57 protein-coding genes and 1 pseudogene (2 of these 58 only partly in view) are annotated in these 56,355 nt (G+C 59.3%); 38 read left to right on the plus strand and 20 right to left on the minus strand.

Annotated elements, in window-relative coordinates:
• On the plus strand, positions 1–69 hold the 3' portion of the coding sequence (locus ACVVH8_RS18440; protein ID WP_475225475.1) for a carboxymuconolactone decarboxylase family protein. It extends 444 nt beyond the left edge of the window; the window shows 69 of its 513 coding nt (coding positions 445–513); the start codon falls outside the window, past its left edge; it ends in the stop codon at positions 67–69.
• Positions 70–187: 118 nt separating this feature from the next.
• On the opposite strand, the gene ACVVH8_RS18445 is transcribed toward ACVVH8_RS18440, so the two are convergent.
• Positions 188–1,633, minus strand: a complete 1,446-nt coding sequence (locus ACVVH8_RS18445; RefSeq protein WP_475225477.1) for a SulP family inorganic anion transporter — start codon at positions 1,631–1,633, stop codon at positions 188–190.
• 158 nt (positions 1,634–1,791) lie between these two features.
• Here ACVVH8_RS18445 and ACVVH8_RS18450 point away from each other — a divergent pair, with 158 nt between their 5' ends.
• Together ACVVH8_RS18450 and ACVVH8_RS18455 are read left to right on the plus strand one after the other, a co-directional pair.
• A complete protein-coding gene (locus tag ACVVH8_RS18450) occupies positions 1,792–2,094 on the plus strand; it encodes a DUF7693 family protein (protein ID WP_212809414.1) in 303 nt (100 codons plus the stop codon).
• 107 nt (positions 2,095–2,201) lie between these two features.
• On the plus strand, positions 2,202–2,747 hold the full coding sequence (locus ACVVH8_RS18455) for a hypothetical protein (protein ID WP_212809416.1): 546 nt from the start codon (positions 2,202–2,204) through the stop codon (positions 2,745–2,747).
• A 40-nt stretch (positions 2,748–2,787) separates the two neighbouring features.
• Here the strand turns inward: ACVVH8_RS18455 and ACVVH8_RS18460 are convergent, their stop codons facing one another.
• Together ACVVH8_RS18460 and ACVVH8_RS18465 are read right to left on the minus strand one after the other, a co-directional pair.
• Positions 2,788–3,423 (minus strand): hypothetical protein, encoded by a 636-nt coding sequence (locus tag ACVVH8_RS18460; RefSeq protein ID WP_103306755.1) that lies wholly within the window; start codon positions 3,421–3,423, stop codon positions 2,788–2,790.
• A 118-nt stretch (positions 3,424–3,541) separates the two neighbouring features.
• Positions 3,542–4,000, minus strand: coding sequence for an N-acetyltransferase family protein (locus tag ACVVH8_RS18465; protein ID WP_475225479.1), 459 nt, complete (start codon positions 3,998–4,000; stop codon positions 3,542–3,544).
• A gap of 142 nt (positions 4,001–4,142) precedes the next feature.
• Here ACVVH8_RS18465 and ACVVH8_RS18470 point away from each other — a divergent pair, with 142 nt between their 5' ends.
• Entirely contained in the window at positions 4,143–4,787 is a 645-nt protein-coding gene (locus tag ACVVH8_RS18470) for a TetR family transcriptional regulator C-terminal domain-containing protein (protein ID WP_475225482.1), read from the plus strand.
• A gap of 67 nt (positions 4,788–4,854) precedes the next feature.
• Here the strand turns inward: ACVVH8_RS18470 and ACVVH8_RS18475 are convergent, their stop codons facing one another.
• From ACVVH8_RS18475 to ggt, 3 genes are all read right to left on the minus strand, one after another.
• Entirely contained in the window at positions 4,855–5,868 is a 1,014-nt protein-coding gene (locus ACVVH8_RS18475; protein ID WP_475225484.1) for a lysozyme inhibitor LprI family protein, read from the minus strand.
• Positions 5,869–6,062: 194 nt separating this feature from the next.
• The gene (locus ACVVH8_RS18480) at positions 6,063–6,596 is read right to left on the minus strand and encodes a cysteine hydrolase family protein (protein ID WP_212809426.1); all 534 of its coding nucleotides are present in this window, start codon (positions 6,594–6,596) and stop codon (positions 6,063–6,065) included.
• Positions 6,597–6,663: 67 nt separating this feature from the next.
• Positions 6,664–8,391, minus strand: coding sequence for a gamma-glutamyltransferase (gene ggt, locus ACVVH8_RS18485; RefSeq protein ID WP_475225487.1), 1,728 nt, complete (start codon positions 8,389–8,391; stop codon positions 6,664–6,666).
• A gap of 153 nt (positions 8,392–8,544) precedes the next feature.
• Here ggt and ACVVH8_RS18490 point away from each other — a divergent pair, with 153 nt between their 5' ends.
• Positions 8,545–9,060 (plus strand): methylated-DNA--[protein]-cysteine S-methyltransferase, encoded by a 516-nt coding sequence (locus ACVVH8_RS18490; RefSeq protein ID WP_315448912.1) that lies wholly within the window; start codon positions 8,545–8,547, stop codon positions 9,058–9,060.
• Positions 9,061–9,171: 111 nt separating this feature from the next.
• Here ACVVH8_RS18490 and ACVVH8_RS18495 read toward each other — a convergent pair whose 3' ends face one another.
• From ACVVH8_RS18495 to ACVVH8_RS18510, 4 genes and pseudogenes are all read right to left on the minus strand, one after another.
• Positions 9,172–9,762 (minus strand): NUDIX domain-containing protein, encoded by a 591-nt coding sequence (locus tag ACVVH8_RS18495; protein WP_103306761.1) that lies wholly within the window; start codon positions 9,760–9,762, stop codon positions 9,172–9,174.
• A 155-nt stretch (positions 9,763–9,917) separates the two neighbouring features.
• A pseudogene (locus ACVVH8_RS18500) lies at positions 9,918–10,916 on the minus strand (chitinase); the annotation flags it as partial.
• 43 nt (positions 10,917–10,959) lie between these two features.
• Positions 10,960–11,595: a lytic polysaccharide monooxygenase auxiliary activity family 9 protein gene (locus ACVVH8_RS18505; protein WP_212809432.1), complete on the minus strand. Its 636-nt coding sequence runs from the start codon at positions 11,593–11,595 to the stop codon at positions 10,960–10,962.
• 222 nt (positions 11,596–11,817) lie between these two features.
• Positions 11,818–12,255: a hemerythrin domain-containing protein gene (locus tag ACVVH8_RS18510; protein ID WP_315448916.1), complete on the minus strand. Its 438-nt coding sequence runs from the start codon at positions 12,253–12,255 to the stop codon at positions 11,818–11,820.
• A gap of 148 nt (positions 12,256–12,403) precedes the next feature.
• On the opposite strand from ACVVH8_RS18510, the gene ACVVH8_RS18515 reads away from it, so the two are divergent.
• Positions 12,404–12,829, plus strand: a complete 426-nt coding sequence (locus tag ACVVH8_RS18515) for a GNAT family N-acetyltransferase (RefSeq protein WP_401298828.1) — start codon at positions 12,404–12,406, stop codon at positions 12,827–12,829.
• Positions 12,830–12,928: 99 nt separating this feature from the next.
• Here the strand turns inward: ACVVH8_RS18515 and ACVVH8_RS18520 are convergent, their stop codons facing one another.
• Positions 12,929–13,279, minus strand: coding sequence for a hypothetical protein (locus ACVVH8_RS18520; RefSeq protein ID WP_100845748.1), 351 nt, complete (start codon positions 13,277–13,279; stop codon positions 12,929–12,931).
• Positions 13,280–13,413: 134 nt separating this feature from the next.
• Here ACVVH8_RS18520 and ACVVH8_RS18525 point away from each other — a divergent pair, with 134 nt between their 5' ends.
• From ACVVH8_RS18525 to ACVVH8_RS18560, 8 genes are all read left to right on the plus strand, one after another.
• Positions 13,414–13,743 (plus strand): DUF6388 family protein, encoded by a 330-nt coding sequence (locus ACVVH8_RS18525; protein WP_103306783.1) that lies wholly within the window; start codon positions 13,414–13,416, stop codon positions 13,741–13,743.
• Between the two features lie 25 nt (positions 13,744–13,768).
• Complete coding sequence (locus tag ACVVH8_RS18530) at positions 13,769–14,473, plus strand: YoaK family protein (RefSeq protein ID WP_475225490.1); 705 nt, start codon at positions 13,769–13,771, stop codon at positions 14,471–14,473.
• A gap of 105 nt (positions 14,474–14,578) precedes the next feature.
• Positions 14,579–14,971: a sulfurtransferase complex subunit TusD gene (tusD, locus tag ACVVH8_RS18535; protein WP_315448924.1), complete on the plus strand. Its 393-nt coding sequence runs from the start codon at positions 14,579–14,581 to the stop codon at positions 14,969–14,971.
• A 1-nt stretch (position 14,972) separates the two neighbouring features.
• Positions 14,973–15,329: a sulfurtransferase complex subunit TusC gene (tusC, locus tag ACVVH8_RS18540; RefSeq protein ID WP_475225492.1), complete on the plus strand. Its 357-nt coding sequence runs from the start codon at positions 14,973–14,975 to the stop codon at positions 15,327–15,329.
• Complete coding sequence (gene tusB / locus ACVVH8_RS18545) at positions 15,329–15,622, plus strand: sulfurtransferase complex subunit TusB (protein ID WP_475225494.1); 294 nt, start codon at positions 15,329–15,331, stop codon at positions 15,620–15,622. Before tusC ends, tusB begins: the two co-directional genes overlap by 1 nt.
• The gene (locus ACVVH8_RS18550; protein WP_212809439.1) at positions 15,619–15,954 is read left to right on the plus strand and encodes a TusE/DsrC/DsvC family sulfur relay protein; all 336 of its coding nucleotides are present in this window, start codon (positions 15,619–15,621) and stop codon (positions 15,952–15,954) included. Before tusB ends, ACVVH8_RS18550 begins: the two co-directional genes overlap by 4 nt.
• Complete coding sequence (locus ACVVH8_RS18555; RefSeq protein ID WP_315448929.1) at positions 15,951–16,952, plus strand: glycosyl transferase family protein; 1,002 nt, start codon at positions 15,951–15,953, stop codon at positions 16,950–16,952. The genes ACVVH8_RS18550 and ACVVH8_RS18555 overlap by 4 nt, the downstream gene beginning before the upstream one ends.
• Positions 16,953–17,044: 92 nt before the next feature.
• Positions 17,045–18,046: a glutathione S-transferase family protein gene (locus ACVVH8_RS18560; RefSeq protein WP_475225496.1), complete on the plus strand. Its 1,002-nt coding sequence runs from the start codon at positions 17,045–17,047 to the stop codon at positions 18,044–18,046.
• A 148-nt stretch (positions 18,047–18,194) separates the two neighbouring features.
• Here ACVVH8_RS18560 and cysG read toward each other — a convergent pair whose 3' ends face one another.
• The 6 genes from cysG to ACVVH8_RS18590 form a co-directional block, all read right to left on the minus strand.
• A complete protein-coding gene (gene cysG, locus ACVVH8_RS18565) occupies positions 18,195–19,589 on the minus strand; it encodes a siroheme synthase CysG (protein ID WP_475225498.1) in 1,395 nt (464 codons plus the stop codon).
• On the minus strand, positions 19,590–20,870 hold the full coding sequence (serS, locus tag ACVVH8_RS18570; protein WP_212809447.1) for a serine--tRNA ligase: 1,281 nt from the start codon (positions 20,868–20,870) through the stop codon (positions 19,590–19,592).
• A gap of 15 nt (positions 20,871–20,885) precedes the next feature.
• Positions 20,886–21,260 carry a fluoride efflux transporter CrcB gene (gene crcB, locus ACVVH8_RS18575; RefSeq protein WP_103306776.1) on the minus strand — a complete coding sequence of 125 codons (375 nt, stop codon included), beginning with the start codon at positions 21,258–21,260 and terminating at the stop codon, positions 20,886–20,888.
• Positions 21,260–22,582: a replication-associated recombination protein A gene (locus ACVVH8_RS18580; protein WP_475225501.1), complete on the minus strand. Its 1,323-nt coding sequence runs from the start codon at positions 22,580–22,582 to the stop codon at positions 21,260–21,262. The genes crcB and ACVVH8_RS18580 overlap by 1 nt, the downstream gene beginning before the upstream one ends.
• A 163-nt stretch (positions 22,583–22,745) precedes the next feature.
• Positions 22,746–23,366: an outer membrane lipoprotein periplasmic chaperone LolA gene (lolA, locus tag ACVVH8_RS18585; protein WP_008087013.1), complete on the minus strand. Its 621-nt coding sequence runs from the start codon at positions 23,364–23,366 to the stop codon at positions 22,746–22,748.
• Positions 23,367–23,433: 67 nt separating this feature from the next.
• On the minus strand, positions 23,434–25,875 hold the full coding sequence (locus tag ACVVH8_RS18590) for a DNA translocase FtsK (RefSeq protein WP_166223936.1): 2,442 nt from the start codon (positions 25,873–25,875) through the stop codon (positions 23,434–23,436).
• Positions 25,876–26,138: 263 nt separating this feature from the next.
• Between ACVVH8_RS18590 and trxB the strand changes: the two genes are divergently transcribed.
• From trxB to infA, 4 genes are all read left to right on the plus strand, one after another.
• Positions 26,139–27,098, plus strand: coding sequence for a thioredoxin-disulfide reductase (gene trxB, locus ACVVH8_RS18595; RefSeq protein WP_475225503.1), 960 nt, complete (start codon positions 26,139–26,141; stop codon positions 27,096–27,098).
• 62 nt (positions 27,099–27,160) lie between these two features.
• Positions 27,161–27,841 (plus strand): leucyl/phenylalanyl-tRNA--protein transferase, encoded by a 681-nt coding sequence (aat, locus tag ACVVH8_RS18600; RefSeq protein ID WP_315448940.1) that lies wholly within the window; start codon positions 27,161–27,163, stop codon positions 27,839–27,841.
• A 57-nt stretch (positions 27,842–27,898) separates the two neighbouring features.
• The gene (locus tag ACVVH8_RS18605) at positions 27,899–28,606 is read left to right on the plus strand and encodes an arginyltransferase (RefSeq protein WP_103306781.1); all 708 of its coding nucleotides are present in this window, start codon (positions 27,899–27,901) and stop codon (positions 28,604–28,606) included.
• Positions 28,607–28,718: 112 nt separating this feature from the next.
• On the plus strand, positions 28,719–28,937 hold the full coding sequence (gene infA, locus ACVVH8_RS18610) for a translation initiation factor IF-1 (protein ID WP_002553999.1): 219 nt from the start codon (positions 28,719–28,721) through the stop codon (positions 28,935–28,937).
• A 1,329-nt stretch (positions 28,938–30,266) separates the two neighbouring features.
• Here infA and clpA read toward each other — a convergent pair.
• Positions 30,267–32,537, minus strand: coding sequence for an ATP-dependent Clp protease ATP-binding subunit ClpA (gene clpA, locus ACVVH8_RS18615; protein WP_103306784.1), 2,271 nt, complete (start codon positions 32,535–32,537; stop codon positions 30,267–30,269).
• 30 nt (positions 32,538–32,567) lie between these two features.
• A complete protein-coding gene (gene clpS / locus ACVVH8_RS18620) occupies positions 32,568–32,951 on the minus strand; it encodes an ATP-dependent Clp protease adapter ClpS (protein ID WP_011334948.1) in 384 nt (127 codons plus the stop codon).
• 224 nt (positions 32,952–33,175) lie between these two features.
• Here clpS and ACVVH8_RS18625 point away from each other — a divergent pair, with 224 nt between their 5' ends.
• A complete protein-coding gene (locus ACVVH8_RS18625; protein WP_212809455.1) occupies positions 33,176–33,457 on the plus strand; it encodes a cold shock domain-containing protein in 282 nt (93 codons plus the stop codon).
• A gap of 78 nt (positions 33,458–33,535) precedes the next feature.
• Here the strand turns inward: ACVVH8_RS18625 and icd are convergent, their stop codons facing one another.
• The gene (gene icd / locus ACVVH8_RS18630; RefSeq protein WP_095192705.1) at positions 33,536–34,792 is read right to left on the minus strand and encodes an NADP-dependent isocitrate dehydrogenase; all 1,257 of its coding nucleotides are present in this window, start codon (positions 34,790–34,792) and stop codon (positions 33,536–33,538) included.
• 481 nt (positions 34,793–35,273) lie between these two features.
• On the opposite strand from icd, the gene ACVVH8_RS18635 reads away from it, so the two are divergent.
• The 19 genes from ACVVH8_RS18635 to nuoK all read left to right on the plus strand — a co-directional run.
• Complete coding sequence (locus ACVVH8_RS18635) at positions 35,274–37,499, plus strand: NADP-dependent isocitrate dehydrogenase (protein WP_103306786.1); 2,226 nt, start codon at positions 35,274–35,276, stop codon at positions 37,497–37,499.
• A 205-nt stretch (positions 37,500–37,704) separates the two neighbouring features.
• The gene (locus tag ACVVH8_RS18640) at positions 37,705–38,151 is read left to right on the plus strand and encodes an NUDIX hydrolase (RefSeq protein WP_475225506.1); all 447 of its coding nucleotides are present in this window, start codon (positions 37,705–37,707) and stop codon (positions 38,149–38,151) included.
• Positions 38,152–38,210: 59 nt separating this feature from the next.
• Entirely contained in the window at positions 38,211–39,335 is a 1,125-nt protein-coding gene (gene mnmA, locus ACVVH8_RS18645; protein WP_475225509.1) for a tRNA 2-thiouridine(34) synthase MnmA, read from the plus strand.
• On the plus strand, positions 39,332–39,955 hold the full coding sequence (gene hflD, locus ACVVH8_RS18650) for a high frequency lysogenization protein HflD (RefSeq protein WP_103306789.1): 624 nt from the start codon (positions 39,332–39,334) through the stop codon (positions 39,953–39,955). Before mnmA ends, hflD begins: the two co-directional genes overlap by 4 nt.
• Positions 39,956–40,081: 126 nt before the next feature.
• Positions 40,082–41,452 (plus strand): adenylosuccinate lyase, encoded by a 1,371-nt coding sequence (purB, locus tag ACVVH8_RS18655; protein ID WP_003223822.1) that lies wholly within the window; start codon positions 40,082–40,084, stop codon positions 41,450–41,452.
• A gap of 86 nt (positions 41,453–41,538) precedes the next feature.
• The gene (locus ACVVH8_RS18660) at positions 41,539–42,708 is read left to right on the plus strand and encodes a ribosomal protein uL16 3-hydroxylase (RefSeq protein ID WP_201237675.1); all 1,170 of its coding nucleotides are present in this window, start codon (positions 41,539–41,541) and stop codon (positions 42,706–42,708) included.
• A complete protein-coding gene (locus ACVVH8_RS18665; RefSeq protein WP_475225512.1) occupies positions 42,701–43,126 on the plus strand; it encodes a GNAT family N-acetyltransferase in 426 nt (141 codons plus the stop codon). Before ACVVH8_RS18660 ends, ACVVH8_RS18665 begins: the two co-directional genes overlap by 8 nt.
• A gap of 254 nt (positions 43,127–43,380) precedes the next feature.
• Positions 43,381–44,133, plus strand: coding sequence for a secretin N-terminal domain-containing protein (locus tag ACVVH8_RS18670; protein WP_475225514.1), 753 nt, complete (start codon positions 43,381–43,383; stop codon positions 44,131–44,133).
• A gap of 476 nt (positions 44,134–44,609) precedes the next feature.
• Positions 44,610–45,935, plus strand: a complete 1,326-nt coding sequence (gene aceA / locus ACVVH8_RS18675) for an isocitrate lyase (RefSeq protein ID WP_186622975.1) — start codon at positions 44,610–44,612, stop codon at positions 45,933–45,935.
• A 642-nt stretch (positions 45,936–46,577) separates the two neighbouring features.
• Positions 46,578–46,991 carry an NADH-quinone oxidoreductase subunit A gene (locus tag ACVVH8_RS18680; RefSeq protein WP_003223812.1) on the plus strand — a complete coding sequence of 138 codons (414 nt, stop codon included), beginning with the start codon at positions 46,578–46,580 and terminating at the stop codon, positions 46,989–46,991.
• 10 nt (positions 46,992–47,001) lie between these two features.
• A complete protein-coding gene (locus ACVVH8_RS18685) occupies positions 47,002–47,676 on the plus strand; it encodes a NuoB/complex I 20 kDa subunit family protein (protein ID WP_103306792.1) in 675 nt (224 codons plus the stop codon).
• Between the two features lie 73 nt (positions 47,677–47,749).
• A complete protein-coding gene (gene nuoC, locus ACVVH8_RS18690) occupies positions 47,750–49,534 on the plus strand; it encodes an NADH-quinone oxidoreductase subunit C/D (RefSeq protein WP_475225516.1) in 1,785 nt (594 codons plus the stop codon).
• 2 nt (positions 49,535–49,536) lie between these two features.
• The gene (gene nuoE, locus ACVVH8_RS18695) at positions 49,537–50,034 is read left to right on the plus strand and encodes an NADH-quinone oxidoreductase subunit NuoE (RefSeq protein WP_007920186.1); all 498 of its coding nucleotides are present in this window, start codon (positions 49,537–49,539) and stop codon (positions 50,032–50,034) included.
• Positions 50,031–51,386 carry an NADH-quinone oxidoreductase subunit NuoF gene (gene nuoF / locus ACVVH8_RS18700; RefSeq protein ID WP_475225519.1) on the plus strand — a complete coding sequence of 452 codons (1,356 nt, stop codon included), beginning with the start codon at positions 50,031–50,033 and terminating at the stop codon, positions 51,384–51,386. The genes nuoE and nuoF overlap by 4 nt, the downstream gene beginning before the upstream one ends.
• A 135-nt stretch (positions 51,387–51,521) precedes the next feature.
• Positions 51,522–54,236: an NADH-quinone oxidoreductase subunit NuoG gene (nuoG, locus tag ACVVH8_RS18705; RefSeq protein WP_103306795.1), complete on the plus strand. Its 2,715-nt coding sequence runs from the start codon at positions 51,522–51,524 to the stop codon at positions 54,234–54,236.
• Positions 54,233–55,240, plus strand: coding sequence for an NADH-quinone oxidoreductase subunit NuoH (gene nuoH / locus ACVVH8_RS18710; protein WP_007964859.1), 1,008 nt, complete (start codon positions 54,233–54,235; stop codon positions 55,238–55,240). Before nuoG ends, nuoH begins: the two co-directional genes overlap by 4 nt.
• Before the next feature lie 11 nt (positions 55,241–55,251).
• Positions 55,252–55,800 carry an NADH-quinone oxidoreductase subunit NuoI gene (gene nuoI / locus ACVVH8_RS18715; protein ID WP_016987418.1) on the plus strand — a complete coding sequence of 183 codons (549 nt, stop codon included), beginning with the start codon at positions 55,252–55,254 and terminating at the stop codon, positions 55,798–55,800.
• A gap of 9 nt (positions 55,801–55,809) precedes the next feature.
• The gene (nuoJ, locus tag ACVVH8_RS18720; RefSeq protein ID WP_025108991.1) at positions 55,810–56,310 is read left to right on the plus strand and encodes an NADH-quinone oxidoreductase subunit J; all 501 of its coding nucleotides are present in this window, start codon (positions 55,810–55,812) and stop codon (positions 56,308–56,310) included.
• Between the two features lie 3 nt (positions 56,311–56,313).
• Positions 56,314–56,355, plus strand: the 5' portion of a protein-coding gene (nuoK, locus tag ACVVH8_RS18725) for an NADH-quinone oxidoreductase subunit NuoK (protein WP_003180046.1). Its footprint extends 267 nt past the window's final position; the window shows 42 of its 309 coding nt (coding positions 1–42); it begins with the start codon at positions 56,314–56,316; the stop codon falls past the right edge of the window.

Here is a 56,355-nt window from a genome sequence, read left to right on the forward strand (position 1 = left end):
GCGGTGCAGACCCTGACCAATTACCTGAACAACACAGCGCTGACCGATATCGATTTCCCGGCGATCTGAAACTGGCTCCTTCTCGTGTAGGAGCTGTCGAGTGGAACGAGGCTGCGATCTTTTGATCTTGAGACTTTTCAGATCAACTGATCGCAGCCTTCGGCAGTTCCTACAGGAGACGAGGTGTTCAGTCGTGATCGACACCGGCGCGTTTGAGCAGTTTCTTGCAGCGCTCCGACAAATGAAAAACCTGCAGATGCTTGCCGGCCTTCTCATAGCGTTCGCGCAGGGTTTTCAGCGCGGCGATCGCCGAGTAATCGACGAAGCTCAAATGCCGGCAATCCAGCGTGACCCTGGCGGGATCATTGGCCGGGTCGAACTGGTTGAGGAACGGTGTAGTCGAGGCAAAGAACAACGTGCCGTGCAGGCGATAGAGTTTGCTGCCGTCGGCCTCCAGATGTTCATCGGCGTACAACTCGCGCGCCTGCTGCCAGGCGAAATTCAGTGCAGCGATGATGATGCCGCACAGCACCGCCGTGGCCAGATCGGTGAATACGGTGATGGTGGTCACGGCGATGATCACCAGCACATCGTTGAGCGGCACCTTGTTCACCACCCGCAACGAGGCCCAGGCGAAAGTCTGCTGCGACACCACGAACATCACGCCCACCAACGCCGCCAGCGGAATGCGCTCGATCAACGGTGACAGAAACAGGATGAACAACAGAATCAGCACGCCCGCCACCACGCCAGACAAACGCCCGCGCCCGCCGGAGCTGAGGTTGATCACGGTCTGGCCGATCATCGCGCAGCCGCCCATGCCGCCGAATGCGCCCGAGACCATGTTCGCCGCGCCCAGCGCCACACACTCGCGATCCGGGTAGCCACGGGTTTCGGTGATTTCGTCGGTGAGGTTCAGCGTCAGCAGGGTTTCCAGCAAGCCGACCAGCGCCATCAGGATCGCGTACGGGGCGATGATGCTCAGGGTTTGCAGGTTCCACGGTATGTCCGGCAGTGCGAAAGTCGGCAGGCCACCGGCGATGTGCGCCATGTCGCCGAGGGTGCGGGTCGGCAGACCGAACAGATAAACCAGCAGGCCCACACCGAGAATGGCCACCAGCGCCGGCGGCACAGCGCGGGTCAGACGCGGCAGGATGTAGACGATGGCCATGGTCAGCAGCACCAGGCCGGTCATCAGGTACAGCGGCGTGCCGCTGAGCCAGTGCTCATCACTTTTGAAATGTTCCAGTTGTGCCAGGGCAATGATGATCGCCAGGCCGTTAACGAAGCCGAGCATCACCGGGTGCGGCACCATGCGCACCAGTTTGCCCAGCCGCAACAGCCCGAAGGCCATCATGATCAGCCCGCCCGACAGCACGGTTGCCAGCAGATATTGCACGCCGTGCTGCACCACCAGTGCGACGATCACCACCGCCATTGATCCCGCCGCGCCGGACACCATGCCCGGCCGACCGCCAAACAACGCGGTCAGCGTACAAATGATGAAGGCGCCATACAGGCCCATCAGCGGATTGAGGTGCGCCACCAGCGCAAACGCAATGCATTCGGGCAACAGGGCAAACGAGGTGGTGAGTCCGGCCAGGACATCAGCGCGCAGACGGATCGGTTTCATGGCTTACCTGATTGAGCGGCCGCTGAGCACGGCCTGCGATGTTCACAAAAAAGAGGGTGGCGGATGTTACGGAATTGTCCGGGTTGGGGCCAGTGATCGCTGACACTCGTCGACATGCGCTTTATGCTGGCGCGCTTGTGCATCCATCGAGTTCAAACATGTCTGAGTTTCTAAGCGCCCGTGAGGTTTGCCAACGACTGCGCGATGCCGCACTTGGCGTGCTTGCGTTGCAGGTGTCCGCGGCGCCTGCCGAGGCCGGACTTGTCGCGGTCGAGATCGAAGGCTGGCATTTGCTGCTGGATTTTGAAGGTAAACGGTTGCATCACTGTGAATTCGCTCGTGACGACAATGGCCACGAAGGCGCGCTCGACACCTGGCAGCGTTACGGTACCGATCCGGTGAGTTTGCTCAGCACCTGGGAACTGGCGCAGATCGAAAACTTGCTGGCTGAGCGAGGCTGATATTGCCCAGCGAGAAAATGTTTCTTGCGAGTGAGTAAACACGGTTGCTCGATGATGGCACTCTGCCCATAATTCGCGCCCCCTACATTCCCACGCAAGGAACTGCCGTGAAGAAGTCGCTGTTGTTGATCCCGATGCTGGCGTTGTTGCTGCAAGGCTGTGGCATGACCATGACCCGCTACGAGCCGAGTTACGAAAACGTGCAGAAGCTCAAGCAAACCCCACCGCTGCACGCGATCAGCAATCCTCAAGTCACCGCCGAAACCGGTGAAGGTTCGCTGATGGTCCGCGCCAACCCGATCCGCTCGCCGTCCGGGAGCATCCCGGCGCACATTCAGGACGCAATCACCGAAGAGCTGCGCAAGGCTGGTTTGCTGGATCCTAACGCCCAGCGACAATTGAAAGTGCTGGTGGTGAAGAATGAAATGACCGCTGGCATGGGCACAGGTAGCGGCAAGCTTGCTGCACGTTTCACCCTGCTCAATGGCAATGATGTGGTGTACGACGCGACCAAGGATGTCAGCAGCCAGTGGAGCAGCAGCTTCTTCGGTTTCATTGCGATCCCGAACGCGGTCAACGCTTACAACCCGATGTTGCGTGATTTGCTGAAAGATCTGTACAGCGATCCGCAGTTCATCCAGGCCCTGAAATAAGGGTAAAAAAAGAGCCGCGATTGCGGCTCTTTTTTTTGCGTCACGCCCGTGGAATACGGGAGTCGAGCGCTGAGTATTTCAGGTTCTTGTTGTCGATCATTTGCTTGAGCAGCGCGTTGACCTGACGGGCGAACGTGTCGTTGACCGCCGCCTTCGGGGTATTGCCCATCAGCGGAATGAACCAGATACCGACCCAGGTGCCGATCGCATCGTGGTTGCTGGCGGTGGTCAGGGCCTGACCTGTTCCGTCCACGGCTTCCAGGCTCATGGTGTACTGATCGGTGCCGTACGCCGGGATCACCCCCAGGCTGAAACCACTGATGAAGCCCAGCACCATCGAACCGGCATTCGGCGGATGGTTGTACATTTTCAGACGCAGGCTGTAGTCGCCTGGTTGCTTCTGGAACTCATCCAGCGTGACACGACCGAACAGACCGGAATCCGTCAGAATCTTTTGCAGCTCCGGCTTGAGCTGGTCACGTGCCTGCGGCACTTCTACGGCTGAGGCGCTTTTCGGCTCGCCCTGATAGAAGTCGAAATCGACATAGACGTTAGGCTTGTTGGCGTAACTGGCCATCGACGGCATTGTCACCGGCGCCACTTCGTCTTTAGTGAAACTGGCACAACCGCCGAGCGCCATTACCAGGCCCAGCGCCAGGATTTTCCCGAATTGCATGATGTCCGTCCCTATTTGAACAACGCCAAATGATGGCAATGAGCCTCCATTGCGGAGGCCGGGCGGATTCTAGAGAGAGCCGGCGTCGGGGGAAAGAGAAAAAGACAAAAATTTCGACTCAGCCTCGGCGCAAATCGAGCAGGTAGGTGTAGTAGCCGGTGTCTCGCACATAGCCCAGCGACTCGTACAAACCCTGGGCGGTGAAGTTGTCGATCGCCGTTTCCAGCACCAGTCCCTTGGCGCCCGTCTCCAGGGCAAAGTCGCGGGCTGTGTTCATCAATAACCTGCCGACGCCACGCCCACGGGCGGAAGGCGCGGTGAACAGATCGCTGAGCAACCAAGTGCGGTGGGCGTCGATGGACGAAAACGTCGGGTACAACTGCACGAATCCCAGCCCTTCACCGTGTTCATCCTCAGCGAGAAAAATCACTGATTCGTTGCCCGCCATACGCTCGGCGATAAAGGCGCGCGATTGCTCAAGGTTCGACGGTTGTTCATAGAACCCCCGGTAGGCGTCGAACAACGGCGCCACCGCATCCAGATGAGTCGCGTTCGCCCGCAGTGCCCGAATAGTCATATCCCCTCCTCGCCTGCATAAATGATCGAACCAGCATAGCGCTGTCTGTCGAGTGTGCTGGCTTCACCGCTATATAGTTTTGTATATTGCGAAACCGAAATCGCCAGAATCTGTTTATGTCGTCTTTTACTTTCGTGTGTCCATGAGCGCTATTCGAGTCCGCAACGAACAGTTGATCCTTGCCGCTGCCAGTGAAGAGTTCGCCGCCAAGGGCTTCGACGCCACCCAGACCCGCGACATCGCGGCCCGTGCCGGGGTGCCCAAGGCCAATCTGTATTACTACTTCCAGTCCAAGGAAAACCTTTACAGCAAGGTGCTGTTGGGTTTTGTCGAGCCGCTGCTGGAGGCGTCGGCGGTGCTGCGTGAAAGCGACGATCCGCTGATTGGCTTGCGTGCCTATGTCGCTGCGCGGATTCGTATCGCCCGCGAGCACCCGTCGATTGCCAAGGTGTTCAGCGGTGAATTGTTGCTCGGGGGGCGGCAGTTGCCGGATGAGTGCCGCGATCTGTTGCACGCTGAAGCGCGGCGCAATGTCGAGTGCCTGCGCAGCTGGATCGACCGTGGCTTGCTGGCGCCGGTGGATCCTGAACATTTGATGCTGTTCATTTGGTCGGCGACCCGCACGTATACCAATATCGGCTGGCAGATGGGCCGGATCATGCAGCGCGAGGTGCCGCTGGATGAGGACTATCAAACAGCGGCAGAGACGATTACGCGAATGGTGCTGGAGGGTGTGGTGGTGACACCGCGGGTTGGGGAAATTCGTGGGGTTTTGTTTGCTACTTGAGGGGATTGGGGACTGCTGCGTAGCCATCGGGCGGTGCGACGTTCCGCTAAATCCCCTCGCCACAGCGTCAGGGCATGTGGTCCAAAGGAATCCCACGATTGCCGTTGGTGCGTTGGTACCAGGCTTGCAAAACGTCGGGCAGACGTCCTTTCCATTTCGCAGCGTTGGTGTAATAGCGCATTCGCTCCTGACCGTTTGCTCCGTAGGTCAGCATGATGATCCAGAAACGCTGATCGGTTGTGCTCATCATGATGCCGGTGCCGCCCAGGCCTCGCATCCACATTTCCACGACCTGACTGCCCGGTATATCGGTTGAGGGATCACCGATATGCAAATTGCCGGAGAACTCCACCAGCTTTTGATAATCATCCTTGAGCAAAGCGTGCAGGATCTGATTTTCTTCAGGGTTGCGCGCCAGACCAAGGCTGAGCATGTCGTAATCGAGCGTCAGTGGTTGCTCCGAGGCGACGTAAGTGCCGGCGTAAAACACGCCCATTCCGGCGCCGCAGTCGGCATCGGAGCCGGCTTGCGAGATGTTCAGTACGCCGTTCAGGGGGGTGAAACTCAACGCGCACTCGCCTTCTACGTAATGTGCTTCGCCGTCCTTGAGTTCAGCGGTGCCGTCGAGGTCGCCGGAGTTGGCCCCCTCTCCCGCCGCGATATCAAACGTAATGTGCGCAGCGTCGCGGCGATGCGTGGTCAGCGTGGCTGCCGTTGATGTTCGAGAAGGAATGAGTTGCCAGGTCGCATCCCAACTGAACGGCTGAACAGCATGCTCCAGTTCGGCCAGACGCATCACATACTGACGGCGCAAACAGGCAGTCAGCGCGCCACAGGCGTTGCGGCTCTTCAGCCACTGCCGTTGATCAGTCTTGAGCGCCTTGGCATCGGGAACCTTGGCCAGAGTAGAACCCCAGCGTTCGGCGAGTTGCTCATCCAGTTGCGACAGATATGGATCGGCGCAAATGGCTTTTTCGGTTTTACTCGAAGCACTGGCGCAATCGAAACTGCTGGCGTGGGTGGCGCAGGCAAACGCGAGGGTGGTCAGCGCCAAGGCATGACGGAGGGTGAAAACGGGCATCGACAGAATCCATTCTTCAAACGGCGGGCAGTATGCCAGTGCTGCTGACGAAAATCCTCGCTGGACACAAAGGTTTCAGCCGCCGCAGATCCCTGTGGGAGCGGGCTTGCCCGCGAAGACGTCCGGTCAGGCAAATCCTCGGTAACTGGCACTCCGCCTCCGTGAGCAAGCCCACTCCCACAGGCAATCGGGGGTTAGAACGCAATGTCTGCGCCAGGTTTGACATCGATCCGCGCCACAGAGCCGGTGAGGTGTGCCAGATCCTTGTTGTGTTCGGCGATGATGTCTTCGGCACTCATGTTGCCGTTGTCGAGGGTGGAATGCGCATCCGCGACGAGCACCACGTCGTACCCCAACTGATGGGCCTGACGCACGGTGGCGTTGACGCAATAATCGGTTTGCAGACCGCAGATCACCAATCGCTCGAAATCTTCGGTCGGCAGCAATTTGCGCAGGTCGGTCTGGTAGAACGAATCCGGGGTGGTTTTGCTTACGCGCAGATCTTGCGGGGATGTCTCCAAACCTACGGCCAGTTGCCAGCCATCGGCACCATGAGCCAGCGGGCTATCTTTTTCCTCATGCTGAATCAGCACCACCGGAACCCCGGCCTTGCGTGCGCGGGTGCTGAGGTCGTTGATGGTGTCGATCACACGGTGGATGTCGTGACACTGGTATTCGCCCGAGCACAGGGCGCGCTGGACGTCGATGATCAGTAATGCGGTGGTCATGATGAGCCTTCCTTGATCATTCCTTGAGACAGGGACGGACTGGCGTCCGCCCCCTTTTTTACGCCTCTCAGTAACCCAATGACAACCCGGTATTGCGCCGTGGATCGTTGGCGCCGTAGAAACGGTTTTTGCCGACCGGTTTACCCCCCAGCGACGGCGCGCCCACCAGGATCGCGGCAATGTGGTTGGCGTCCTGCGGACCGGCGAACTTGTGGCCCCAGCTTTCGAGGATCTTCCGGGTATCCGGGCTGGCGGCGAAGTCTTCTAGGTTGGTTTCTTCCGGCATCCACTGTTGGTGGAAGCGTGGCGCATCGACCGCTTCCTGCAAGCCCATGCCGTAGTCGATGACATTGAGCATGGTCAGCAAGGTGGCGGTGATGATGCGGCTACCGCCCGGGGTGCCGACTACCATGACCACTTTGCCGTCCTTGGTGACGATGGTCGGGCTCATCGACGACAGCGGCGCCTTGCCCGGAGCAATGGCATTGGCTTCGCCTTGCACCAGCCCGTACATGTTCGGCACGCCGACCTTGGAGGTGAAGTCGTCCATTTCGTCATTGAGGATCACCCCGGTCTTGCTCGCCATCACGCCTGCGCCGAACCAGTCGTTGAGGGTGTAGGTGACGGAGACTGCATTGCCCCACTTGTCAACGATCGAATAGTGCGTGGTGTTGCTGCCTTCGTGGGGCGCGACGCCGGGTTTCAGCTCGGCCGAGACGCCAGCCTTTTGTGGCTGGATCGCGTCACGCAGCTTGGTCGCGTAGTTCTTGTCGAGCAGGTGCTCGATCGGGTTTTTCACAAAATCCGGATCGCCGAGATAGCTGTTGCGATCGACATAAGCGTGACGCATCGCTTCGATCTGGTAGTGCATGCCCTGGGCCGAATGGAAGCCCAGATCCTTCATCGGATAGCCTTCAAGGATGTTCATGATCTGACAGATCACCACCCCGCCGGAGCTTGGCGGTGGTGCGGAAACTACGTGGTAGCCACGGTAATCGCATTCCACCGGGGCCAGTTCACGGGTTTTGTATTTGTCGAGGTCGGCCTGGGTGATGATGCCTTTGTTGGCCTGACTGGAGGTGACGATGGCGTCGGCGACCCAGCCTTTGTAGAAACCGTCGGCACCTTTTTCAGAGATGGTGCGCAGGGTTTTTGCCAGGTCTTTCTGCACCAGTTTCTGCCCGACCTGCATTGGCTCACCATTACTCAGGAAGATCGAACCGGAATCGCGGATGTCCTTTTTGAACACATCCGTAGCGTATTCGAGCAGTTCGACATCCCCCTGCTGCAACTCGAAACCGTCTTCAGCCAATTTGATCGCCGGGGCGATCATCTCCTTGCGCTGTTTGGTGCCGTACTTGCTCAGCGCCAGTTCCATGCCGGACACGGTGCCCGGCACGCCAACCGCCAGATGGCCACGGGTGCTGAGGTCCGGTATGACGTTGCCGTCCTTGTCGAGGTACATGTTGGCCGTCGCGGCCAGCGGGGCTTTTTCACGGAAGTCGAGGAAGGTCTTGCGCCCGTCTGCCAGTTGAATGGTCATGAATCCGCCGCCACCCAGGTTGCCCGCTGCGGGATAAACCACCGCCAGCGCATAACCCACCGCGACCGCCGCATCGACGGCGTTACCGCCGTGTTTCAACACATCGACGCCCACATGCGTGGCCAGATGTTGCGCGGTGACCACCATGCCGTTTTCCGCCGCAACCGGTGCCACCGAGGCAGCGTGAGCCATGAGACAGCTGAGTGCCAGTGAGGTCGCTATCAGCGATTTGGCCAAAGGTTCGTACTTCATGAGTCGATCTCTTTTTTTTGTTTTCAGGGTCTGTGCAAAACAGAGGGGAACGCTTCAAGAGCAACAAGCAGTATGGTCGGCTTTACGGTTTGCGCCTCCCCGATCAGCCAGTATGCTGGGCGTCGTTACCGTGCCGATCCGGAGTTCTTCCCGATGCCCTACACGTTCATCACCCTGCCCTCGCCGGTCGGCGAGCTGAAGCTGGTCGCGAACGGTTCACGACTGGCGGCCATCCTCTGGGAAAACGACAAACCGAACCGCGTGCGTCTGGGGCCGATGAGTGAGGCACCGGATAATCCGGTCCTGATCAACACAGCACGACAGCTGGAAGAATATTTTGCCGGGACGCGCAATTGCTTCGATCTGGAACTGGATTTTGCCGGCACCGATTTTCAGAAAAAGGTGTGGGCGGCGTTGCTGACCATTCCTTTTGGGGAGACTCGCACATACAGCCAGATTGCCGAGCAGATCGGCAATCCGAGTGCGGTGCGCGCAGTGGGAGCGGCGAACGGACGGAATCCGATTTCGATAGTCGCGCCGTGCCATCGGGTCATCGGGGCGTCGGGGAAATTGACCGGGTTTGCCGGGGGGCTTGAAGCGAAGGAGCGGTTGTTGAGGCTAGAGGGTAGCCAGTGGTCGGAGGTAGGTCGAACGGGGGATCTGTTTTAGCCTCCGCGTTTGTGGCGAGGGAGCTTGCTCCCGCTCCAGTGCGCAGCACTGGCAAAATCTTGGGGCCGCTGCGCAGCCCAGCGGGAGCAAGCTCCCTCGGCACAATGATATTCAGTCGGTAAACAGATTATTCATCGCCGCGTATTGCAGCAGCATGATGGTCTTGGCATCGCAGATCTCACCGCGCTGGAACGCCGCCAATGCCTCGTCAAACCCCCACTCCAGCACTTCCAGCTCTTCAGTCTCTTCTTCCAGACCGCCACCGTTGCCGACTTTCGACGCCGAGTCGTACTCGGCAATGAAGAAGTGCAGTTTCTCAGTGACCGAACCGGGGCTCATGTAAGCCTCGAACACCTTCTTGACGTCGTGCACGCGATAGCCGGTTTCCTCTTCGGCTTCATCACGAATACGTTGCTCCGGCGCAGCACCTTCCAGCAACCCCGCCGCCACTTCGATCAACAGGCCGTCATGGCCATTGACGAACACCGGCAGGCGGAACTGGCGGGTCAGCACCACTGAACGCTTTTCGCGATTGAACAGCAGAATCGCCGCGCCATTGCCTCGGTCATACACCTCGCGGGTCTGGCGCTGCCACTCGCCGTTATTGCGGTGATAGTCAAAGGTGACTTTCTTCAACAGATACCAGTCGTGGGACAACACCTCGGTATCGATGATGTTGACCCGCTCGGCTGTGTTGGACATGACGCCTGATCCTTTTGTCATCAGAAAGCGTCCATAGTCGATCAATCGAACCCACAAAAAAAGCCCGGCAGCGCTACCGGGCTTTTTATTGGCGATTAACGGGCCATGTGCGACAGCGTTTCATCCACTGCTGGCGTGCTTGCCTGCACGCCCGTGATCAGCGGGCCGTAGCGCCGACTGAACTCCCAGTTGTACGGCACACGATCCTTGCTGACGCCGTTGTCCCAGTTCACCGACCAGGTCATCAGGCCTTTGATCAGGTGCCCTTTGATCGCCAGCCGTTTGAGCACATTGCCGACGACGGTCTTGTCGATCACATAACCGGTGGCGGCAGCGTCGACGTTGGCGGGCAGGCCGATGACGAACTTGTCCGCCGCGATCTTCGTGAACCCTCGAGTGCCGGTCACCAGACTTTCGGTCAGGTAATAGAGGAAATCCTCTTTCAGCGCATCGTTGTTCTGCGCGATCCACGCGCCGGCGCCGTTGTTGGCCTCCGGCACCCAGACCCCGTCGCCACCCTGATTGTAGAACTGCGGTGCGATGAAATCGTAGTAGCCTTCCAGCGCTTGCAGGTAACCGACGTACTTGCCGTTGCTGGTGAGGTACGGAAACTCCGGGGCCATGCTGATGATGAAGTGCTTGCCCTGGCCGGCGTAGTGATCCTTGACCAGTTTCAGCGCAGCCGGGAGCACGGTCTTGTTGGCGGCGAAATCAATCGCGCTCTGTTCAAGATCGATGTCCAGACCATCGAAGCCGTAGGTTTCCACCAGGCGGATGATTTCATTGGCCAGTGGTTGCTCCTGACCGCTGCGCAACTCGATGTGCGCATCGGCGCCCCCCAGGGAAATCAGCACCGCCCGCCCCTGACTGTTGAGCACGCCGACCTGGCGGCGAAACTCGGCATCGGAAACGTTGAACGGCTTGAAGGTCGGAATCCCGCTGCCTTTCATGAAGGCCACGGCGACGACGTTGTATTCCTTGGGTACATCCTCCAGCGCGATGCTGGCAAACCGGCCCTGCCGATAGCCGTCGCTGGGTCCCGCCGGCCAGTTGTGCCAGAAGCCCATGAGGATCTTTTTGCCGGCGATGCTCGGCATCAGCGAAGCCGCATCGGTCGCCGCATTCTGCAATAAAGTGAAGTCGATTTTTGACATGTTCTAATCCTTCAGAACGTGTGGATTGGGCGACGCTGCGCCGTTATTTGAAGTCGACGTCGAAGGCCTGATAGAAGGCGTTACCGGTGTTGGCAACGATCCACATCAGTACGATGACGTGATGCCCCTTCTTGTTGGCCGGTAGTTTCACTTCGTGATCGACCTTGGCCTTCATCTCACCCGCGTGGCTGTAGTACGGAACCTGAGTGTAGAAGTCTTCGAAAAACGGTTGCGCCTCCAGTTGCGCACGGGTGATGCGCTGCTGCGGATCCCAGCCATCCTTGGTGATCAGCCAGCGGTAGCCACGGGTGGTATGCGCCGCGGTGTACACCCAGTTGACCTTGAGGGTCTGGCCCGCGGTGACGTTGAGCAACGGCCAGGCGAACGGACGATTGAGCTTCTTGCTCATTTCCTCACTGGTGAAGTTCACGCAATCGCGAGCGTCGGACTTGCCGCCACTGAGAATGTAGCCGTCAGTGGGCGGCGTGACGCTGTCACTGTCGCTGCCATAGGGCGCCGGGAACGGCCCGGCCGCCAGTGCCGGAAAGTTCTTGCCGCCTTCCATTTCGTTGACCTGCCAACCGGCCAGCAACCCGAGATCGATGGCCACCGAGCCACGGCTCGCTGGAGAGGTGACGCGACCATGTCGCAGTTGGGTTTCCAGATTTGCCTGATTCATGTTTTTCACTCCGTTGATTTAAGAACTCTCCTTCCCGAGGAGAGGCCTTCAAGCTAACGGAGGGGGATTTTTTGTCCATCGGCGGTTTTGTCGCAGTCTGCCCGGTCACAATTCGCAAAACACCGAAAATACTGGATGGATATACAGCTTATTGCGACAGCTCGCACTCGACGTATAGCCAAAGACGTACACGTCGAAGTTGTGAAATCCCGCATTGTCTACTCATGGCAGTTGTGCTTGAAACTCCTTTTCGTACTGACCGGCCAGCTGCACTTTCTGTTTTTCGTTGAGCAATTTGCCGGCCATCTGGAAGAACTTCTGCTCTTCTTCCTTGAGGTGGTGGTGGACCTTGTCCGAAAGCTTTTTCGCCGTGGCGAGCCACGCCGGACTGGACATCTCGGTCTCGTCCAGCTCTTCCATCATCTCGTCCATTTCGTGGTGCTCGGAAATGGCGTGACGGCTGAGATCGACACCGTTGTCGAACTCCATCAGCGGGATATAGAAGTGACGTTCTTCGGCGGTTTCGTGGGCTTGCAGTTCGGCTTTGAGCTGCTTGTAGGCCTCGACGCGCTCCGGCGTATCGCCACTGGTCTCGATCAGGGCTTTGGCGTAGGTGCGCTGGCGATCATGGCTTTCGCGAAGGGCTTCGAAAATGTTCATGGGGTGTCCTCATCAACCGCGTTCTGGAATGACGCTGTTAAGGCTAGACCGCAGCGCGTGCGCGGCGGTTCCACCGGGTTGCAGCGGGGCTTGGAAGACGCCCCCTGCACAGGATAGGCTGCGGATTCTCACCACAAGGAAGTCATGCATGAACTTGCGCATAGAGCTGTCGCAAAACCCCACCGACGAACAACGCCAAGCCATTCTCCTGCCCCTGATTGCGTATAACGATGCCAAAACGGGGGGCTCAAAGTCAGAACCGTTCGCCCTCATGGTGCGCGATGACCACGACGTGATCCTTGGCGGCTTGTATGGCCGTGTGATTTTTCAGTGGATGTTCATTGAGTTGCTGTCAGTGCCCGAACAGGGCCGGGGACGGGGCATTGGCTCGGAACTGATGGCCATGGCCGAAGCGTTGGCCAGAGAGAAGAATTGCCTGGGCATGTGGCTGGACACCTTCGACTTTCAGGCGCCGGGGTTTTATCAGAAGCTGGGGTTCAGCCAGTTTGGTGAAATCGTCGATTATCCGCCGGGGCACAAGCGGCATTTTTTCCAGAAGCGCTTGATGGATTGAATTTGACGGCCCCTTCGCGAGCAGGCTTGCTCCCACCTTGAAATGCATTGCTGTGGGAGCGAGCCTGCTCGCGAAGACGCAAGCCGCCTCAACGCATCATCAAAGGCAAGTCGCCAACGCCGCCAAACGACGCTTGGCCACGAAATCATCCTTCTGCGCGTAGTAACTCAACGCCGTGCCCGACGCCTGCGTGCTGACATCGACAAACGACTCCGCCGAACGCGTGTAGACCGTCGAACCGCCCTTTTTGCCCGGTTGCAGATAAGCCCCGGCATCCACACCGAACACCGCTTCGTCCTGCCACGCGAATTGCACGCACTGGGCGACGACTTTCTCAGGCTTGTCCGAGGTCAGGGTTTTGTAGGGAGTTTTAGTGCGAGCATCGTCCATCACCGAACCCGCGCAACCGGCCAGCACCGTCGCGGCCAGCGCCACCATCAGAATTCGCATTGCATTCGCTCATTCAGAAAAAAGCGGACTGTATCACCGCAGCAGCAGAAATCGTTCTGCTTTACTGCATTTATAGCGCGACACGCGCAGGCCGCTGCGGCAACCTAAGGTCATCAGCCTCACAAGGAAAACCCATGGCGCCTACCGATCAGCGACATGAACACGCTCTGAAACTGTTTCTCGATCAACGCCCCGAATTGCGCGAAACGCTTGATCATCTCAATCCGCTTTTGGCCCAAGCCAAGGGTGAAACCCAGGCGCAGTATCGCGAAGAGCGTCTGCACGAAGCCTTTGAGGAGGAAGCAGAAAGCCTCGGGTTATTCGCCTGGGAACTGACTTTGAAACTGACGGCCGATTCGCCCGAGGAATATCAGGCCCAGCGTCTTGAGGTGCACCGCGAAGTAGCGGAAATGGCCGGCATGGAGTGGCTGGAATACTGCGATCTGTATGGAATAGAACCGTAACCGCCGCTCAAGGAAACAATCGACGATGCTGCCTTCCGCCTCGACTCACCGGGCCAGCCCCGGCCATCTGCACACGCAGAAATGGCGTGGCCGCGTGGGTCTGGCGCTGGTGGCCAGCCTGTCGGTACTGGCCGGGATGACCGACGCCATCGGCTTTATGGCCAGCGGTGATTTCGTCTCGTTCATGAGTGGCAACACCACGCGGCTGGCGGTGGCGATCAGTGATGGCGACCTCGGGCTGACCGTGCGTCTGGTGATTCTTGTCGCGACTTTTATTGCCGGTAATGCCTTGGGCGTGCTTGTCGCGCGCCTCGGCGGACGACGGGCGCTGCCGCTGCTGCTGTGCATCGCCACCCTGCTCTGCGCGGCGGCAGCCTGGCCGTTTGACTCGCAACTACCGGCACTGCTGGCGGCGATCATCGCCATGGGCATGCTCAATGCGTCGGTCGAAGAGGTGAATGGTCTGCCGGTCGGGCTGACCTATGTCACCGGGGCGTTGTCGCGGTTTGGTCGTGGACTGGGCCGGTGGATGCTCGGCGAGCGGCGCAGTGGCTGGCGCGTGCAACTGGTGCCGTGGAGCGGGATGTTTATCGGCGCGATTCTTGGCGCCGTGCTGGAACATCACTTGGGGCTCAAGGCGATGTTCGTCAGTGGTGTGCTGGCGGCGATCATCGGACTGCTCTCTCTGAAAATCCCGCGGCGCTGGCAACTCGGCTATATGCCACGCTGACTGTTACCGAGATTAATTCACTGTGGGCGCGCGTACACAACTTGGGTTTCGCCGCTACCCCGATAAAGCTTTATCATGGCCGCAGTTTTGCTGATCGAGTCCGTCATGAAGTTCGCCATCGCGTTGTTTTCCGCCGCCCATGCGCCCTCCTCGCGCCGTGCCCTGCTGTTTGCGCAAGCTGCGCTGGCCGGCGGGCATGAGATTGTCCGGCTGTTTTTCTATCAGGATGGCGTCTACAACGCCTCCGACGCGGTGGTCACCCCGCAGGATGAACTGGACTTGCCCAAGCAATGGCGCACGTTCATCAGCGAGCAGAAGCTGGATGGCGTGGTGTGCATCGCCGCGGCCCTGCGCCGAGGTGTGCTCAACGACGAAGAAGCCAAACGCTATCAGCGTGAGGCCGTGTCGGTCAGTGCGCCGTGGGAATTGTCCGGCCTCGGTCAGTTGCATGATGCGGTGCAAGACGCCGATCGCCTGATCTGTTTCGGAGGTGCGTGAGATGGCCAAATCCCTGTTGATCATCAGCCGTCAATCGCCATGGTCCGGCCCCGGTGCCCGCGAAGCGCTGGACATCGTGCTGGCCGGCGGCGCCTTCGATCTGCCGATCGGTCTGCTGTTTATGGATGACGGCGTGCTGCAACTGGCCGCTGGGCAGAACGCCAAGGCCTTGCAGCAGAAAGACCTCAGCGCCAACCTGCAAGCACTGCCGATGTTCGGTGTCGAAGAGCTGTTTTACTGCGCCGACAGCGCCAGCGATCGAGGGCTGAAAAACCTCTCGCTGGAGGAAGCACAACCGCTCGCCGCCGAGCAAATCACCGCCCTTATTGACCGTTACGACCAGGTGATCACCCTCTGATGCCGACTTTGCATGTGTTGTCTCATTCCCCGTTCGGCGACGATCGCCTGACCAGTTGCCTGCGTTTGATCGGTAGCGCTGATGCTTTGCTGCTGAGCGGTGACGCGGTTTACGCACTGCAACCGGATACCGCGCCGTTTGCGGCGTTGCAAAGCCGCCAGATAAAACTGTTCGTGCTGGAGGAAGACGTGCAGGCCCGCGCCGTGTCGATTCCGGACTGGGCTGAAGCCATCGATTACCCGGCCTTCGTCGAACTGACGATCCACCACGACAAGGTCAACAGCTGGCTATGAATTCCATGACCGTCGGCGCCCGCGCCATCGAGCTGGACAAGGATGGCTTTCTGGTTGAGCTGAGCGATTGGTCGCCTGACGTCGCCAGCGCCCTCGCTGCCGCCGAAGATATCGAACTGACTGCCGACCACTGGGAAATCCTCGAACTGCTGCGCAGCTTTTACGCAGAGTTCCAGCTGTCCCCGGCGACCCGCCCGCTGATCAAGTACACCGCGCTGAAACTCGGCCCGGACAAAGGCAACAGCCTGCACCTGAACCGACTGTTCAAAGGCACCCCTGCCAAACTCGCCGCGAAACTGGCGGGCCTGCCCAAACCGACGAATTGCTTATGACCGACTTCCCAGCGCTGACCCTCGAAACGCCTGCCGAACATCCGTTCGCCCAATTCGTGCGAATCCTTGGCAAAGGCAAGCGCGGCGCCCGCGATCTGACCCGAGAAGAGGCCCGCGAAGCCATGGGCATGGTGCTCGACGACAAAGTCGAGGACACCCAGCTCGGCGCCTTCCTGATGCTGCTGCGGCACAAGGAAGAAAGCGCCGAGGAAATGGCCGGTTTCACCGAGGCCCTGCGCGCTCGTTTGCAGGCGCCGGCACTGAACGTCGATCTGGACTGGCCGACCTATGCCGGCAAAAAGCGCCATCTGCCGTGGTATCTGCTGGCGGCGAAATGCCTGGCACAGAACGGCGTGCGCATTTTCATGCACGGCGGCGGCGCGCACACCGCCGGGCGCCTGTACACGGAACAGTTGCTGGGAGAGCTGAACATCCCGTTGTGCCGCACCTGGCAGCAGGTCGGCGACGCGCTGGACAACGGTGGCCTCGCGTTTATGCCGCTGATGGACTGGGCGCCACAGCTGCAAAAGATGATCGACCTGCGCAACACCATGGGTTTGCGCTCGCCGATCCACTCGCTGGCGCGGATTCTCAACCCGTTGGGCGCCCGCTGTGGGCTGCAAAGCATCTTCCATCCCGGCTATCAGGCCGTGCACCGTGATGCCAGCGGCTTGCTGGGCGATACCGCGATTGTGGTGAAAGGCGATGGCGGCGAAATCGAGATCAACCCGGATGCCGACAGCCATCTCTACGGTACTCGCGGCGGCGAAAGCTGGGACGAAGAATGGCCACAGCTGTCGGCACAACGCCACGTCAAACCAGCCTCGCTGGACATCGAGCATTTGAAAGCGGTGTGGCGCGGCGAGGTAGTCGACAGCTATCCGCAAATGGCGCTGATCTCGACCATGGCGCTGGCGCTGCGAGGTCTGGGGCAAAGCCGTGAACAGGCTTTCGAAACCGCCGAGCAATACTGGGCCGCGCGGGACAAATCGATTTAACCGATCATTCGCGCCCGATCTTTGCGCTTTTTGTTCGAACTCATCGGAATAGACTCGGCTCCAATGATTATTGGTTCTCAGGAGTCTTGAACATGGGTTTGTTAGTCGATGGCCGCTGGCAGGACAAGTGGTACGAAAGCAGCAAGGATGGAGCGTTCCAGCGCGAACAGGCGAAGCGTCGCCACTGGGTGACCGCTGACGGCCAGCCCGGCCCGAGTGGCGAAGGCGGTTTTGCCGCCGAGGCCGGGCGCTATCACCTTTATGTTTCCCTCGCCTGCCCGTGGGCGCACCGCACGTTGATCCTGCGCAAACTCAAAGGCCTGGAAAGTCTGATCGACGTGTCGGTGGTCAGTTGGCTGATGCTGGAAAACGGCTGGACCTTCGACACGGCGCTCGGCTCGACCGGTGACAAGCTCGACGGTTTTGACTTCATGCATCAGCGCTACACCGCTGACACGGCCGATTACACCGGTCGCGTGACGGTGCCGGTGTTGTGGGACAAGCAGCTCAAACGCATCGTCAGCAATGAATCAGCGGAGATCATCCGCATGTTCAACAGCGCGTTCGATGACTTGACCGGCAACGATCTGGATTTCTACCCGGCGCCGCTGCGCGGTGAGATCGACGCGTTGAACGAGCGGATTTATCCGGCGGTGAACAACGGCGTGTATCGCGCAGGCTTTGCGACTTCGCAACAGGCTTATGAAGAAGCCTTCGACGAAGTGTTTGCCGAACTGGATCATCTGGAGCGGGTGCTTGGTGCCAACCGTTATTTAAGTGGTGAGTACCTGACTGAAGCGGATATTCGCCTGTTCACCACGATCATCCGTTTTGACGCGGTGTATCACGGCCACTTCAAGTGCAACCTGCGGCGGATTGCCGACTATCCGAATCTGTCGAACTGGCTGCGTGAGCTGTATCAGATGCCGGGGATTGGCGAGACGGTGGATTTCCAGCACATCAAAAATCACTACTACGGCAGCCACAAGACCATCAATCCGACGGGCATTGTGCCGAAGGGGCCGGAGCAGGATTTCAGCGTTGCCCATGATCGGGCGCGGTTGGCTGGCAAAGGGGTTTGGCGCCGGGGCTGAGATTTGTACCGTTTTTGAAGGCCCAATCGCTGGCAGGTCGAATCGTCGCACCGCAGCTCCCACAGGGATTTGCGTGATGCTGATGATTGCAGCTTCAACATAAAACCTGTGGGAGCTGGCTTGCCAGCGATTGCGTTCAACCCGGTTTTCAGACTTGCGCCTGAGCCCCTTCAAACCAAGCCAGTTTTTCGCGCAGTTGCACCACTTCCCCAACGATCACCAGCGTCGGCGCATGCACTTCATGCTCCGCCACCAGTCGCGGCAAATCCGCCAGCGTGCCGGTAAAGACCCTCTGATTGACCGTGGTTCCCTGCTGAATCAGCGCCGCCGGGGTATTCGCCGCACGACCGTGCTTGATCAACTGCTCGCAAATCACCGGCAACCCCACCAGGCCCATGTAGAACACCAGCGTCTGCGCCGGGGCGACAAGGTCGGCCCATGGCAGATCGGTGGAACCGTCCTTCAAATGCCCGGTAACGAAGCGCACGGACTGCGCGTAATCACGATGGGTCAGCGGAATTCCGGCATACGCCGCGCAACCGCTGGCCGCCGTAATCCCCGGCACCACCTGGAATGGAATCCCATGCGCGGCCAACTCTTCAATCTCTTCGCCGCCACGGCCGAAAATAAACGGATCACCACCCTTCAACCGCACCACACGCTTGCCGGCCTTGGCCAGATCGACCAGTTGCTGGTTGATCTGATCCTGCGGCACCGCGTGATCGGCGCGACGCTTGCCGACGTAAACCCGCTCGGCATCGCGACGGCACAACTCAAGAATCGCTGGCGCCACCAAGCGGTCGTACAGCACCACGTCGGCTTGCTGCATCAGCCGCAGAGCACGGAACGTCAGCAGATCAGGATCACCCGGGCCGGCGCCGACCAGATACACCTCACCGGTGGTGATTGTCGCTTCGCCATCGATCTTGGCTTGCAGCAGACGCTCGGCTTCGGTGCCCTGCCCGGCCAGTTGCCGGTCAGCAATCGGCCCCTGAAAAACGTCTTCCCAGAACCCGCGACGCTGCTGCACATCCGGAAACAGGTTTTTAACCTGATTGCGGAAACGTGCGGCGAGCCCGGCCAACTGACCGTAGGTCGACGGAATCCAGGTTTCGATCTTGGCGCGAATCAGCCGCGCCAGCACCGGCGCATCGCCACCGCTGGACACCGCAATGATCAGCGGCGAACGGTCGACGATCGCCGGGAAGATCACGCTGCACAACTGCGGCGCGTCGACCACGTTGACCGGCACGCAGCGCCGATGGGCATCACTGGAGACTTGCGCATTCAGCGTTTCATCGTCGGTGGCGGCAATGATCAGCCCGCAACCGTCCAGATCCGCTTCGACGTAACCGCGCAACACGCATTCACCACCTGAGGCGGCGACCAGTTCGCGCAGTTGCGTTTCAATTTCAGGTGCGACCACCCGCAGCAGCGCACCGGCATCGGCCAGCAGGCGGGATTTGCGCAAGGCAATCTCCCCCCCACCGACGACCAACACACGACTGCCGCGCAGGTTGTGAAACAGCGGCAGATATTTCATTTAGCCGATGACCTCAAGGCCACCCATGTACGGCTTCAGTACGTCCGGCACACGGATCGAACCGTCGGCCTGCTGGTAGTTTTCCAGCACGGCAACGAGGGTACGGCCCACCGCCAGGCCGGAACCGTTCAGGGTGTGCACCAGTTCAGGCTTGCCGGTTTCCGGGTTGCGGAAACGCGCCTGCATACGGCGGGCCTGGAAGTCGCCGCAGTTGGAGCACGACGAGATTTCGCGGTACTTGTCCTGGCTCGGAATCCACACTTCCAGATCGTAAGTCTTGACCGCGCCGAAGCCCATGTCGCCGGTGCACAGTGCCAGGGTGCGGTAAGGCAGACCCAGCAGTTGCAGGACTTTCTCGGCGTTGGCGGTCAGGCCTTCCAGCGCTTCCATCGAAGTCGATGGCTCAACGATCTGGACCATTTCAACCTTGTCGAACTGGTGCTGACGGATCATGCCGCGCGTGTCACGGCCCGACGCACCGGCTTCGCTACGGAAGCACGGCGTGTGCGCCACGAACTTGATCGGCAGCAGTTTCGAGTCGACGATTTCGCCGGCAACGATGTTGGTCAGCGACACTTCGGCAGTCGGGATCAGGTACAGATCGGCTTCGCCTTCGCGGGCGATCTTGAACAGGTCTTCTTCGAACTTCGGCAATTGACCGGTGCCTTGCAGCGCCGGGGCCTGAACCAGATAAGGCGTGTAAGCCTCTTCGTAGCCGTGCTCGTTGACGTGCAGGTTGATCATGAACTGCGCCAAAGCGCGGTGCAGACGGGCGATCGGGCCACGCAACAGCGCGAAACGTGCGCCGGAGAGCTTGGCGGCGGTTTCAAAATCCAGCCAGCCGAACTTCTCGCCAAGTGCAACGTGATCTTTGACTTCGAAGTCGAAGGTCGTCGGGGTGCCCCAGCGGCGCACTTCGACGTTGTCGTCTTCATCTTTACCGACCGGAACGGATTCGTGCGGCAGGTTCGGGATGCCCAACAGGATCGAGTCCAGTTCGGTCTGGATCGCGTCCAGCTCGACTTTACCGGCGCTCAACTCACCCGCCATGCGCTCGACGTCCGCCATCAGCGGCGCGATGTCTTCGCCGCGCTGCTTGGCCTGACCGATGGATTTGGAACGCGCATTACGCTCAGCCTGCAGTGCTTCGGTGCGGGTCTGGACGGTCTTGCGCTGTTCTTCCAGCGCTTCGATGCGCGCGGTATCCAGGGCAAAGCCACGGGAAGCCAGGCGGTCCGCTACGTCCTGAAGGTTGCTACGTAACAGTTTGGAATCGAGCATGTCGGTTTCTCGTTATCAAAGTTTGGTCAGGGACAGGCCAGCCCACGTCGCGAGCAGCCCGCCGAATACGCTGAGTGCCGCATAGCCGAGGGCCAGCAACACTTGCCCGCTTTCCAGCAGGCGCACCGTATCCAGTGAAAAGGATGAAAAAGTCGTCAGCCCCCCGAGGAAGCCGACCATCAACCCGGCACGCACCTCGATCGGCACTTCCGGGCGTATCAAAAACAGGCCGTACAACACGCCAATCAGCAGGCAGCCCACGATATTAACGGCCAGCGTCGCGGTATAGAAGTGCCGCGGCCAATTGGCGTTGACCCAATTGCCAGTGGCGAAGCGCAATAATGTGCCGGCAATCCCGCCGACGGAGACCGCTATGATCAATGGAAGCACTATTTTCTCCGCTGTCTTGGGCTTAAACGGTCGAGTTGCGCGAGGTGGTTGAGCTTCTCGCCGATCTTCAACTCAAGGCCTCGGGGCACCGGTTGGTAGAACGGAATCGGCTCGAGTTCTTCCGGAAAATAATCTTCGCCGGCGGCATACGCATCCGGTTCGTCGTGGGCGTAGCGGTATTCGTCGCCGTAGCCCAATTGTTTCATTAGCTTGGTCGGCGCGTTGCGCAGGTGCAACGGTACTTCCAGTGAGCCGTTTTCAGCGGCGGCACGCAGGGCCGTTTTGAAGCCCATGTACACCGCGTTGCTTTTCGGCGCGCAGGCCAGATAGGTAATGGCCTGCGCCACCGCCAACTCGCCTTCCGGGCTACCGAGACGTTCCTGCACTTCCCATGCGGCCAGGCACAGGCTGAGGGCGCGCGGATCGGCATTGCCGATGTCTTCGCTGGCCATGCGCACCACGCGTCGGGCCAGATAAAGCGGATCGCAGCCGCCGTCGATCATCCGCGCAAACCAGTACAGCGCACCGTCGGGGTTGGAGCCGCGCACCGACTTGTGCAGTGCGGAGATCTGGTCGTAGAACGCTTCGCCACCCTTGTCGAAACGCCGACGTGTGTCGCCGAGCAGGCTTTGCAGCAGCTCGGTACCGATCTGGCTGTTGTCTTCGGCCAGGTCCGACGCGTTCTCCAGCAGATTGAGCAGACGCCGGCCGTCGCCATCGGCGGCCGACAGCAGCATTTGGAAGCCTTCGTCGTTGAGCGTCAGGTTGCGCTTGCCTAAGCCGCGCTCTTCGGTGAGGGCGCGGTGCACGAGTTTGCGCAGCGCCGCCTCGTCGAGGCTCTTCAGCACATAGACGCGAGCCCGCGACAACAGCGCGTTGTTCAGTTCAAACGAAGGGTTTTCGGTGGTGGCGCCGATGAAGATCAGCGTGCCGTCTTCAACGTAGGGCAGGAACGCATCCTGCTGAGACTTGTTGAAGCGGTGTACTTCATCGACAAACAGAATCGTACGCTTGCCGTACTGGCCGGCCTGCTGCTTGGCGATTTCAACGGCCTGACGGATCTCCTTGACCCCGGCGAGCACCGCCGAGACCGTTTCAAAGTGTGCATCCGAGACTTCCGCGAGCAACCGCGCCAGTGTGGTCTTGCCCACACCCGGCGGGCCCCAGAAGATCATCGAATGCAGGGCACCCTGCTCCAGCGCTTCACGCAGAGGCTTGCCGCGAGCGAGCACGTGCTCCTGACCGACGTACTCATCCAGATTGGTCGCACGCAAACGCGCGGCCAGTGGCTGAGCAATCGGTGCACTGCGAAACAAATCCATCACGTACCGTTGAAACCTCGAATTTCGAATTTTGTGGAAAACCCTGTGGCGAGGGGATTCATCCCCGATGGGCTGCGAAGCGGCCCCAAAAAAGGTGACTGCTGCGCAGTCAATCGGGGATGAATCCCCTCACCACAAAGGCTCGACCCCACAAATCATATGTTTATTCCTGAATCACGTCCGCACCCTTCGGGATGTCGAACTTGAACTTCGACGCTGGCACCGGCTCGTTGGCCTTGACCCCGGTAAACAGGATGTTGGTGCGCTGGCCGACGCTGTCGATCAGTTGCATGTCGTTGAGCAGACCGTTGCGGAACGACAGGCGCAGGTTGTCGAACAGGGTGTCCTTGGTTTTTGGCTTGAGGGTGAAGTCGATTACACCGCCCGCCTCTTTCGCGCTGATGTCGAAGCTCTGGCTGATCTTCGATACGTCACCGGACAACAGCAGTGCCGGGGTCTGGGTCAGGCGCTCGTCGAGCTTCTTGATGGTGGCTTGCTCAAGATCCGGGTCCCACAGGGTGACTTTCTTGCCGTCGGAAACCATGGTCTGCTCGGCCGGCGCATTGGTGTGCCAGTAGAACAGGCCCGGACGCTGCAGGGTCATGTCGCCGGTGGTTTCCTGCAACTGAGTGCCGCTGCCGTCGAGGGTCAGTTGCGAGAAGTTCGCGCTCAGGGTCTTGGATGTTTCCAGCAATTGGGTCAAACGAGCCACGTCCTTGTCATCGGCGTGGGCCGTGAGTGTGGTCAAAGCCAGTACTGGCAGCAGCATGCGGATAAGACGCATGGGAGTCCTCTTGAATACTCGTTGGGAGAGCGGCGGGACATCATTGTCCCGCCTCTTGCTTTTGCAATCAGTCGCGCACCGGGCCCGGGGCCAGGACTTCACGGGAACCGTTGGTGTTCATCGAGGTGACGACGCCAGCCATTTCCATGGCTTCGATCATCCGGGCGGCGCGGTTGTAGCCGATCTTCAGCTTGCGCTGTACGGCGGAAATCGAGGCACGGCGGCTTTCCAGCACGAACTGTACGGCTTCGTCATACAGTGCGTCGGCTTCCGGATCATCACCATCACCACCGCCGCTGCTGCCTTCAAAGCCGCTGCCCGCCTCTTCGACACCGTTGAGGATGTCATCGTTGTATTCCGGCGCGCCGCGCAGTTTCCACGCTTCGACCACACGGTGGACTTCATCGTCGGAAACGAACGCGCCGTGAACGCGGATCGGCAGGCTGGTGCCCGGTGGCATGTAGAGCATGTCACCGTGACCGAGCAGTTGTTCGGCGCCACCCTGGTCGATGATGGTCCGCGAGTCGATCTTGCTCGACACCTGGAACGCCATACGCGTCGGAATGTTGGCCTTGATCAGACCGGTGATCACGTCCACCGAAGGTCGTTGGGTCGCGAGGATCAAGTGAATACCCGCCGCCCGCGCCTTTTGCGCGATACGGGCGATCAGTTCTTCAACCTTCTTGCCGACGATCATCATCATGTCGGCGAATTCGTCGACCACCACGACGATGGTCGGCAGCTTCTGCAGCAGCGGTGCTTCGTCGTGAATGCTTTCGCGCTTGTACAGCGGATCGCTCAACGGCTCGCCGGCGTCCTGGGCTTCCTTGACCTTGGCGTTGAAGCCGGACAGGTTACGCACGCCCATCTTCGCCATCAGTTTGTAGCGACGTTCCATCTCGGCAACGCTCCAGCGCAAGGCGTTGGCGGCGTCCTTCATGTCGGTCACAACCGGGCAGAGCAAGTGCGGAATGCCTTCGTAGATCGACAGTTCAAGCATTTTCGGGTCGATCATGATCAGCTTGGCGTCTTCCGGGCCAGACTTAAACAGGATCGACAGGATCATCGCGTTCACACCGACCGACTTACCGGAACCGGTCGTACCGGCCACCAGCAAGTGCGGCATCTTCGCCAGGTCGGTGATGACCGGTTTGCCGCCGATGTCGTGGCCCAGCGCCAGAGTGACCGGCGATTTGAAGTTGTCGTACTCGGGCGTCGACAGCACTTCGGAGAAGCGCACGATCTGCCGGTCTTCGTTGGGGATCTCGATACCGACGGTGGTCTTGCCCGGAATCACCTCGACCACTCGCACGCTGGTCACGGCCAGAGAACGTGCAAGGTCTTTGGCGAGGTTGGCGATGCGACTGACCTTGACGCCGGCCGCAGGCTGGATTTCGTAACGGGTAATGACCGGGCCCGGGTGGATCGAATCCACCGTGACCTCGACGCCGAACTCCTTGAGCTTGATCTCCAGCAAGTGGCCGACCGCAGCCAGGGATTCCGGCGAGTAATTGAGTTGTTTCTTTTCCGCAGGATCAAGAATCGAGATCGGCGGCAAGGTGCCTTCCACGGCGCTGTCGACGAACAACGGTGCCTGTTTCTCTTTCTGCACGCGCTTGCTCGGCTCGGGAGCCTTGGCCGGTGCCGGAGCGATGACCGGCGGGACCTGCTTCTCGCGGTCGGACATGTGCTTGCTCAGCGCTTGCTCACGTTCAATCAGGCGTTCTTTGACTTTGGCCTGCTCACGCTTGTCAGTCACCGTCGGGGCGACCACATCGTGCACGCGGTCATCGACTTCACGCAGTTGCGCCACCAGTTGCTTGCGTTCGGTACGCGCCGACCACCAGCGGTTGAGCGCGCCCTGGAACAACTCGAACAGGTCGAGGGTGATTTTGCCGGTGATGTCCATCACCTTGAACCACGACAGGTCGGTGAACACGGTCAGGCCGAACAGGAACAGGGCGATGAACAGCAGCGTGCTGCCCTGAATGTTCAGGGCGTTTTTCGCCAGATCGCCAAGGCTTTCGCCCAGTGCGCCACCGGCACCGGCCGGCAGACCGGTCGCGGCATGAAAATGAATGTGCGCCAGCGCGGCACCGGAGAGCACCAGAAACACCAGACCGATCAGGCGCCAGGAGAACAGCCAGCCGCTCCACTGCCACGGCTCGTGGCGCTGACGGAAGATCTGATACGCCTTGATCGCCAGCAGCAACGGGAAAATGTAGGCGAAGTAGCCGAGCACCATGAACAGGATATCGGCGCTGTAGGAGCCCGCCGGGCCGCCGAAATTCTGCACGTCGTCGATCTTACTGTTATGGCTCCAGCCCGGATCGTCCTTGCCGTAGGTCAGCAACGCCATCATCAGGAACAGGCACAGAGCGCCGATGGCGATCAATGCACCTTCCTTGAGCCGGTAGTGCAACTGTTGGCGCCAGAGCGGAACGACTGTTTTTGGTGCTTCGGTGGATTTCTTCAAAACGCTACTTTTCCTGCGCCGAGGCGCGTCCATCTATTGAATGACGATAAAAAACTGCCCAATCCAGGCAGGTAAAAAAGTTAACGGGTGCAACTGAGACTACTTTTAACACTGCGCTCAGGGTTTTATAAACACGGCGCGCGGCGAATATTCTGTAACAGCCCGGCATTGTACGGGTTTGTGCGCTTGATGCCATGCTTCAAACCCCAGTGTTGAGCATAGCCAAGCCGACAAGACCTGCGGTTCAATTTGAGCATGCATTACCTTTTGTGACAAAGGCTTATGAGGTGTATTTGATGAACGCAGCGAAGCATTCACGCCTGATCATTCTCGGCTCCGGCCCGGCCGGTTACAGCGCCGCCGTATACGCCGCCCGCGCCAACCTCAAACCCGTGGTGATTACCGGGTTGCAGGCCGGCGGCCAGCTCACCACCACGGTCGAAGTCGACAACTGGCCCGGCGACGTCGAAGGCCTCACGGGCCCGGTGCTGATGGAACGCATGCAGAAACACGCTGAACGCTTTGCCACAGAGATCGTTTACGACCACATCCACACCGCCAAGTTGCAGCAGCGCCCGTTCGAACTCATTGGCGACAGCGGCACTTACACCTGCGATGCCCTGATCATTGCCACCGGTGCTTCGGCGCAATACCTCGGCCTGCCATCGGAGGAAGCCTTCGCCGGCAAAGGCGTTTCCGCCTGTGCGACCTGTGACGGCTTCTTTTACCGCAATCAGGTGGTCGCGGTGGTCGGCGGCGGCAACACTGCCGTCGAGGAAGCACTGTACTTGTCCAACATCGCCAAAGAAGTCCACCTGATCCATCGCCGCGACAAATTACGTTCGGAGAAAATCCTTCAGGACAAACTCTTCGAGAAAGCCGCCACCGGCAATGTGCGCCTGCACTGGAACCAGAATCTCGATGAAGTGCTTGGCGATGCCAGCGGCGTCACTGGCGCGCGTTTGCGTGACAGCCACACCGGCGAAACCCGTGAACTGGCGCTGGCCGGCGTGTTCATCGCCATCGGTCACAAACCCAACACCGACCTGTTCGAGGGCCAGTTACCGATGCGCGACGGCTATCTGCTGATCAAGGGCGGCAGCGACGGCGACGCCACGTCCACCGCGATCCTCGGCGTGTTTGCCGCCGGCGACGTCGCCGACCATGTTTATCGCCAGGCAGTGACCTCAGCCGGTGCCGGCTGCATGGCGGCGCTGGATGCAGAGAAGTATCTGGACGACATTCCGGTCATTTAACGGCACACTTTATCGCGGGCAAACAGCCCGCACCGCCCTCCCCTTCTGCAAGCCTGGATGCCATGCTGACTTGGTTACAACGCAACTCCCTGACTTTTCCTCCACTGGAAAAGGCCATGCGCGACCCCAACGGATTGCTCGCCGCAGGTGGCGATCTGTCCGCCGATCGTCTGATTCAGGCTTATCGCCATGGCTGCTTTCCGTGGTTTTCCGAAGGCCAGCCAATTCTCTGGTGGTCGCCGGATCCCCGCACGGTTTTGTTTCCCGACGAACTGCACGTCTCACGCAGCCTGAGCAAACTGCTGCGCAAGGAGCGCTACCAAGTCACCTTCGATCAGGACTTTGAAGCGGTGATCCGTGCCTGCGCTGCGCCCAGGGATTACGCCGACGGCACCTGGATCACCGAAGCCATGCAGAACGCCTACGTTGAACTGCATCGTCGCGGCTTCGCCCATTCTGTCGAAGTCCGGGATCAGGGCGAATTGGTCGGCGGTCTGTACGGGCTGGCGATGGGGCAGCTGTTTTTTGGTGAGTCGATGTTCAGCCGCGCCGACAATGCCTCCAAATATGGCTTTGCCACACTGGTGCGGCATCTGAAGGACTCGGGTTTTGTGCTGATCGACTGTCAGATGCCAACCGACCATCTGCACAGCCTCGGCGCTCGGGCGATTCCCCGCCTCGAATTCGCCAACTATCTGGCCCGACATCTGGATCAACCCAATCACGCCACCTGGGTTTGCTGAGCGACTTTTGCGCGCGTGGCTTACACTTAATTCACCAGCTTATCCCGAGGGTTGATCATGACCGAGTTGGCGCGCTTGAAGTTCTATGCCACTCAGCCTCACTCTTGCAGTTATCTGCCTGAGGAGCAGGCCACGACCCTGTTTCTCGACCCAAGTCAGCCCATGGATGTGCATGTCTACGCAGACCTGTCGGAAATGGGCTTTCGTCGCAGCGGCGATCACTTGTATCGCCCCCATTGCCAGAATTGCAATGCGTGCGTGCCTGCGCGCATTCCCGTGGCGCCGTTCACCCCCAACCGTCAGCAGAAACGGATTTTCAAGCGCAACGCCGATTTGCAGGTGCGCCCGGCCAAACCCCAGTTCAGTGAAGAATACTTCGATCTGTATCAGCGCTACATCGAACAGCGTCACGCCGACGGCGACATGTACCCACCGAGCCGTGATCAATTCTCGACTTTTCTGGTGCGCGATCTGCCCTTCTCGCGTTTTTACGAGTTTCGTCTCGACGGACGGTTGCTGGCTGTCGCGGTGACTGATTTGCTGCCTAACGGCCTGTCAGCGGTGTACACGTTTTACGAACCGGCCGAAGAACGCCGCAGCCTTGGCCGTTTCGCCATCCTGTGGCAAATCGCCGAGAGCCAGCGCCTGGGGCTTGAGGCGGTGTACTTGGGTTACTGGATCAAAAACTGCAAAAAGATGAACTACAAGACCCAATATCGCCCTATCGAACTGCTGATTAATCAGCGCTGGGTCATCTTGAACTGAACACAAGCCGTAAACCCCTTGGCGTAAACACCATTTTTCGGGCACAATGCACGCCGCTTTTGCCTGGCGCAGTTGCACCGGGCCATTCATTGGATACCGAGGGCTTTACTGCATGTCGAAAGAAGACAGCTTCGAAATGGAAGGCACTGTCGTCGACACCCTGCCCAACACCATGTTTCGTGTGGAGTTGGAAAATGGGCACGTCGTAACCGCGCATATTTCCGGCAAGATGCGCAAGAACTACATTCGTATTCTTACCGGTGACAAAGTGCGCGTCGAGCTGACGCCCTATGATTTGAGCAAAGGGCGCATTACTTACCGCGCTCGTTAATCAAGTCAATACAGAACGCCCGGTTTATGCCGGGCGTTTTTGTTTGTCTGCGATTTGCTTGGGGTCTTGGGGTCTTGGGGTCTTTGGGTTTGGGGTTTGGGGTTTGGGAGCATATCCGTTGCTGCGGTAACGGCTGATTAGGGTTCCGCCCTTACGGCGGGTCACTTTTGGCAAACGCCCCAAAAGTAACCAAAAGGGCTGCTCCCGGACGTACGGCACTTCGCCTAGGCTCAGTGTTCCCTCGCTACGGTGTCCATCCGGGGGCATCGCCTCCGGTTTGCTGCGCTGCACCTCCTCTCGATGTGTTTGGCTTCGCCAAACGGCGCTGCGCGCCTACCCCGGATGAACACCTCCGCTCGGCCTGCCGATGGGCCTGAAGATCAAGAGCAGGATCAACAGCCAAATCAAAAGCCCCTCACCCTAGCCCTCTCCCGGAGGGAGAGGGGACTGACCGAGGTGTTTGAGAGAGCTACGCCGACATGAAATACCGAGTCGAATTCAGATTCTGAAAGGCTCGCAAATCGGCTCCCTCTCCTTGGACCATAGCCCTCTCCCGGAGGGAGAGAGGACTGGCCTAGGTGTTTGAGAGAGCTACGCCGACATGAAATACCGAGTCGAACTCGGATTCGAAAGGCTCACAAATCGGCTCCCTCTCCTTGGGGAGAGGGCTGGGGTGAGGGGCAAACCCAACACAAAACCAAAGCCGACCACACGCTTCTCACCACTCAACACAATGAGCGTCAGCTCAAGTACCGCTCTTGACCTTCACCAATCAACACAATGAGCGTTAGCTCAAGTACCGCTCTTGACCTTCACCACTCAACACAATGAGCGCTAGCTCAAGTACCGCTCTTGATCTTCACCACTCAACACAATGAGCGTTAGCTCAAGTACCGCTCCTGATCTTCACCACTCAACACAATGAGCGTTAGCTCGAGTACCGCTTTTGATCTCAACGCCCGTCGGAAGGCTGAGCGGAGGGGTTGATCCGGGGTGGGAGCGCAGCGACCGTTTGGCGCAGCCAAACACATCGAGAGGAGGTGCAGCGACCGTTTGGCGCAGCCAAACACATCGAGAGGAGGTGCAGCGAAGCAAACCGGAGGCGATGACCCCCGGATCGATCCCGCAGCGAAGGAACCCGAGCCACAGCGAGGGCCGTACGTCAGGGTAAAGCCTTTTTGGTTACTTTTTCGGCGTCTGGAAAAAGTGACCCGCCGTAAGGGCGGAACCCTAAGCCGCCATCACCGCAGCAACGGATATACACCCAAAACCCAAAAACTCCAGACAACAAAAAGGCGCCCGAAGGCGCCTTTCGCTTACAACAGGCCGTCAGGCCATCTCAGCGGTAGTCTCAAAGTCAAAGGTCAACTCACCATCCTTGATGTCGATGTGAACCACACCGCCATGCTCGGCCAGCTCGCCAAACAGAATCTCCTCCGCCAACGGACGCTTGATCTTGTCCTGAATCAGACGCGCCATCGGACGCGCACCCATCGCCGAGTCATAACCACCCGCCGCCAACCAACTGCGCGCCGCATCAGTAACCTCAAGCAACACACGCTTGTCTTCCAGCTGCGCCTGAAGCTCGGTAAGGAACTTGTCCACCACACTTTTGATGACCTCATGACTGAGGCGACCAAACTGGATAATGGTGTCCAGACGGTTACGGAACTCCGGCGTGAAGCTCTTCTTGATCACTTCCATCGCATCAGACGAGTGGTCCTGATGAGTGAAACCGATCGAAGCACGCGCCGCCGTTTCGGCACCGGCGTTGGTCGTCATGATCACGATCACATTGCGGAAATCCGCCTTGCGCCCGTTGTTATCGGTCAGCGTGCCGTGATCCATGACCTGCAGCAGCAGGTTGAAGACTTCCGGATGCGCCTTCTCGATTTCATCGAGCAGCAATACGCAATGCGGTTGCTTGGTGATCGCTTCGGTCAACAGACCGCCCTGATCAAAACCGACATAGCCTGGAGGCGCACCAATCAGACGCGATACGGTGTGGCGCTCCATGTACTCGGACATGTCGAAGCGAACCAGCTCGATCCCCAAGGCCTTGGCCAATTGCCGCGCGGCCTCGGTTTTACCGACACCGGTCGGACCTGCGAACAGGAACGAACCGACTGGCTTGTCCGGCGACTTGAGGCCGGCACGGGACAGCTTGATCGCAGTCGACAGCGAATCGATCGCGGCGTCCTGACCAAACACCGTCAGCTTCAGGTCACGCTCCAGATTACGCAGCAGTTCCTTGTCGGAACTGGTGACGTGCTTCGGCGGAATCCGCGCAATCTTCGCCACGATGTCTTCGACCTGTGGCACTTCAATGCGCTTCACACGTTTTTCGACCGGCTGCAGACGCTGGTAGGCGCCCGCCTCGTCGATCACGTCGATGGCCTTGTCCGGCATATGCCGGTCATTGATGTAGCGCGACGCCAGTTCAGCAGCGGCGCGCAACGACTCATCGCTATATTCGATGTTGTGGTGCGCTTCAAAACGCCCTTTCAGGCCGCGCAGGATGCCGATAGTGTCTTCCACCGACGGCTCGACGACATCGACTTTCTGGAAGCGCCGTGCCAAGGCACGATCCTTCTCGAAGATGCCACGGAATTCCTGGAACGTAGTCGAACCGATGCAACGAATGTCGCCAGACGACAGCAGCGGCTTGAGCAGATTCGAGGCATCCATGACGCCACCGGACGCAGCGCCGGCACCAATAATGGTGTGGATCTCGTCGATGAACAGGATCGCCTGCGGACGCTTTTTCAGTTCATTGAGCAGCGCCTTGAAGCGCTTCTCGAAATCACCGCGATACTTGGTGCCCGCGAGCAAAGCACCAAGGTCGAGCGAGTAAACGACGCTGTTGGCCAGCAGATCCGGCACCTGGTTGTCGACAATGCGCTTGGCCAGACCTTCGGCAATCGCGGTTTTACCCACACCTGCCTCACCGACCAGCAGCGGATTGTTTTTGCGCCGACGCGCAAGAATCTGCGCGACACGCTCGACTTCCGATTCGCGGCCGACCAACGGATCGATGCGACCCTGGCGCGCGAGTTCGTTGAGGTTGCTGGCATAAGCATCCAGAGGATTGCCTGAGGAAGAAGACTCACCGCCCTCGTCGTCCTGCATATCTTGTTCACCTTCAGAGTGATCGCCATGCCCCGGCACTTTGGAAATGCCGTGTGCGATGTAATTGACGACATCGATGCGCGCAACGCTCTGCTGTTTCAGCAGGAACACTGCCTGACTCTCTTGCTCACTGAAGATTGCAACCAGCACATTGGCGCCAGTTACTTCGCGTTTGCCCGAGCTCTGTACGTGGAAAACAGCACGTTGCAGTACACGCTGGAAGCCCAGGGTTGGCTGGGTTTCGCGATCTTCGTCATGAACGGGGATCAATGGCGTGGTGGAGTCGATGAACTCCTGCAGGTCATGCTTGAGTTTGTCGAGGTTTGCGCCGCAGGCACGCAAAACGGTGGCGGCAGCCTCATTGTCCAATAGGGCCAGCAGCAGGTGTTCGACGGTCATGAATTCATGACGTTTCGAACGAGCCTCCTTGAAGGCTAGATTGAGGGTGACTTCGAGCTCGCGGTTTAACATAGCTTCACCTCATACCCAAGTGGTCGGCGATTAACCGTCCTTCTCGATTTCACAGAGTAGCGGATGCTGGCTTTCCCTGGCGTACTGGTTGACCTGCATGGCCTTTGTCTCGGCGATGTCGCGGGTAAACACTCCACATACTGCCCGCCCTTCTGTGTGGACGGCCAGCATGACCTTGGTCGCCAGCTCGCGATTCAGGTTAAAAAACACCTCGAGCACTTCGACGACGAAATCCATCGGTGTGTAGTCATCGTTGAACAAAACCACCTTGTACATCGGCGGCGCCTGTAACGCAGGCTTTGCTTCCTGAACAGCAACGCCTGCCGAATCGTCGTCGTGCTCCTGTGGAAGATCCTTTTGGAGAAGCGGGCGATCCTGATTGAATGTTAGTCGAATCTGGCTGATTGCATGCATGGAAAGAAAGGTTCGTCAGTTGTGCAAATACAGTGGTGGGGGCGGTTGTTCACGTTTTCAACTCCGACTGCCCGGTCACCTTGACTATCGGGAAAACGGTGTTACAACCAATAGAGCCCACAGTGGGTAAAAAAGATCCGCGGAGTCAATCCTTTTAACGGATTAGATTGCGGATGACTTGGATGATACTCCAGCGATGGAGTCTGTTGCAGAGGGATTTGAGCATGGCTGTCGGCAAGGTGAAATGGTTCAACAATGCCAAGGGGTTCGGTTTCATCAACACCGATACCCATGAGGGTCGCGATGAGGATGGCAAAGAGATCGATTTCTTTGCGCACTACTCCGCCATTGAGATGGACGGGTATAAAACCCTGAAAGCGGGACAGCAGGTGAAATTCGACATCGTGCAAGGCCCGAAAGGCCTGCATGCGATAAAAATTCAAAACGAGCCAGCCGCAACAGATGCAGCCTCGGCCGCCGCTCTGGCGCAATCGGTCACCAGCTAAAACCAGTTTATCGCCTGCCAGAAAAAAACCGCCCGACTCGATCATTCGAGTCGGGCGGTTTTCGCATGCCTGCGATGCTTACATGTGTTTGATCAGCGCCTCACCGAAGCCCGAAGAAGACACCAGCGTGGCGCCTTCCATCAGACGTTCGAAGTCGTAGGTCACGGTCTTGGCCTTGATCGCGCCGTTGGTGCCTTTGATGATCAGGTCTGCCGCCTCGGTCCAGCCCAAGTGGCGCAGCATCATCTCGGCCGACAGAATCACCGAACCCGGGTTGACCTGGTCCTTGCCGGCATATTTCGGCGCAGTGCCGTGGGTGGCCTCGAACATGGCCACGGTGTCGGACAGGTTGGCGCCCGGCGCGATACCGATACCGCCCACTTCCGCCGCCAGCGCGTCGGAGAGGTAGTCACCGTTGAGGTTCAGGGTGGCGATCACATCGTATTCGGCCGGGCGCAGCAGGATCTGCTGGAGCATGGCGTCGGCGATGGCATCCTTGACGATGACTTCACGCCCGGTTTTCGGGTTCTTGAACTTCATCCACGGGCCGCCATCGAGCAACTCGGCACCGAATTCTTCCTTAGCCACCTCGTAGCCCCAGTCCTTGAAGGCACCTTCGGTGAACTTCATGATGTTGCCCTTGTGCACGATGGTCAGCGACTTGCGATCGTTGTCCACGACATATTGCAGGGCCTTGCGCACCAGGCGCTTGGTGCCTTCTTTGGAAACCGGCTTGATGCCGATGCCGCAATCCTGGTCGAAACGGATCTTGGTGACGCCCATTTCTTCTTTGAGGAACTTGATGACCTTGGTGGCTTCAGGGGAGCCGGCCTTCCATTCGATCCCGGCATAAATGTCTTCGGAGTTCTCGCGGAAGATCACCATGTCGACGTCGCCGGGCTTTTTCACCGGGCTTGGCACACCTTCGAACCACACCACCGGGCGCAGGCATACATAGAGATCGAGTTGCTGACGCAGGGCCACGTTCAGCGAGCGGATACCGCCACCGACCGGCGTGGTCAGCGGGCCTTTGATGGAAACCACGTAATCCTTGACCGCGTCCAGTGTTTCCTGGGGCAGCCAGGTGTCCTGGTCATAGACCTGAGTCGCTTTTTCGCCAGCGTAGACTTCCATCCAGGAAATCTTGCGCTTGCCTCCGTAGGCTTTCTCTACGGCAGCATCAACCACTTTGATCATCACAGGGCTGACGTCGACGCCAATGCCGTCACCTTCAATGAAGGGGATGATCGGGTTATCAGGAACATTGAGAGAATGGTCTGCATTGACGGTGATTTTGTCGCCGACGGCTGGAACCTGAATCTTCTTGTAACCCATGCTGAACTCCATTGTTTGGATTGAACATCTGGCTTGGTTCGAGCGTAACCCAGTTAAATCAACACGCAAACCCTCTGTTCACGGCGCGAGCACATCTGGTTTCGTACAAGCCTGAAAGCAAAGGGAAAAGCGCCAAACTCAAGCATTCGCGACGACTCTACGCCCCACCCCGCCCTGCGACCTTTAGACCAATGGACGAGATTCGTTGCATATGAACCATCGGCAGATTGCCAGCTACCTATGTATAATGCCGCCCGCTGACCACAGGGTCACGACGGCTGGCCTCTCTAGCACGAGACTTTCCGCCTGATTGGTCGGGTTGTTACCGCAGTCCGACTGCTTGACGCTCTACTGATGCACCCAACATCACCGCGAAGAATCTCGACATTCGGTTCATGGATGACTTTGAACGAACGCGCTTACCCGGCGCCCCTCGAGTTTCTGCGCACGCTTTAGCAAAGAAGAGAGAGTTAATCCGAATATGCCCACCCGCTCGAAGATCATCTATACCTTCACCGACGAAGCTCCAGCCCTCGCCACCTATTCCCTGCTGCCGATCATCGAGGCTTACACCGCCTCGGCCGATATCGCCGTGGAAACCCGCGATATCTCTCTTGCAGCGCGCATTCTGGCCAGCTTCCCCGAGCAACTGGGTGACAAAGCCGTAGCCGACCACCTCGCCGAACTGGGCGACCTGGCCGTTACGCCTGAAGCCAACATCATCAAGCTGCCGAACATCAGTGCTTCGGTGCCACAGCTGCAAGCCGCGATCAAAGAGCTGCAAGCTCAGGGTTACAACCTGCCGGACTACCCGGAAACCGTGACCAGCGACGCCGACAAAGACGCCAAGGCGCGTTACGACAAGGTCAAGGGCAGCGCCGTGAACCCGGTTCTGCGTGAAGGCAACTCCGACCGTCGCGCTCCGCTGTCGGTTAAAAACTATGCTCGCAAGCACCCGCACAAAATGGGCGCCTGGGCCAAAGACTCCAAGTCCCACGTCGCTCACATGAGCACCGGCGATTTCTACGGTAGCGAAAAAGCTGCCCTGATCGACGCCGCTGACGCTGTGAAGATCGAGCTGATCGCCAAAGACGGCACCGCGACCGTCCTGAAAGAAAAAACCACCGTTCAGGCTGGCGAGATCCTCGACTGCGCCGTGATGAGCAAAAACGCTCTGCGCGCGTTCATCGCTGCTGAAATCGACAGCGCCAAGGCGCAAGGCGTGCTGCTGTCGGTGCACCTGAAAGCGACCATGATGAAGGTCTCCGACCCGATCATGTTCGGCCAGATCGTTGCCGAGTTCTATAAAGACGCACTGACCAAGCACGCTGACGTGCTGGCCCAGATCGGCTTCAACCTGAACAACGGCATAGGCGATCTGTACGCGCGCATCAAGGCCCTGCCGGCCGAGCAGCAAGCACAGATCGAAGCTGATATGGCCGCGGTCTACGCCGCTCGTCCGTCGCTGGCGATGGTCAACTCCGACAAAGGCATCACCAACCTGCACGTGCCGAGCGACGTTATCGTCGACGCCTCGATGCCAGCGATGATCCGTGACTCCGGCAAGATGTGGGGCACCGACGGTCAGTTGCACGACACCAAGGCTGTGATCCCGGATCGTTGCTACGCGACCATCTACCAGGCTGTGATCGAAGATTGCAAAGCCAACGGCGCTTTCGATCCGACCACTATGGGCAGCGTGCCAAACGTTGGTCTGATGGCGAAGAAAGCCGAAGAGTACGGCTCGCACGACAAGACCTTCCAGATCAAGGCTGACGGCGTGGTTCGCGTGACCGACAGCAAAGGCACCCTGCTGATGGAACAGGCCGTTGAAGCCGGCGACATCTTCCGCATGTGCCAGACCAAAGACGCGCCGATCCAGGACTGGGTCAAACTGGCCGTCAACCGTGCCCGCGCAAGCAGCACCCCGGCTATTTTCTGGCTGGACCCGATGCGCGCTCACGACGGCGTAGTGATCGAGAAAGTTCAGGCTTACCTGAAGGATCACGACACTGCCGGTCTGGACATCCAGATCATGGCGCCGGTCGACGCCATGAAATACACCCTGCAGCGCACCCGCGAAGGCAAGGACACCATCTCGGTGACCGGCAACGTACTGCGCGACTACCTGACCGACCTGTTCCCGATCATGGAACTGGGCACCAGCGCCAAGATGCTGTCGATCGTGCCGCTGATGAACGGCGGTGGCTTGTTCGAAACCGGTGCCGGCGGTTCGGCTCCGAAGCACGTGCAGCAACTGGTTGAAGAGAACTTCCTGCGCTGGGATTCGCTGGGCGAGTTCCTCGCACTGGCGGCGTCCCTTGAGCATTTGGGTGTGAACTACAACAACCCGAAAGCACTGGTTCTGTCCAAGACCCTGGATCAGGCTACCGGCCAGTTCCTCGACAACAACAAGTCGCCATCGCGCAAAGTCGGCAACATCGACAACCGCGGCAGCCACTTCTACCTGGCGCTGTACTGGGCTCAGGCCCTGGCCGCCCAGACCGAAGACGCTGCACTGCAAGCGCAGTTCGCGACCCTGGCCAAAACCCTGACCGAGAACGAAGCAACCATCGTTGCCGAGCTCAATGCCGTTCAGGGCAAGCCAGTGGACATCGGCGGTTACTACCACGCCGACGCCGAGCTGATCAGCAAGGCCATGCGTCCAAGCGCAACCTTCAACGCGGCGATTGCTGCGCTGGTTTAAGGTTGTAAAGGGAACATCACAGACCCCGGCCCAGCGCCGGGGTTTGTGTTTCCGGGTTTTATGATCACCACAAAACCCTGTGGGAGCTGGCTTGCCAGCGATAGCGGTGGATCAGTCACCTTCAATGCTGAATGATAGGCCGCCATCGCTGGCAAGCCAGCTCCCACAGGGATCGGGTTCCAATATTCAAAAACGAGGACACCGTATGGAATGGCTCCCCCACATCACCGTCGCCACTATCGTCGAGGACAACGGCCGTTTCCTGATGGTCGAAGAGCACAAAGCCGGGCGTAACGTACTCAACCAGCCGGCCGGCCATCTCGACCCGAACGAAACCCTGATCGAAGCCGCCATCCGCGAAACCCTCGAAGAAACCGGCTGGGACGTCGAACCCATCGGCGTCGTCGGCATTTATCTGTACACCGCCCCGAGCAACGGCGTGACATACCAGCGCGTGTGCTTCAGCGCCAAAGCCGTCAAACACCACCCGGATTATCAACTCGACGACGGCATCGTCGGCGCCAAGTGGCTGAGCCGCGACGAATTAATCGCCCAACGCGACAACTGGCGCAGCGAGCTGATCATCCGTTGCATCGACGATTATCTGGCCGGTCATCACTTCAGCCTCGAACTGATCCGCCCTTCTCTTTAGCCTTGAGGACGTGAGCCTGATAGAATCGCGTCCTTTTTCAAGACACTCATTGAATCCCTATGCGTGATCCAGCCCCTTCTGACACATCCAAGAAGCGCGTCATTGTCGGCATGTCCGGCGGCGTGGACTCTTCCGTTTCCGCTCTCCTGCTGATCGAGCAGGGTTATGAGGTGGAAGGCCTGTTCATGAAGAACTGGGAAGAAGACGACGGAACGGAATACTGCACCGCCATGGACGACCTGGCGGACGCCCAGGCCGTGTGCGACAAAATCGGCATCAAGCTGCACACTGCCAACTTCGCCGCCGAGTACTGGGACAACGTGTTCGAGCACTTCCTCGCCGAATACAAGGCCGGGCGTACACCGAACCCGGACATCCTGTGCAACCGCGAGATCAAGTTCAAGGCGTTCCTCGACTACGCCATGATGCTCGGCGCCGACCTGATCGCCACCGGCCACTACGTGCGTCGTCGCGATATCGATGGCCGCACCGAACTGCTCAAGGGCCTCGATCCGAACAAGGATCAGAGCTACTTCCTCCACGCCGTCGGCGGCGAACAGATCGCCAAGACGCTGTTCCCGGTCGGCGAACTGGAAAAGCCGCAAGTGCGCGCCATTGCCGAGAAATACGAGCTGGCGACCGCCAAGAAGAAGGATTCCACCGGGATCTGCTTCATCGGCGAGCGTCGTTTCAGCGATTTCCTCAAGCAATATCTGCCGGCGCAACCGGGCGAGATCAAGACCACCGAAGGCGAAGTCATCGGCCGCCACCACGGCTTGATGTACCACACCATCGGCCAGCGCCAGGGCCTCGGCATCGGTGGTCTGAAAGATGCCGGCGACGAGCCGTGGTACGTGCTGCACAAGGATCTCGACACCAACGAGCTGATCGTCGGCCAGGGCAACAACCACCCGTGGCTGTTCTCCGGCGCCCTGCTCGCGTCGGAAATCTATTGGGTCAACCCGATCGACCTGAGCCAGCCGCTGCGCCTGACCGCGAAAGTGCGTTATCGCCAGAGCGATCAGGCCTGCACCCTGGAAAAAACCGCCAGCGGCTACCGCGCCGTGTTCGACGAACCGCAACGCGCAGTGACGCCGGGCCAGTCCGTGGTGTTCTATGACGGTGAAATCTGCCTCGGTGGCGGCGTGATCGAAGTCGCCGAGCCGTGGAGCGGTCAGGCATGAGCCCGACTCAGGAGCAACTGACGGCGCTCGGCGGTGTGTTTCTCGCCGCTGTTTTGGTCGACCGGATCGCCAAGACCGGCCAGACCAGCGAGGCCGGCCTGAGCTGCATGCTCGGCAGCCTATTGGTACGCGATCCGAAAGACACACTGGATGTTTACGGCGGCGACGACCTCAATCTGCGCGAAGGCTATCGAGCGCTGATCGGCGCATTGGAGCGCGATCCGAGCACCTTGCAGCGCGAGCCGTTGCGTTATGCCCTGTCGATGCTCGGTCTGGAACGTCAGCTGGCCAAGCGTGACGACATGCTCGACACCATCGGCAAGCGCCTGCCGCAAATTCAGTCGCAGGTCGAACACTTCGGCCCGGCCCACGAAAACGTCGTCGCCGCTTGCGGTGCGCTGTATCAGGACACCCTGAGCACCCTGCGCCAACGCATTCAGGTGCATGGCGACATGCGCAACCTGCAGCAGCCGAGCAACGCCTCGAAGATCCGCGCCCTGCTGCTCGCCGGTATCCGTTCAGCGCGCCTGTGGCGACAGCTCGGCGGCCACCGCTGGCAATTGGTGATCAGCCGTCGCAAATTGCTCAAAGAGCTGTATCCGTTGCTGCGCAGCGAGTAAACGCCACGCAATAAAAGTTTTGTAGCCTGTAACGCGTAATACGCCGGTCAGTTGGCAACGGACCGGCGGATTTTTTCATGTATGATACGCGCCCCATTTCGTTGCCCGACTGTCCGAGAACACCCCATGCAGCTTTCTTCGCTCACTGCGGTTTCCCCTGTTGACGGCCGCTACGCCGGCAAAACCCAGGCCCTGCGCCCGATTTTCAGCGAGTACGGCCTGATCCGTGCCCGCGTTCTGGTTGAAGTGCGCTGGCTCCAGCGCCTCGCCGCCCACGCCGGTATCCCGGAAGTGCCAGCCTTCTCCGCCGAGGCCAACGCCGTTCTCAATGAACTGGCTGAAAACTTCTCGCTGGAGCACGCCGAGCGCGTCAAAGAAATCGAGCGCACCACCAACCACGACGTCAAGGCGATCGAATACCTGCTCAAAGAGCAGGCGGCCAAGCTGCCGGAGCTGGCCAAGGTCAGCGAGTTCATCCACTTTGCCTGCACCAGCGAAGACATCAACAACCTGTCCCACGCCCTGATGCTGCGCGAAGGCCGTGACGACGTGATGCTGCCGCTGATGCGCCAGACTGCCAACGCCATCCGCGAACTGGCCATCCGTTTTGCCGACGTGCCAATGCTGTCGCGTACCCACGGCCAACCAGCCTCTCCGACCACTCTGGGTAAAGAGCTGGCGAACGTGGTCTACCGTCTCGAGCGCCAGATCGCTCAAGTCGCTGCCGTGCCGCTGCTGGGCAAGATCAACGGTGCTGTCGGCAACTACAACGCGCACCTGTCGGCCTACCCGCAGATCGACTGGGAAGCCAACGCTCGCGCTTTCATCGAAGACGAACTGGGTCTGGGCTTCAACCCGTACACCACGCAGATCGAACCGCACGACTACATTGCCGAGCTGTTCGACGCCATTGCGCGCTTCAACACCATCCTGATCGACTTCGACCGTGACATCTGGGGCTACATTTCCCTGGGTTACTTCAAGCAGCGCACCATCGCTGGTGAAATCGGTTCGTCGACCATGCCGCACAAGGTCAACCCGATCGACTTCGAAAACTCCGAAGGCAACCTGGGCATCGCCAACGCACTGTTCCAGCATCTGGCGAGCAAACTGCCAATCTCCCGCTGGCAGCGCGACCTGACCGACTCCACCGTACTGCGCAACCTCGGTGTCGGCTTCGCCCACAGCGTGATCGCTTACGAAGCCAGCCTCAAAGGCATCAGCAAACTGGAGCTCAACGAGCAAAAGATTGCCGCTGACCTCGACGCTTGCTGGGAAGTTTTGGCTGAGCCGATCCAGACCGTGATGCGTCGTTACAACATCGAAAACCCGTACGAGAAGCTGAAAGAACTGACCCGCGGCAAGGGCATCAGCCCTGAAGCGTTGCAGACTTTCATCGACGGCCTGGACATGCCAGCCGAAGCGAAAGCCGAGCTGAAACAGCTGACCCCGGCCAACTACATCGGCAACGCTGTAGCGCAAGCCAAACGCATCTGATCGACCGCTTGACCCGTTTGAGACGCCCGGCCGCGCCGGGCGTTTTTATTCCCGTCTGAAAAGTGCTTTTTTTCAATAGGTTACATATGAATTCCGATATTCCTCTTCAACTTCTGGGCGGTCTCACGGCGCGCGAATTCCTGCGCGACTACTGGCAGAAAAAGCCACTGCTGATCCGCCAGGCGATTCCTGACTTCGAAAGCCCGATCGACGCCGACGAACTGGCCGGCCTGGCCCTGGAAGAAGAAGTCGAATCGCGTCTGGTGATCGAACACGGCGAGCGCCCATGGGAACTGCGTCGCGGCCCGTTCGCTGAAGACGAATTCAGCAAGCTGCCGGAAAAAGAGTGGACCCTGCTCGTTCAGGCAGTCGATCAATTCGTACCGGAAGTCAGCGAGCTGCTGGAAAACTTCCGCTTCCTGCCGAGCTGGCGCGTCGACGACGTGATGATCAGCTTCGCCGCCCCGGGTGGCAGCGTTGGTCCGCACTTCGACAACTACGACGTGTTCCTGCTGCAAGGTCACGGCAAGCGCAACTGGAAAATCGGCCAGATGTGCGATTCCGAGAGCCCGCTGCTGCAACACGCGGACCTGCGCATCCTCGCCGAATTCCATGAGACCGAAGAGTGGGTGCTGGAACCGGGCGACATGCTCTACCTGCCGCCACGCCTGGCCCACTGCGGTGTCGCGGTCGACAACTGCATGACCTATTCGGTTGGCTTCCGCGCACCGAGCGCCTCCGAAGTACTGACCCACTTCACCGACTTCCTCAGCCAGTTCCTGACCGACGAAGAACGTTACACCGATGCCGACGCGCAGCCAGCGGCCGATCCACACCAGATTCAACATGACGCACTGGATCGCCTGAAGAGCCTGCTCGCCGAGCACATGAGCGACGAGCGCCTGCTGCTGACCTGGTTCGGCCAGTACATGACCGAGCCGCGCTACCCGGAACTGGTGGTTGGCCCGGAAGAAGTCGAAGAAGAAGACTTCCTCAGCGCCCTGCAAGATGGCGCGATACTAATCCGCAACCCGAGCGCGCGCCTGGCCTGGTCGGAAGTCGATGACGATCTGCTGCTGTTCGCCAGCGGCCAGAGCCGTTATTTGCCGGGCAAACTGCGCGAGCTGCTGAAGCTGATCTGCGCCGCCGACGCCCTGCACACCGACAACCTCGGTGAGTGGCTGAACGATGAAGACGGTCGCGGCCTGCTGTGCGAACTGGTCAAGCAAGGCAGCCTGGGGTTCGCCGATGAATAAGATTCGCGTACGTGTCGCAGACTGGCAAAAGGACATCGCCGAGATCCGGCGCATTCGTGAAACGGTGTTCATCGCCGAACAATCGGTACCCCCTGAGCTGGAATGGGACGCGGATGACGCGACTGCAGTGCATTTTCTGGCGTTCGAAGGCGACTTTCCGATCGGTACTGCCCGCCTGTTGCCCGATGGACACATCGGCCGGGTTTCGGTGCTGAAGGACTGGCGCGGGATGAAGGTCGGCGATGCGCTGATGCAAGCGGTGATTGCCGAAGCGGAAGCGCGCGGTCTGGAACAGCAGATGCTCAGCGCTCAGGTGCAGGCCACGGCGTTTTATGAGCGCCTGGGTTTCAGCCTGGTCAGTGAGGAGTTCCTGGAAGCAGGAATTCCGCATGTCGACATGGTTCGCCATTCGGCCTGAACGCTGCCCTGATCGTTCCCACGCTCTGCGTGGGAATGCCTCTCGGGACGCTCCGCGTCCCTTGCGACATGTGACGCAGAGCGTCACTGGCTGCATTCCCACGCCGAGCGTGGGAACGATCACCACAAGAGCAGCTCTCAAAACGCCCCGCCATTTTCGGATGCCGGGGCGTTTTGCTGTCTACGATTCAACTTGCCCCACCCCGGGCCGACAAACTGGCAATATCAAGCCTTTCGAAAGCGGAGATAACGGACATGTCCCTACGCACCCTGCTCACCACCCTGCTGCTTGGTTGCAGTTTCTCGGTGATGGCAGCCACAGAAATCGTGCCACTCAATTACCGCACCAGCGCCGACATGCTGCCGATGGCGCAAGACTTTCTCGGCAAGGACGGCCAGGTCAGTGCCTATGGCAATCAACTGATCATCAAGGCCGAGCCGGACAAGATCCAGGAACTCAAGGCACTGATCACCCAGCTCGACACCGCGCCGAAGCGCCTGCTGATCACAGTCGACACCAATGAAAACAATGGTCGTGGCGACGAAGGTTATTCAGTCAACGGCGCGCAAACGCGCATCATCAGTCGCAGCACCGCCAGCCGCGACGGCGGCGTGCAGCAGGTGCAGGCCACCGACGGCATGCCCGCACTGATTCAGGTTGGCCAGAGCGTGCCGATCACCAGCAGCCAGAGCAATTCCTACGGCGACTACAGCAGCCAGACCCAATATCGCAACGTCACCCAGGGTTTCTATGTCACCGCCAGCGTCACCGGCGACATCGTTCATCTGGCGATCAGTACCAACCGTGACCGCATGAGCCAGGAACGTCCCGATGTAGTGAACGTGCAAAGCACCGACACAACGGTCAGCGGACGCCTGGGTGAATGGATCACGCTGGCGGGCGTGAATCGCCAGACTCAGGCTGATAAACAGGGCCTGACCCGCAGCTACTCGACTCAAGGCCGGGATGACATGACCCTGAAGGTCAAAGTCGACGCCTTGGACTAAAGCACCGAAAACTGACTGATTAGTCGTATTAGACGAAAGATGTAGTGCTTGAAAAAAAGCACTACAAAATGTTTGACGGGTTAAAAAAGCGAAGGCATGATGGCCTCGCTCCCGCTAATCAGAGGCCCTGGCAAGGGCCTTCGAAGCGATGTTCGCACCTACCCCGCGAACCGCTTCGTGTCTGTACCGCCCACAAGGCGTGTTTGACGAGGTTGCCGACTGGAACGAAGTTGTCCCGAGGGACGGAAGCGTAATTTAGGTAACCCGGCATCACACTGTAGTTCGTATAAAGGCCCACGACGCCCGAATGCGCCCGCCAGTTTCGCCCTTACCTGCTCACTTCCCCTCGAGCCCATCGTTCATCCCGTCGCCTACCCCGCCGAATCCGACTTGACCACCTAAGCTTCTGGTCAGCGAGCGCAGGAATTTTCCACCGCAGAACAACTTTTCATAAAGACGCGACGAGGTTTATCTCCATGGCACTGACACGCGAACAGCAAATTGCAGCCCTCGAAAAAGACTGGGCTGAAAACCCGCGCTGGAAAGGCGTGACACGCACTTACTCCGCTGCTGACGTCGTCCGTCTGCGTGGCTCGGTTCAACCTGAGCACACCTTCGCAAAAATGGGCGCCGAGAAGCTGTGGAACCTGGTCACCCAGGGTGCCAAGCCGTCCTTCCGTCCTGAGAAAGATTTCGTCAACTGCATGGGCGCCCTGACCGGCGGCCAGGCTGTGCAACAGGTTAAAGCCGGTATCCAGGCGATCTACCTGTCGGGCTGGCAAGTGGCTGCGGACAACAACTCCGCAGAATCCATGTACCCGGACCAATCGCTGTACCCGGTGGACTCGGTGCCAACCGTGGTCAAGCGCATCAACAACTCGTTCCGTCGTGCTGATCAGATCCAGTGGAAAGCCGGCAAGAACCCGGGCGACGAAGGCTACATCGACTACTTCGCGCCAATCGTGGCTGACGCTGAAGCCGGTTTCGGCGGCGTTCTGAACGCCTATGAGCTGATGAAGAGCATGATCGAAGCAGGCGCCGCCGGCGTTCACTTCGAAGACCAGCTGGCTTCCGTGAAGAAGTGCGGTCACATGGGCGGTAAAGTACTGGTGCCTACTCAGGAAGCCGTGCAGAAACTGACCGCTGCTCGCTTGGCTGCAGACGTTGCCGGTACGCCGACCATCATCCTGGCCCGCACCGACGCCAACGCGGCTGACCTGCTGACTTCCGATTGCGACCCGTACGACCAGCCGTTCGTGACTGGCGAGCGCACTCAGGAAGGTTTCTACAAGGTTCGTGCCGGTCTGGATCAAGCGATCGCTCGTGGCCTGGCTTACGCGCCGTACGCCGACCTGATCTGGTGCGAAACCGCCAAGCCGGATCTGGACGAGGCACGTCGCTTCGCTGAAGCGATCAAAAAGGAATACCCGGACCAACTGCTGTCGTACAACTGCTCGCCTTCCTTCAACTGGAAGAAAAACCTGGACGACGCGACCATCGCCAAGTTCCAGCGCGAACTGTCCGCCATGGGCTACAAGCACCAGTTCATCACCCTGGCCGGCATTCACAACATGTGGCACAGCATGTTCAACCTGGCGCACGACTACGCCCGCAACGACATGACTGCCTACGTGAAGCTGCAAGAGCAGGAATTTGCTGACGCTGCCAAGGGTTACACCTTCGTGGCTCACCAGCAGGAAGTGGGCACCGGCTACTTCGACGACATGACCACCGTGATTCAGGGTGGCTCGTCCTCGGTAACCGCACTGACCGGTTCGACTGAAGAAGAACAGTTCCACTGATTCTGCTTCGCCTGAGCAAACGGCCTCTGCGGATCGTATAGAAAGCTAACCGCAGAGCTGCAAAACTGACGCCCCGACTGGTTCGGGGCGTTTTTTTTGACTAGGTTTTAATGAACACCACAAATCTCTGTAGGAGTGAGCCTGCTCGCGATAGCGATGGGTCAGTCACCGCATGCGCAAGCTGACACACCGCTATCGCGAGCAGGCTCACTCCTACAGGGATCGGGTTAGCCCGGACAAAAACATTGACCCAGAGCGGTATCGACATCAGAAAAATCGGTTAAAACGGGCGCCACCGCTACTTGCAGTAACAGGCATATAAGACAACTTCCTGGTTACTGCACCGCTAAACAGTTACAAAACCACCTCAAACGATATTAATTATCATTTAGCCGCAACTATGTTCGTTACATTTCCCACAAAACATAATTCACGCAAAACCGGCTAATGCCCGCAACGCATGGGCTGCAGGGCATCGGAGGTGTGCTATGTCCTTATTCCAATAAATAATTTCGCTATAGGAATTTTACTTGCAGGGTGTTTAGCCATAAAATCAGCGCGATTGATTGCTGCGACATATCGTCACTGCCTTATTTCTTTATCAAGCTCAGAGACCTTTGCTCTCTGTTAAGGATTACCAGCATGCCCGAAGCGACAGGACTCATGGCCCACAACTGGGGCTTTGCCATTTTCCTTCTGGGTGTAGTCGGCCTGTGTGCCTTCATGCTCGGCGTCTCCAGCCTCCTCGGGTCAAAAGCCTGGGGCCGCAGCAAAAACGAACCGTTCGAGTCCGGCATGCTACCTACCGGTGGCGCCCGCTTACGGCTCTCAGCCAAATTCTATCTGGTCGCGATGCTGTTCGTGATCTTCGATATCGAAGCCCTCTTTCTCTTTGCATGGTCTGTGTCCGTCCGCGAAAGCGGCTGGACCGGATTCGTCGAAGCTCTCGTTTTCATAGCAATTCTGTTGGCAGGTCTTGTCTACCTGTTCCGAGTGGGCGCCCTTGACTGGGCTCCGGAAGCTCGTCGCAAGCGGCAGGCGAAGCTGAAACAATGAGGCTTTGGCAATGCAATACAATCTCACCAGAATCGACCCCGATGCTCCTAACGAGCAGTATCCGATTGGCGAACGGGAAACCGTTTCCGATCCGTTAGAAGATCAAGTTCACAAAAACATTTTCATGGGCAAGCTGGAAGACGTGCTGAACGGTGCGGTCAACTGGGGACGTAAGAACTCCCTGTGGCCGTACAACTTCGGCTTGTCGTGCTGCTACGTGGAAATGACCACCGCCTTCACGGCGCCCCACGACATCGCGCGCTTTGGCGCCGAAGTTATCCGGGCATCACCGCGTCAGGCCGACTTCATGGTTATCGCCGGTACCTGCTTCATCAAGATGGCGCCGATCATTCAGCGTCTCTACGAGCAAATGCTCGAACCGAAATGGGTTATCTCCATGGGTTCGTGCGCCAACTCCGGTGGCATGTACGACATCTACTCTGTGGTTCAAGGGGTGGACAAGTTCTTGCCCGTGGACGTCTACGTACCTGGCTGCCCGCCCCGTCCAGAAGCATTTCTGCAAGGCTTGATGCTGTTGCAGGAATCGATTGGCCAGGAGCGTCGCCCACTGTCCTGGGTCGTTGGTGATCAAGGCGTTTATCGCGCCGACATGCCTTCGCAGAAAGAACAGCGCCGCGAACAGCGAATCGCAGTCACAAACCTGCGCAGCCCTGACGAAGTCTGATCCAGATCTGTTCTTACAAAGAAACGAGAAGCTGGCTTCATTCTTTACGTTGACCGAAAGCGAAAAAATAACCATGACTACAGGCAGCGCTCTGTACATCCCGCCTTATAAGGCAGACGACCAGGATGTGGTCGTTGAATTGAACAACCGTTTTGGCGCCGAAGCGTTCACCGCTCAGTCGACCCGCACCGGTATGCCGGTACTGTGGGTCGCTCGCGCCAGGCTCGTTGAAGTCCTGACTTTCCTGCGCAACATGCCCAAGCCGTACGTCATGCTCTATGACCTGCACGGCGTGGACGAGCGTCTGCGTACCAAGCGTCAAGGGCTGCCGTCGGACGCCGAGTTCACCGTGTTCTATCACCTCATGTCGCTTGAGCGTAACAGTGACGTGATGATCAAGGTCGCCTTGTCCGAGAGCGACCTGAGCTTGCCGACCGTGACCGGTATCTGGCCGAACGCCAACTGGTACGAGCGTGAAGTCTGGGACATGTTCGGCATCGACTTCAAAGGCCACCCGCACCTGTCGCGCATCATGATGCCGCCGACCTGGGAAGGTCACCCGCTGCGCAAGGACTTCCCGGCGCGCGCCACCGAATTCGATCCGTACAGCCTCAACCTCGCCAAGCAACAGCTTGAGGAAGAAGCCGCGCGCTTCCGTCCTGAAGACTGGGGCATGAAGCGCTCCGGGGCCAACGAGGACTACATGTTCCTCAACCTGGGTCCGAACCACCCTTCGGCTCACGGTGCGTTCCGCATCATCCTGCAACTGGACGGCGAAGAGATCGTCGACTGCGTGCCGGACATCGGTTACCACCACCGTGGTGCCGAGAAAATGGCCGAACGTCAGTCCTGGCACAGCTTCATCCCGTACACCGACCGTATCGACTACCTCGGCGGCGTGATGAACAACCTGCCATACGTGCTCTCGGTCGAGAAGCTGGCCGGCATCAAGGTGCCGGAGAAAGTCGACGTCATCCGCATCATGATGGCCGAGTTCTTCCGGATCACCAGCCACCTGCTGTTCCTGGGTACTTACATCCAGGACGTCGGCGCCATGACCCCGGTGTTCTTCACCTTCACCGACCGCCAGAAGGCGTACACGGTGATCGAAGCCATTACCGGTTTCCGTCTGCACCCGGCCTGGTACCGCATCGGTGGCGTCGCCCACGACCTGCCGCGCGGCTGGGACAAACTGGTGAAAGACTTCGTTGAATGGCTGCCAAAACGCCTCGACGAATACACCAAGGCTGCCCTGCAGAACAGCATCCTCAAGGGCCGTACCATCGGCGTCGCCCAGTACAACACCAAGGAAGCCCTGGAATGGGGTGTCACCGGTGCTGGCCTGCGTTCGACCGGTTGCGACTTCGACCTGCGTAAAGCGCGTCCGTACTCTGGCTACGAGAACTTCGAGTTCGAAGTGCCGCTGGCCGCCCACGGCGATGCCTACGACCGCTGCATGGTCCGCGTCGAAGAGATGCGTCAGAGCATCAAGATCATCGACCAGTGCATGCGCAACATGCCGGAAGGCCCGTACAAGGCGGATCACCCGCTGACCACGCCGCCGCCGAAAGAGCGCACGCTGCAGCACATCGAAACCTTGATCACGCACTTCCTGCAAGTTTCGTGGGGCCCGGTCATGCCGGCCAACGAATCCTTCCAGATGATCGAAGCGACCAAGGGCATCAACAGTTATTACCTGACGAGCGACGGCGGCACCATGAGCTACCGTACCCGGATCCGTACTCCGAGCTTCCCGCATCTGCAACAGATCCCTTCGGTGATCAAAGGCAGCATGGTCGCGGACTTGATTGCGTACCTGGGTAGTATCGACTTCGTTATGGCCGACGTGGACCGCTAAGCATGAACAGCACGCTTATCCAGACAGACCGTTTCACCCTGAGTGAAACCGAGCGCTCGGCCATCGAGCACGAGCTGCATCACTACGAAGACCCGCGCGCGGCGTCGATCGAAGCCCTGAAGATCGTTCAGAAAGAACGCGGCTGGGTGCCGGATGGCGCCTTGTACGCGATCGGCGAGATCCTCGGCATCCCGGCCAGCGACGTTGAAGGTGTGGCGACGTTCTATAGCCAGATCTTCCGTCAACCGGTTGGCCGTCACATCATTCGCGTCTGCGACAGCATGGTCTGCTACATCGGCGGCCACGAGTCGGTGGTCAGCGAAATCCAGAACAATCTGGGCATCGGCCTGGGTCAGACCACCACCGACGGTCGTTTCACCCTGCTGCCTGTCTGCTGCCTCGGCAACTGCGACAAGGCTCCGGCGCTGATGATCGACGACGACACCTTTGGTGATGTGCAGCCTGCTGGCGTCGCCAAACTGCTCGAGGGCTACGTATGACCCTGACATCTTTCGGTCCTGCCAACCGCATTCAGCGTTCGGCCGAGACTCACCCGCTGACCTGGCGTCTGCGTGACGACGGCGACGCCGTGTGGCTCGACGAATACCAGGCCAAGAACGGTTACGCCGCAGCACGCAAAGCCTTCGCCGACATGGATCAGGACGCCATCGTCCAGACCGTGAAAGACGCAGGTTTGAAAGGTCGCGGTGGTGCAGGCTTCCCCACGGGTGTGAAGTGGGGCCTGATGCCCAAAGACGAATCCATCAACATCCGCTACCTGCTGTGCAACGCGGACGAGATGGAGCCGAACACCTGGAAAGACCGCATGCTGATGGAGCAACTGCCCCATCTGCTGATCGAAGGCATGCTGATCAGTGCCCGCGCACTGAAAACCTACCGTGGCTACATCTTCCTGCGTGGCGAATACACCACCGCCGCCAAGCACCTCAACCGTGCCGTGGAAGAAGCCAAGGCAGCGGGCCTGCTGGGCAAAAACATCCTGGGCAGCGGTTTTGATTTCGAACTGTTCGTCCACACCGGCGCCGGGCGTTACATCTGCGGTGAAGAAACCGCACTGATCAACTCCCTCGAAGGCCGCCGCGCCAACCCGCGCTCCAAGCCGCCCTTCCCTGCCGCCGTCGGCGTGTGGGGCAAGCCGACTTGCGTGAACAACGTGGAAACCCTGTGCAACGTTCCGGCGATCATTGCCGACGGCGTTGACTGGTACAAATCGTTGGCCCGCGAAGGCAGCGAAGACATGGGCACCAAGCTCATGGGCTTCTCCGGCAAAGTGAAAAACCCGGGCCTGTGGGAACTGCCATTCGGCGTCACCGGTCGCGAGCTGTTCGAAGACTACGCCGGCGGCATGCGCGACGGCTTCAAGCTCAAGGCCTGGCAGCCAGGTGGCGCCGGTACCGGTTTCCTCTTGCCAGAACACCTCGACGCACAAATGTACGCCGGCGGCATCGCCAAAGTGGGCACCCGTATGGGTACCGGCCTGGCCATGGCGGTGGATGACAGTGTCAACATGGTTTCCCTGCTGCGCAACATGGAGCAGTTCTTTGCTCGCGAGTCCTGCGGCTTCTGCACCCCGTGCCGTGATGGTTTGCCATGGAGCGTCAAGCTCTTGATGGCCATCGAAGAAGGCCGCGGTCAGCCAGGCGACATCGAGACCCTGCTGGGTCTGGTCAACTTCCTCGGCCCGGGCAAGACCTTCTGTGCTCACGCACCGGGTGCCGTGGAGCCGTTGGGCAGTGCCATCAAATACTTCCGTCCAGAGTTCGAAGCCGGTATCGCGCCTGCAAGCGCCGCCGTCCCGCCTCTGGCAAGGCCGATCGTAATCGGCGCGTAAACGCTTAAAAGGCGAAGGGTCCGTGCCCTTCGCCTTTCGTCCGATGACGCCTTTCGGGGCTGACTGGATTCGGACGGATAACAAGATTCCATTAGCCACGCCCGCTGACACCGGGCCAACGAAGACCTTTGAACCATGGCCACTATCCACGTAGACGGCAAAGCGCTCGAAGTCGACGGGGCAGACAACCTGTTACAGGCATGTCTGTCGCTGGGCCTCGACATCCCTTATTTTTGCTGGCACCCCGCGCTTGGTAGCGTCGGGGCTTGCCGCCAGTGCGCGGTCAAGCAGTACACCGACGAGAACGACACCCGTGGTCGCATCGTCATGTCCTGCATGACCCCGGCCACCGATAACACCTGGATCTCCATCGACGATGAAGAATCCAAGGCGTTCCGCGCCAGTGTTGTCGAATGGCTGATGACCAACCACCCGCACGACTGCCCTGTGTGCGAAGAAGGCGGTCACTGCCACCTGCAAGACATGACCGTGATGACCGGCCACAACGAGCGCCGTTATCGCTTCACCAAACGCACCCACCAGAACCAGCAACTGGGCCCGTTCATTTCCCACGAAATGAACCGCTGCATCGCTTGCTATCGCTGCGTGCGTTTCTACAAGGATTACGCCGGCGGCACCGACCTCGGTGTGTTCGGCGCCCACGACAACGTGTACTTCGGTCGCGTTGAAGACGGCACCCTCGAAAGCGAGTTCTCCGGCAACCTCACCGAGGTCTGCCCGACCGGTGTGTTCACCGACAAGACTCACTCCGAGCGCTACAACCGTAAGTGGGACATGCAGTTCTCGCCGAGCATCTGCCATGGCTGCTCCAGCGGTTGCAACATCTCCCCGGGCGAGCGTTACGGCGAACTGCGTCGCATCGAGAACCGTTTCAACGGTTCGGTGAACCAGTATTTCCTGTGCGACCGTGGCCGTTTCGGTTATGGCTACGTCAACCGCACCGACCGTCCACGTCAGCCGCTGCTGGCCGACGGCACCAAGCTGGGCCTCGACGCCGCACTGGATAAAGCCGCTGATCTGCTCCGCGGTCGCAATATCGTCGGTATCGGTTCGCCGCGTGCCAGCCTCGAAAGCAACTACGCGTTGCGCGAACTGGTCGGCGCCGAGCACTTCTACTCCGGTATCGAAGCCTCCGAGCTGGAGCGCATCCGTCTGGTCCTGCAAGTGCTCAAAGACAGCCCGCTGCCAGTGCCGAACATGCGCGACATCGAAGACCACGACGCCATTTTCGTCCTCGGTGAAGACCTGACCCAGACCGCCGCCCGTATGGCCCTGGCCCTGCGTCAATCGGTCAAAGGCAAAGCTGAAGACATGGCTGAAGCCATGCGCGTTCAGCCTTGGCTCGACGCTGCAGTGAAGAACATCGGTCAGCACGCGCTGAACCCGCTGTTCATCGCCAGCCTGGCGGAAACCAAGCTCGACGACGTTGCCGAAGAATGCGTACACGCCGCTCCAGACGATCTGGCGCGCATCGGTTTCGCCGTGGCTCACGCTCTGGATGCCAGCGCGCCGGCCGTTGAAGGTCTGGACGCCGAAGCACTGGAACTGGCCAAGCGCATTGCTGATGCCCTGCTCGCGGCCAAACGTCCGCTGATCATCGCCGGTACTTCGCTGGGCTCCAAAGCGCTGATCGAAGCCGCTGCGAACATCGCCAAAGCCCTGAAGCTGCGCGAGAAGAACGGTTCGATCAGCCTGATCGTGCCGGAAGCCAACAGCCTCGGCTTGGCCATGCTCGGTGGCGAATCGGTGGATGCTGCGCTGCAAGCAGTCATCGACGGCAAGGCCGACGCTATCGTCGTGCTGGAAAACGATCTGTACACCCGCACCTCGAAAGCCAAGGTCGATGCGGCATTGAACGCTGCGAAAGTAGTGATCGTTGCCGACCATCAGAAGACCGCCACCAGCGACCGCGCACATCTGGTTCTGCCAGCCGCCAGCTTCGCTGAAGGCGACGGTACGCTGGTCAGCCAGGAAGGTCGCGCCCAGCGCTTCTTCCAGGTTTTCGATCCGCAATACCTGGACGCAAGCATTCTTGTTCACGAAGGCTGGCGTTGGCTGCACGCCCTGCGCGCCACTCTGCTGAACCAGCCGATCGACTGGACGCAACTCGACCACGTCACCGCTGCCGTGGCTTCGAGCACCGAGCAACTGGCGCGTATCGTCGACGCTGCACCGTCCGCCGCGTTCCGCATCAAGGGTCTGAAACTGGCGCGTGAGCCGCTGCGTTATTCCGGTCGCACCGCGATGCGCGCCGACATCAGCGTTCACGAACCACGCACCCCGCAAGACAAAGACACCGCGTTCGCCTTCTCCATGGAAGGTTACTCGGGTTCGGCTGAGCCACGTCAGCAAGTGCCATTCGCCTGGTCGCCGGGCTGGAACTCGCCACAAGCGTGGAACAAGTTCCAGGACGAAGTCGGTGGTCACCTGCGCGCTGGCGACCCGGGCACCCGCCTGATCGAAAGCACTGGCGATTCGCTGAACTGGTTCGCTGCCGCTCCGCGTGCGTTCAACCCGGCGCCGGGCACCTGGCAAGCCGTGCCGTTCTATCACCTGTTCGGCAGCGACGAGAACTCGTCGAAAGCCGCGCCGGTGCAAGAGCGCATTCCGGCTCCGTATGTTGCTCTGGCCAAATCCGAAGCGGATCGTCTGGGCGTCAACGACGGTGCCCTGCTGAGCCTGAACGTCGCCGGCCAGACCCTGCGTCTGCCGCTGCGCATCAATGAAGAACTGGGCGCAGGTCTGGTGGCATTGCCTGCGGGCATCGCCGGCATTCCACCGGCATTCGCCGGCGTATCCGTCGACGGTCTGCAGGAGGCAGCACAATGACCTGGTTCACCCCTGAAGTGATCGATGTGATCCTGACGGTCATCAAAGCCATCGTGATTCTGCTGGCCGTTGTGGTCGCAGGCGCGTTGCTCAGCTTTGTCGAACGTCGCCTGCTGGGCTGGTGGCAGGACCGTTACGGTCCGAACCGCGTTGGCCCGTTTGGTATGTTCCAGATCGCCGCCGACATGCTGAAGATGTTCTTCAAGGAAGACTGGACCCCGCCGTTCGCCGATAAAGTGATCTTCACTTTGGCACCGGTGGTGGCCATGTCCGCCCTGCTGATCGCGTTTGCGATCATCCCGATCACCCCGACCTGGGGTGTGGCGGATCTGAACATCGGCCTGCTGTTCTTCTTCGCCATGGCCGGTCTGTCGGTCTACGCGGTGTTGTTCGCCGGCTGGTCGAGTAACAACAAGTTCGCCCTGCTCGGCAGCTTGCGTGCCTCGGCGCAGACCGTGTCCTACGAAGTGTTCATGGGCCTGGCCCTGATGGGCATCGTGGTGCAGGTCGGCTCGTTCAACATGCGCGACATCGTCGAGTACCAGGCGCAGAACCTGTGGTTCATCATTCCGCAGTTCTTCGGCTTCTGTACCTTCTTCATCGCTGGCGTCGCCGTGACTCACCGTCACCCGTTCGACCAGCCGGAAGCGGAACAGGAACTGGCCGACGGTTACCACATTGAATACGCCGGTATGAAATGGGGCATGTTCTTCGTCGGTGAATACATCGGCATCATCCTGATCTCGGCGCTGTTGGTCACCCTGTTCTTCGGTGGCTGGCACGGTCCGTTCGGCATCCTGCCGCAACTGTCCTTCGTCTGGTTCGCACTGAAGACCGCGTTCTTCATCATGCTGTTCATCCTGCTGCGCGCTTCCATCCCGCGTCCGCGTTATGACCAGGTGATGGATTTCAGCTGGAAATTCTGCCTGCCACTGACCCTGATCAATTTGCTGATAACCGCTGCGGTTGTGTTGTGGAACACACCTGCGGTTGCGGTTCAGTGAGGATTTGACCCATGTTCAAATATATTGGCGACATCGTTAAGGGTACTGGTACCCAGTTGCGCAGCCTGGTCATGGTCTTCGGCCATGGCTTCCGCAAGCGCGACACCCTGCAATACCCGGAAGAAGCGGTCTACCTGCCACCACGCTACCGTGGCCGTATCGTCCTGACCCGCGACCCCGATGGCGAAGAGCGTTGCGTAGCCTGCAACCTGTGCGCCGTGGCCTGCCCGGTGGGTTGCATCTCGCTGCAGAAAGCTGAAACCGAAGACGGTCGCTGGTACCCGGACTTCTTCCGTATCAACTTCTCGCGCTGCATTTTCTGCGGTCTCTGCGAGGAAGCCTGTCCGACCACCGCAATCCAGTTGACTCCGGATTTCGAGATGGCCGAGTTCAAACGTCAGGACCTGGTGTACGAGAAAGAAGATCTGCTGATCTCCGGCCCCGGCAAAAACCCTGATTACAACTTCTATCGTGTTGCAGGTATGGCAATCGCTGGCAAGCCGAAAGGCGCCGCGCAGAACGAAGCCGAACCGATCAACGTGAAGAGCTTGCTGCCTTAAGGAAGAACGATGGAATTCGCTTTCTATTTCGCATCGGGTATCGCTGTTGTGTCCACGCTTCGCGTGGTCACCAACACCAACCCTGTGCACGCCCTGCTCTACCTGATCATCTCGTTGATCGCCGTGGCCATGACCTTCTTCGCACTCGGCGCACCGTTCGCCGGCGTGCTGGAAGTGATCGCCTACGCCGGCGCCATCATGGTGCTGTTCGTGTTCGTGGTGATGATGCTGAACCTGGGGCCCGCCTCGGTTCAGCAAGAACGCAGCTGGCTCAAGCCTGGCATCTGGGCCGGGCCGGTGATTCTCGCCGCGCTGCTGCTGGCCGAATTGCTGTATGTGCTGTTCGCTCACCAGAGCGGTCAGGCCATCGGCCACACCACCGTAGACGCGAAAGCCGTGGGCATCAGCCTGTTCGGCCCGTACCTGCTGGTGGTCGAACTCGCCTCGATGCTGCTGCTTGCCGCAGCCGTCACGGCGTTCCATTTGGGCCGTAACGAGGCGAAGGAGTAAGACATGCCTGCTATCCCTCTCGAACATGGATTGGCCGTTGCCGGC

It is taken from the genome of Pseudomonas trutticola BRTCR10 (assembly GCF_056155105.1).

Coding starts and splice junctions, on each gene's coding strand:
- ACVVH8_RS18445 (WP_475225477.1), bottom strand. CDS start 1,633: ATGAAACCGATCCGTCTGCGCGCTGATGTCCTGGCCGGACTCACCACC.
- ACVVH8_RS18450 (WP_212809414.1), top strand. CDS start 1,792: ATGTCTGAGTTTCTAAGCGCCCGTGAGGTTTGCCAACGACTGCGCGAT.
- ACVVH8_RS18460 (WP_103306755.1), bottom strand. CDS start 3,423: ATGCAATTCGGGAAAATCCTGGCGCTGGGCCTGGTAATGGCGCTCGGC.
- ACVVH8_RS18465 (WP_475225479.1), bottom strand. CDS start 4,000: ATGACTATTCGGGCACTGCGGGCGAACGCGACTCATCTGGATGCGGTG.
- ACVVH8_RS18470 (WP_475225482.1), top strand. CDS start 4,143: ATGAGCGCTATTCGAGTCCGCAACGAACAGTTGATCCTTGCCGCTGCC.
- ACVVH8_RS18475 (WP_475225484.1), bottom strand. CDS start 5,868: ATGCCCGTTTTCACCCTCCGTCATGCCTTGGCGCTGACCACCCTCGCG.
- ACVVH8_RS18480 (WP_212809426.1), bottom strand. CDS start 6,596: ATGACCACCGCATTACTGATCATCGACGTCCAGCGCGCCCTGTGCTCG.
- ggt (WP_475225487.1), bottom strand. CDS start 8,391: ATGAAGTACGAACCTTTGGCCAAATCGCTGATAGCGACCTCACTGGCA.
- ACVVH8_RS18490 (WP_315448912.1), top strand. CDS start 8,545: ATGCCCTACACGTTCATCACCCTGCCCTCGCCGGTCGGCGAGCTGAAG.
- ACVVH8_RS18495 (WP_103306761.1), bottom strand. CDS start 9,762: ATGTCCAACACAGCCGAGCGGGTCAACATCATCGATACCGAGGTGTTG.
- ACVVH8_RS18505 (WP_212809432.1), bottom strand. CDS start 11,595: ATGAATCAGGCAAATCTGGAAACCCAACTGCGACATGGTCGCGTCACC.
- ACVVH8_RS18510 (WP_315448916.1), bottom strand. CDS start 12,255: ATGAACATTTTCGAAGCCCTTCGCGAAAGCCATGATCGCCAGCGCACC.
- ACVVH8_RS18515 (WP_401298828.1), top strand. CDS start 12,404: ATGAACTTGCGCATAGAGCTGTCGCAAAACCCCACCGACGAACAACGC.
- ACVVH8_RS18520 (WP_100845748.1), bottom strand. CDS start 13,279: ATGCGAATTCTGATGGTGGCGCTGGCCGCGACGGTGCTGGCCGGTTGC.
- ACVVH8_RS18525 (WP_103306783.1), top strand. CDS start 13,414: ATGGCGCCTACCGATCAGCGACATGAACACGCTCTGAAACTGTTTCTC.
- ACVVH8_RS18530 (WP_475225490.1), top strand. CDS start 13,769: ATGCTGCCTTCCGCCTCGACTCACCGGGCCAGCCCCGGCCATCTGCAC.
- tusD (WP_315448924.1), top strand. CDS start 14,579: ATGAAGTTCGCCATCGCGTTGTTTTCCGCCGCCCATGCGCCCTCCTCG.
- tusC (WP_475225492.1), top strand. CDS start 14,973: ATGGCCAAATCCCTGTTGATCATCAGCCGTCAATCGCCATGGTCCGGC.
- tusB (WP_475225494.1), top strand. CDS start 15,329: ATGCCGACTTTGCATGTGTTGTCTCATTCCCCGTTCGGCGACGATCGC.
- ACVVH8_RS18550 (WP_212809439.1), top strand. CDS start 15,619: ATGAATTCCATGACCGTCGGCGCCCGCGCCATCGAGCTGGACAAGGAT.
- ACVVH8_RS18555 (WP_315448929.1), top strand. CDS start 15,951: ATGACCGACTTCCCAGCGCTGACCCTCGAAACGCCTGCCGAACATCCG.
- ACVVH8_RS18560 (WP_475225496.1), top strand. CDS start 17,045: ATGGGTTTGTTAGTCGATGGCCGCTGGCAGGACAAGTGGTACGAAAGC.
- cysG (WP_475225498.1), bottom strand. CDS start 19,589: ATGAAATATCTGCCGCTGTTTCACAACCTGCGCGGCAGTCGTGTGTTG.
- serS (WP_212809447.1), bottom strand. CDS start 20,870: ATGCTCGATTCCAAACTGTTACGTAGCAACCTTCAGGACGTAGCGGAC.
- ACVVH8_RS18580 (WP_475225501.1), bottom strand. CDS start 22,582: ATGGATTTGTTTCGCAGTGCACCGATTGCTCAGCCACTGGCCGCGCGT.
- lolA (WP_008087013.1), bottom strand. CDS start 23,366: ATGCGTCTTATCCGCATGCTGCTGCCAGTACTGGCTTTGACCACACTC.
- ACVVH8_RS18590 (WP_166223936.1), bottom strand. CDS start 25,875: ATGGACGCGCCTCGGCGCAGGAAAAGTAGCGTTTTGAAGAAATCCACC.
- trxB (WP_475225503.1), top strand. CDS start 26,139: ATGAACGCAGCGAAGCATTCACGCCTGATCATTCTCGGCTCCGGCCCG.
- aat (WP_315448940.1), top strand. CDS start 27,161: ATGCTGACTTGGTTACAACGCAACTCCCTGACTTTTCCTCCACTGGAA.
- ACVVH8_RS18605 (WP_103306781.1), top strand. CDS start 27,899: ATGACCGAGTTGGCGCGCTTGAAGTTCTATGCCACTCAGCCTCACTCT.
- infA (WP_002553999.1), top strand. CDS start 28,719: ATGTCGAAAGAAGACAGCTTCGAAATGGAAGGCACTGTCGTCGACACC.
- clpA (WP_103306784.1), bottom strand. CDS start 32,537: ATGTTAAACCGCGAGCTCGAAGTCACCCTCAATCTAGCCTTCAAGGAG.
- clpS (WP_011334948.1), bottom strand. CDS start 32,951: ATGCATGCAATCAGCCAGATTCGACTAACATTCAATCAGGATCGCCCG.
- ACVVH8_RS18625 (WP_212809455.1), top strand. CDS start 33,176: ATGGCTGTCGGCAAGGTGAAATGGTTCAACAATGCCAAGGGGTTCGGT.
- icd (WP_095192705.1), bottom strand. CDS start 34,792: ATGGGTTACAAGAAGATTCAGGTTCCAGCCGTCGGCGACAAAATCACC.
- ACVVH8_RS18635 (WP_103306786.1), top strand. CDS start 35,274: ATGCCCACCCGCTCGAAGATCATCTATACCTTCACCGACGAAGCTCCA.
- ACVVH8_RS18640 (WP_475225506.1), top strand. CDS start 37,705: ATGGAATGGCTCCCCCACATCACCGTCGCCACTATCGTCGAGGACAAC.
- mnmA (WP_475225509.1), top strand. CDS start 38,211: ATGCGTGATCCAGCCCCTTCTGACACATCCAAGAAGCGCGTCATTGTC.
- hflD (WP_103306789.1), top strand. CDS start 39,332: ATGAGCCCGACTCAGGAGCAACTGACGGCGCTCGGCGGTGTGTTTCTC.
- purB (WP_003223822.1), top strand. CDS start 40,082: ATGCAGCTTTCTTCGCTCACTGCGGTTTCCCCTGTTGACGGCCGCTAC.
- ACVVH8_RS18660 (WP_201237675.1), top strand. CDS start 41,539: ATGAATTCCGATATTCCTCTTCAACTTCTGGGCGGTCTCACGGCGCGC.
- ACVVH8_RS18665 (WP_475225512.1), top strand. CDS start 42,701: ATGAATAAGATTCGCGTACGTGTCGCAGACTGGCAAAAGGACATCGCC.
- ACVVH8_RS18670 (WP_475225514.1), top strand. CDS start 43,381: ATGTCCCTACGCACCCTGCTCACCACCCTGCTGCTTGGTTGCAGTTTC.
- aceA (WP_186622975.1), top strand. CDS start 44,610: ATGGCACTGACACGCGAACAGCAAATTGCAGCCCTCGAAAAAGACTGG.
- ACVVH8_RS18680 (WP_003223812.1), top strand. CDS start 46,578: ATGCCCGAAGCGACAGGACTCATGGCCCACAACTGGGGCTTTGCCATT.
- ACVVH8_RS18685 (WP_103306792.1), top strand. CDS start 47,002: ATGCAATACAATCTCACCAGAATCGACCCCGATGCTCCTAACGAGCAG.
- nuoC (WP_475225516.1), top strand. CDS start 47,750: ATGACTACAGGCAGCGCTCTGTACATCCCGCCTTATAAGGCAGACGAC.
- nuoE (WP_007920186.1), top strand. CDS start 49,537: ATGAACAGCACGCTTATCCAGACAGACCGTTTCACCCTGAGTGAAACC.
- nuoF (WP_475225519.1), top strand. CDS start 50,031: ATGACCCTGACATCTTTCGGTCCTGCCAACCGCATTCAGCGTTCGGCC.
- nuoG (WP_103306795.1), top strand. CDS start 51,522: ATGGCCACTATCCACGTAGACGGCAAAGCGCTCGAAGTCGACGGGGCA.
- nuoH (WP_007964859.1), top strand. CDS start 54,233: ATGACCTGGTTCACCCCTGAAGTGATCGATGTGATCCTGACGGTCATC.
- nuoI (WP_016987418.1), top strand. CDS start 55,252: ATGTTCAAATATATTGGCGACATCGTTAAGGGTACTGGTACCCAGTTG.
- nuoJ (WP_025108991.1), top strand. CDS start 55,810: ATGGAATTCGCTTTCTATTTCGCATCGGGTATCGCTGTTGTGTCCACG.